The sequence below is a fragment of the Arthrobacter sp. NPDC055585 genome (assembly GCF_053619115.1).
The window spans coordinates 339,378-395,366 of record NZ_JBSHIT010000003.1 but is presented as its reverse complement, the minus strand read 5'-3'; the positions used below and the strand labels follow the sequence as shown (position 1 = coordinate 395,366).

Below are 55,989 nucleotides of genomic sequence, written 5' to 3'. Positions count from 1 at the left end.
GTCCAGCAGGGGGCTCACGGCCACCCGCAGTTTGCGCCCTGACTGGATGATATCCACGCTTTCCTGCACGGTGGCCGTGGTGGTGACCCCGGGCGCCGGTTCCGTCCGCTGATTGACGGCTATAACTGTTCCGAAGCTGAACGGAGTGGCCCCCTCTTTTTCGAGGGCGTCCTTGAGCCGGACGATCTCCGCCCTGGCCGTTTCCAGCATCGCCACCAGGCGGGCGTTGTTATGGGTCAGCGCCGCGAGCTGGCGGTCCAGGTTCCGCAGCTTGTCCCGGAGGACATTCAGTTGCCGGGATTCAGTACCGTCCGTGCCGTATCCGCCGTCCATCGCGCCGCCCATGGGGGCCCCGCCGGTGTTTTCCTCATCAACCATGTTCCGACCGCCTTCATAGCTTTCGTCCCTTCGTTTGACGATAACGCAGTGACGCACGCAATACACCGGGCGCGGAGTCTTGTGTTTCTCCGCGTCCCGGATATGGGGCTGGCCGGTGGTCCGGTTTAGTCCTCGCTGCCCGTGCTGCCGTGCTCCTCCTGGAACCGTTCAGCCTTGGCGAGGGCGCCGCGCTGGATGGTTGAGCTGGCGTCCTTGGCCGCGCGCCGCAGCTTCTTGTCGGAGACTTCGCGCTCCCCCACGGCCGCCGGAGTCCAGGCATTGAGGTCTTCCTGGCTGAAGTCCGTCTTGGAGGCCCGGCGCTTGGCAACCAGGCCGGTGGCACCTTCTGCCAGCCGGCGGGCGGAGAGCAGGAACCCGGTGTGGGCCACCATGCGGTGGTCAGGCCGGACGGCGAGGCCTTCAAGGTGCCAGCCGCGGACCATGGATTCCCAGCCCTCGGGTTCGGTGAAGCGGCCGTCGGCACGGATGGCCTCCGCGGTGCGCGAAAGCTGGGTCACGGTTGCAACGTAGGAGATCCACACGCCTCCGGGTGCCAGGACCGTGGCCACGGCGTCGGTGCACTCCCAGGGCGCGAGCATGTCCAGTACTACCCGGTCGACGCTGCCCGGCTCCTGATTGCGGACAACCTCGTCCTGGAAGTCACCCAGGGTGATGTCCCAGGCGGGGTGCGGTCCGCCAAAGAACGTTTCAACGTTGCCGCGGGCGATGTCAGCGAACTCTTCCCGGCGCTCGTAAGAGTGCAGCGAGCCGTTGTCGCCGACGGCGCGAAGCAGGGAGATGCTCAGGGCGCCGGAGCCTACGCCGGCCTCAACCACGCGGGCTCCGGGGTAAATGTCCGCCATCGTTACGATCTGGCCGGCATCCTTGGGGTACACCACGGCTGCTCCACGCGGCATCGAGAGAACAAAGTCGGAGAGCAGCGGCCGGAGCACCTGGTACTGGTGTCCGGTGGTGTTGGTGACGATCGTGCCTTCGGGTACGCCGATGACCGCCTCGTGGGGCAGGTAGCCGCGGTGGGTGTGGAACGCGCCGCCCTCGGTGAGGGTGATGGTGTTCCGGCGTCCCTTTTCATCGGTGAGCTGGACGCGTTCGCCGGGCCGCAGCGGTCCGCGGCGCATGTCCGCGCCGTGCGCAGCTGGTGTTTCGGAGGTACCCGGGTTGTTCATAAGTGGCTGTCCTTTGTATCTGCGGGCTTGTTCGGCAATCTCTGGCTTTACGTGCTTGTGGGGCTCTGAGCAGTGGTGCTAGGGGTTTGGTCAGGAACGGGGGGTCTGCGGCCGCCGGCCGGTGATCGCGGCAACGACGGTCCTCTGCCGCAGCAGGCCTACCACCGTGCCTTCCCGGTTGATGACGGCGTATTCGCTGCCCTCGAGTTTGGAGAGGTAAGCGATGAGTTCCTGGCCGTTGGCTGCATCGGGGATGTAGGCACCCGGTGCGAGGGCGCGGGCGACCGCAGATGCCGGGGTCTGTGCCGCAAAGTCTGCGGGTACGGCTGCAAGGGCACCGGGGTCAACGATGGCTTCCGGCTGGCCGGTGGGAGCAGTCAGGACCAGTGTTGTCCCGGGACCGGCCGCTGCTGCAGCGCGCCGCACTTCGGCGACGGGCGTTCCGGCGGGAAGCTGGATGGCCGGTTCCATCAGCGCTGCGGCGGAAACCGCCGGCAGCCGCAGCCGCATGCGCGCATTGGCAATGGAGGCGCCGGCACCCATCCAGAGGAACCCGGAGACCAGGGCGGTGATCAGCAGCAGGCTGAAATCAGGAGTCCTGCCCTGCAGGAACGGCGGAAGAATGATTGCCGCAGCAAGTGCTGCGGCAATGAGGCGTCCGGCCCAGCCGGCGGCGAGGGTGCCGCGGTCCTGGCTGCCGGTGGTCTTCCAGACGATGGTCTCCACGATTCTGCCGCCGTCCAGCGGAAGTCCCGGCAGGACGTTGAAAATGGCGACCAGGAGGTTCGCCCAGACAAAGATGTCAGCCAGGAGCCGGCCAACGGTGCCCGGTTCCAGGAAGACCAGGAGCCCCAGCCCCGCCAGGGCCAGGAGGAAGTTGGCAGCCGGTCCGGCCAGCGCCACAGCAAGGGATTTGCCCGGGGTGGCGCGGACATCACCGAACTGGGTGTGCCCTCCCCAGAGTGTCAGGACAATCCTGGGTGTAGGCCAGTTCCAGGCCTTGGCTGTCAGTGCGTGTGCGAGTTCGTGCACAAGGACTGAAAGCAGCAGGAGCAGGGCATAACCCAGCGCGACGGCGTAGGCCGCGGCGGTGCCCAGCCCGGGGACCGCCCCGGCAACGCGGGGCCCAAAAAGGAAAACGATAACGGCAGCGATGATGAACCAGGACCAGGCCAGGGTGACCGGAACCCCGCCGATCCGGCCAAGTGGAATACCCTCGCTGCGCTTGGTGCGTGTTGGATCCTGGGTCACCGGGCGGCTCCTTCCCCGGCCGTGACCAGGTCCTGGAGGTCCTGGAGCGTGCGCCCCGCGAGGGTGCTCCACTGGATTCGCTGCGGGTCGGCTGGAAGTTCAATAAGATGCGGGATGGCAACGGCCGCCAGTCCGGCGGCGCGCGCCGAGGTGTAGCCGGGATAGGAGTCCTCCAGCGCCGCGCAGCGGGTCTTGGAAAGGCCCGGGAACCCGGCGGCCAGCTGCTCGAAAGCCAGCTGGTAGGGCTCCGGGTGCGGTTTGCCGCGCTGGACCATTTCTCCGGTCACGAGCAGACGGAACGTTCCCGCCGGGAGCTGGTCCGCCACCAGGCGTGCCAGCGGGCCGGTGGACATTGTGACCATTGCACAGGGAACGCTCGCCCCGGCGAGTTCCTCCAGGAGTTCGCGTGCTCCGGGACGCCAGGGCACCTGCACCCTAATCCGGGCGGCGACCTTTTCCGTCAGGGCAGCGATGACGTCTTCCACCGGCAGCGGAACGCCGGCCTGCTGCAGTCGGCGCGCCGAATAGCTGAGCGCCTGACCCACCAGCTCCAGGGCGTCTTCGTCTGTCCAGGAACCGCCGTATTCCGCGACCAGGTCCTTCTCCGCCTGGATCCAGTACGGCTCGGTGTCCACGATGGTTCCGTCCAGGTCCCAGAACACGGCCTGCAGCGCAGGTTCGGGTCCGTTCGGCGGGGCGGGAATTCCAGACAGGGGCATAACGCCAGTCTACGTGGCGGGGCGGCGGTTCATTGCGCGGCGCCTGCGCTCCCGCGGCGTGCGGGACTGACAGTGCGCGGCAGTGGGCATAAGGTGAAATCGTGAGTAACAGCGATATCAGTCCGGCAGCAGGACTCCAGGATTTCTTTGCGGGCGGCACCGGTGACCGGGTCACCGTTATGCTTGCTGCCTTCGAGGGCTGGAACGACGCCGGAGAAGCGGCGTCAGACGCCCTGAACTTCCTGTCCCTGTACTGGGACAGTGAGAAGATAGCCGGGATCGACGCCGACGAGTACTACGACTTCCAGTTCACCCGTCCGGCCATTGAACGCACGTCCTCGGGCAAACGGCGGATCAAGTGGCCCACTACCCGGATTTCACGGGCTGAGGTTCCCGGTTCGAATCTCGATCTCATCCTGGTGACCGGCGTGGAGCCGTCCTACAAATGGCGGGCCTACACGGCGGAGCTGATCGGGCTGGCCAAGGAACTGGACGTTGACTGCCTGGTGCTGGCCGGAGCCCTCCTCGCCGATGTGCCGCATACCCGGCCCATCCCGGTGACCGCCACCTGCGAAGAGGAAGACCTGCGGTCTCACCTGGATGTTGAGTCTTCAGAGTATGAGGGACCGATTGGCATTGTCGGAGTGCTGTCCGAAGTCGCCGCGCTGGCAGACATTCCAACTCTTTCCCTGTGGGCTGCCGTTCCGCACTACGTGGGCCAGCCGCCCTCGCCCAAGGCCCAGCTTGCGCTGCTGGACCGCATTGAGGAACTGCTGCAGGTTCCGATCGACACCTCGGTGCTTACTGAGGAAGCGCAGGCGTGGGAACGCGGCGTGGATGAACTAGCGACGGAGGACCCGGAGATCGCCGCGTATGTCCGCCAGCTGGAAGAGGCCAAGGACACGGCTGAACTCCCGGAGGCCTCCGGTGAGTCGATCGCCAGAGAATTCGAGCGGTACCTCAAGCGCCGCCGGCGTGACTAGCCGGGGCTGCACCGCGGTGTAAATCCTGGACTGCACGGGATCCCGGGCAGTCCAGGGGAAAACTAGCGCAGGCTGATGCCCAGCAGCGCGTCGAACGCGGCTGCCGCCAGATCTGCTCCGGAACCGGCCGTAGCTTCCGGGGCGGATGTCCCGGCCCCGAGCAGGCGCCCGGCCCACTCATCGGCAGCCGCCAGGGCGGCGGGTGCGTTCAGGTCGTCTGCGAGGGAGAGCCGGAACCGGCTCAGCAGTTCCTCGGCTGCAGCGGTGCCGGTCAGCGGCAGGGCCTGCCGGTAGAGGCGCACCCGTTCCTCGGCGCGTGCCAGGTCTTCGGCGGTCCAGAACCAGTCCGAACGGTAGTGGTGTCCGGCCAATGTGGTCCGGATTGCTGCTGGTTCCACGCCTTCGGCGCGGAGCCTGGACACCAGCACCAGGTTGCCCAGGGACTTGCTCATCTTTTCGCCGTCCAGACCCACCATGCCTGCGTGGGCATAGTGCCGTGCCAGCGGTTCGCCTGAACAGGCGTAGGCATGCCCTGCGCTCATTTCGTGGTGCGGGAAAACCAGGTCCGATCCCCCGGCCTGCACATCGAAGGGTGCGGGCAGGTAGCGGCGGGCAATGACCGAGCATTCAATGTGCCAGCCGGGGCGGCCGGCTCCCAGCGAGCCGCCTGACCACTGCGGTTCGCCCGGGCGGGCCACCCGCCAGAGCAGTGCGTCCAGCGGGCTGCGCTTTCCGGGGCGTTCCGGGTCCCCTCCACGTTCGGCGAAGACCGGCAGCATCTGTTCCGGTGTCAGGTTCGAAACCTGGCCCAGCCACCAGGCGTCCGGGCCGGCTGCTTCCAGGGCGGCGGCGGCGTCGACGGAGAAGTAGACATCGCCGTCGGGCTCGCTGCCGGTTCCGGCCACCCGGTAGGCAATCCCCCGCTCCAGGAGGTCTTCAACCACGGGCACAATCCACTCGATGGATTCGACGGCGCCAATGTAGCTGCGCGGCGCCAGCACGTTCAGGGCCTCCATATCTTCACGGAAGAGCTGGGTCTGCTCCTTGGCCAGGACCGTCCAGTCAACACCGGTTGCTTCCGCGCGCTCGAGCAGCGGATCGTCAATGTCTGTGACGTTCTGGACGTAGTTCACGGTGTGGCCGGAGTCCCGCCACTGGCGGTTCAGCAGGTCGAAGGCCACGTAGGTGGCGGCGTGTCCCATGTGGGTGGCGTCATACGGGGTGATTCCGCAGACATACAGTCCGGCTTCGGGGCCCGGGGTGACGGGCACTGTGCGGCGCAGGGCCGTATCGAAGAGGACCAGTTCCGGGGATTGTCCGGGCAGTTCGGGAAGGGGGCGGGATTTCCAGGCGATCACGTATTCACTCTACTTACTTGGCAGGCCGGGTTCATTTTTGCGCGGCTGCGGGCAGGGTCAGGCCTGCAGCACACCGAAGGCAAGGGCAATGTAAATGGCGACGCCGAGGCCAATGCGGTACCAGACGAACAGCTGGTAGCTGCGGGTGGAGACGTAGCGCAGGAACCAGCCGATGATGACGAAGCCGACGACGAATGCCACCACTGTGGCCAGAGCCGTTTCGGCGCCGCCGTAGGGGCCGGTCTCTCCCCAGGACTTTGCCAGCTGGTAGAGGCCGCTGCCGAACACTGCCGGAATGGCGAGCAGGAACGCGTAGCGGGCCGCTGCTTCGCGGGTGTAGCCCATCAGCAGGCCGGCAGTGATGGTTCCGCCGGAACGGGAAACACCGGGGATCAGGGCCAGTGCCTGGGCGAAGCCGTACAGGATGCCGTGTTTGTAGGTGAGCTGGTCCAGCTTGCGCTGCTGCTTGCCGACGGCGTCTGCCACGGCCAGGATGACACCGAAGACGATCAGCATGGTCGCCACGATCCACAGACTGCGGAAGGTGGATTCGATCTGGTCCTGGAAGAGGAGTCCAAGGATCACGATGGGCAGGGTACCCACGATGATGAGCCAGCCCATCCGTGCATCCGGATCCGAGCGGGGTACGCGTCCTGACAGGGACCCGAACCAGGCCTTGACGATCCGGACGATGTCCTTCCAGAAATACACCGCGACGGCGGTCTCTGTGCCGAGCTGGGTGATGGCTGTAAAGGCAGCCCCCGGGTCCTGCGCTCCGGGGAGCAGTTCACCGGCAATACGCAGATGGGCGCTGGAGGAGATGGGCAGGAACTCGGTCAGGCCTTGAAGGAAACCAAGAAAAATCGCTTCGAACCAATTCACCCTACGACTCTAGGGCAAAGCGTCCTTCCGCTTCGTCAGGCGTGCCGCAGCGTGGGGGTCCGGGCTAGCGGTCGCTGCCGGTCTGCCGGTACGGGCCCGGCTGGCCGGCAGCGTCATCGGCGGGGTGGTCCGCGCCTGCGGCATACCCGCTGCCGTCCAGGCCAAAGCCGGGACTGCGCAGCAGTTCCTCGTCTTCGTCCAGGAGTTCCTCGTCTGTCTCTTCGTCTTCATAAATTTCAAGGGGCGTCACTTCGCCGTATGCGTCGTAAAGCACCTCCTCGTAGACCTCAAAGGCATCCGCTATGGCCAGGTACGCATCCTCCACAGCCGGGTCCTTGTCTCCGCGGCGGGCGGCGGCAGCAGCGAGGTGCTCTTCAAAGGCAGCAACCAGGGACTGGAGTGCAACGCGCGGATCTATGGTCATGGACTAGACGTTAGCCCCAAAGCAGGCAAAATGGGATGGAAATGCGAGAACAAATTCTGAGACCCGAGGTCTCGTTCAAGACCGCTCCCGCCAAGGACTACGAGTATCTTGTGCTCTCCGTAGGACCCCATGAGTCCCTTCCGGATGCCCGCAGGCTGATCACTGATCATGCGGAATACGGAAAATGGGAACTCCAGCGCACCCGCATTTACCGCGGCGGAACACACCGGTACTGGCTACGCCGCAAGATCATGCGCGTGCAGCGCACGGTCTGACAAGTGCCCCGCCGGGCGGACGTTACTGCCCGGTGACCGGACCCAGTACGGCCTTGGCCATGGAGTCATGCGCTGAGTCTTCGCTGGAGGGATGGAACATCCCGGCCAGGGCGTCGCGGTAGAGCCGTTCGAGTTCCTGGCCGCGGAAGTAACCGGAGCCGCCGGCTACCTGCATCGCCGTTTCCACGATCCCCCGGGCGGTGTCCGTGGTGCGCAGCTTGAGCCCGGAGAGCCGCGGGAACCAGGACGCGCCGTGGTCGGCTCCGTCCTCGAGGTCGCGGGCAACGGCGTCGAGCTGCAGGAGCATGCCGTCGAGGCGGATCGCTGCGTCTGCTATCCGCCAGCGGGTGTGCGGGTCCTGGGCGGCCGGCTGGCCCTGGACGGTCTTTTTTTGTGCGGCTGCGGCAGCCAGCTCCAGGGCACGTTCTGCAAGTCCCGTGTAGACGGCGGAGAGCAGGGTCTCGAAAAGGCTGAAGATGCCAAAGACAAAAGCGTCGGCGTGCGGACCCACCGGCGTGTGCCGCACGATCCGTCCGGCGGGTACGACGGCGCTGTCCAGGATAGTGGTGCGGGACTGGGAAGCGCGCATGCCCATGGTGTTCCAGTCGTCCAGTGCAGTGATGCCGGCTGTGGTTCGCTCTGCGAAACCGAAAACGAGCTGCGGATCCCCTGGCCCCGAGGTGTCCTTGCCGAAGAGGCCCAGCCTCGTCCACGCCGGAGACAGGCTGGTGAAGATCTTGCGTCCGGTAAAGGAGTACCCGCCGCCGTCCTGAGGAACGGCCTCGGTCTTTGAATCAAAGAGGACGGCCGGATTGCCCGGCTCGGAGATGCCGAACGCAAAGAGCTCCCCCTGGCCGGCTTCCTGGAGTACAAAGGAGAGCGAGTCATCCCCTCCGCGGGAGAGCAGGTGCGCAACGCCGCACCAGACCAGATGCATGTTCACGGCCAGGGCGGTGGCGGGCGCGGCGGATGCCAGCCTGCGCTGGCAGTTTACGACTGCCGGGATGTCCAGCCCCGCGCCGCCCTGTTCCTTAGGGGTGAACAGGGCCAGATAGCCTGCGCGGCTCAGGTCTTCCAGATCTTCGGTGAAGAACGCGTTGTCCCGGTCGTACCCCGCGGCGCGGCCGCGGATCCGTTCCAGCACTTCGGGGGTAAGGATTTCTTCGGAGGACGTCAAAACAGCTTCCTTTCCTAACGTGTGCAGATGCCGGTTGGTTAGCTGCCGCGCAGCAGGCGGCCCAGGACCCGGGTTCCGAACTTCAGCGAGTCCACCGGAACGCGTTCGTCCACGCCGTGGAACATGCCGGTGAAATCCAGGTCTTCCGGCAGACGGAGCGGGGCGAAGCCGTAACCGGTGATGCCCAGGCGGCTGAGCGACTTGTTGTCCGTCCCCCCGGAGAGTGTGTACGGCAGCACCGGTGCGCCGGGGTCCTCGGCCTGGAGAGCAGCCACCATCGAATCCACCAGGTTCCCGCTGAAGGGAACTTCAAGCGAGACGTCCCTGTGTTCATAGCTGACGTCTATTCCTTCCCCGGCCAGCGACTTCACGATTTCAAGGAGCTGCTCTTCCTGTCCGGGAAGGGTCCGCGCGTCGATGAACGCTTCGGCCGTCCCGGGGATGACGTTGTGCTTGTATCCGGCTTCCAGGAGAGTGGGATTGGCCGTGTTCTGCAGGGTGGCGCCAACAAACCGGGCCACCGTGCCGAGTTCGGCCAGCAGTTTCTCCGGATTGTCCGGGTCGAATTCGACGCCCGTGAGCTCCGTGACGCCGTCCAGGAAGGCACGGGTTGTGTCGGTGAGTTCGATCGGCCATTCATAGGAGCCGATCCGGGATACGGCGCCGGCGAGGCGCGTGACGGCATTGTCCGTGTTGATCTGCGAACCGTGGCCCGCCCTGCCGTGGGCCTTCAGCCGCAGCCAGGAGATCCCCTTTTCCGCGGTTTGCAGCAGGTACGTCCGGCGTCCGCCTATCGTCGCCGAGAAACCGCCCACTTCCGAAATGGCTTCGCTGGCTCCGTCGAAGAGCTCGGGCCGGTTTTCAACTGCCCACCCGGCGCCGTAGGTACCGCCGGCCTCCTCATCGGCGAAGAAAGCAAAGATGATGTCCCGGCGGGGCCTGGTGCCGGTACGGGCCATCTCCCGCATCACGGCGAGGATCATGGCATCCATGTCCTTCATGTCCACCGCACCGCGGCCCCAGATGAGCCCGTCGCGCTCCTCGCCGCTGAACGGGTCCACGGTCCAGTCCTGTTTCTGGGCCGGAACCACGTCCAGATGGCCGTGGACCACCAGTGCCGGCAGGGACGGATCTGTGCCGGACATCCGGGTGACCACGGATGCGCGGCCGGGTGCAGACTCGAAAACATCTGCTTCCAGGCCCACCTCTTCGATGAGGGCGGCAACGTACTCCGCTGCCTTGCGCTCCCCCGGCCCGGACCCGTCCCCGTAGTTCGAGGTATCGATGCGGATCAGGTCCCGGCAGATGCGGGCGACTTCGTCTTCGGCGCGGATGCTCATGCGGCTCTCTCCTTGCTGGGCAGCTTTACGGCCCAGCCTAGCCAGTCGGCGCCCTTTCGGGGGCGCAATGTTCCGGCGCATGTCCCGTCACACTCGGCCCCGAATTCCACGATTCGTTGTTCTCGCAGAAACCGTGTTAGAGTTTTTCCCGTTGCGAACGAAGAAACGGAACAAAAACCGCTCTTCGGAAGTCCACCTGCGCGGGTGGCGGAATGGCAGACGCGCTAGCTTGAGGTGCTAGTCCTCTTATTGAGGGTGGGGGTTCAAGTCCCCCTCCGCGCACAAAAGATGTTCTGAACATCGGCAAACACCCCGGTCTACTGACCGGGGTGTTTTGTTTTGCCCGGAACATCCGGTTGTGTACCTCATCACACTCTGCGTGCCGGGGTAAGCCGCTGTGGTGCGGACGCCGCCTTGGTACTCTCGCAATATGGACGGCAGCGGGTTCCTGAACGTCATTCTGGTGCTCTTCTTTGTCCTGCTGGGCGGGTTGTTCGCCGGCGCTGAAATGGCCCTGGTGTCCCTCCGCGAAGGACAGATCCTGCGACTTGAGACCTCCGGACGGCGGGGAGCGAAGATCGCTGCCCTGGCACGCAATCCGAATCTGTTTCTCTCCGCCATTCAGATCGGCGTGACCCTCTCCGGCTTTTTCTCCGCGGCGTACGGTGCCTCAGCGCTTGCGCCGGCTGTCTCCCCCGTGCTGGAAAGCTGGGGACTGAATGCCGCGGCCGCCCAGACCACGGCATTCATCGCCATGACACTGGTGGTTGCCTATCTGTCACTGGTGTTCTCCGAGCTGGTGCCCAAACGCCTGGCGATGCAGAACGCCGAGGGGTTTGTCCGCGCGCTGGCTCCTCCTCTCTCAGTGTTTGCAACTGTGATGCGGCCGGTGATCAAGCTGCTCTCCGTCTCCACCAACGGCGTCGTACGGGCGCTGGGCGGTGACCCGAACCTGAAGAACGTACCCATCTCCCAGCAGGAACTGCTGGAATTGGTGAAGGCGAGCCCGGTGCTGGCTGATGAGAGCCGGAGCATCCTGGCTGACGTCTTCGGTGCAGGCCAGCGGCTGCTGCAGGAGGTGATGAGACCCCGCCCGCAGGTGGAGTTCCTGCACGCCGGGCTCACGGTTGCCCAGGCCCGGGAGGCCGTCCACATCCTTCCGTATTCCCGGTACCCCGTGATTGCGGACTCCCCTGATGACGTCCTGGGTTTTGTGCATGTGCGGGACCTGCTGGGCCAGGATCCGGAGAGCGCAGCACGGACCCGGCTGGGTGAGGTCCTCCGGCCCATCCTGTTCCTGCCGGGAACGGCCACGGTGCTTCCCACCCTCTCGCGGATGCGCCGGGAGAACAGCCACATCGCCGTCGTGGCGGATGAATACGGCGGTACCGACGGCATTGTCACGCTGGAGGATCTGGTGGAGGAACTGGTCGGCGAGATTTACGACGAGTACGACACCGGCATGGATCCGGAGGACCATCATCTGGCCCTTGAGGGCGAACTGGTGGTGGACGGCGGGCTAATCCTGCAGGAATTCGACCGGCTCACCGGTATAACACTCCCGGAAGGCCAGTATGAGACGGTGGCAGGCTACATCCTGGAGCGGCTGGGCCGGATGGCTGTACCCGGAGACAGTGTCAGCGCCCCCGGAGGCAAGCTCCGGGTCCTGGAAGTTGAGCATCACCGGATCCGTTCCGTGAGTGTGGTGCCGGATCCGGCGTCCGATTGATCCCCCGGCGCCCGCTCTGAACACCGGATATTCCCTGGCCGCATGAAGGGAAAAGAGGCGTACGCATTGCAGGCCGGTCCCGGACGCGCGCAGAATACCGGGCATGAGCGCACCCGGAACAGGTGAGGGAACGGCTACCAGCGGCGTGCCGCAGTCCGGTGACGGCCCGCAGCTGAAACGGGTGATGGGCACCAAGCTGCTGCTGCTGTTTATCATCGGTGACATCCTTGGCACCGGCGTCTACGCCCTGACCGGACGGATAGCCGGGGAGATCGGCGGGGCTGCGTGGGCACCGATCCTGATTGCCTTCGCCGTGGCAACAATTACGGCACTGTCCTATCTGGAACTGGTGACCAAGTATCCCCAGGCTGCCGGCGCCGCGCTCTACACACACAAGGCGTTCGGCATTCACTTCGTAACGTTCCTGGTAACGTTCGCGGTGCTTTGCTCCGGCATCACCTCCGCTTCAACCGCTGCCAAGTTCCTCGCCGAGAACTTCCTCGTCGGCTTCAACCTGGGCTGGGGGCAGTTCGGGGTCACGGCCATCGCCGTCGGATTTATGGTCCTGCTGGCCCTGATCAACCTGCGCGGCGTTGGGGAGAGCATCAAGTTCAACGTGGTGCTGACTGTGGTGGAACTGACCGGCCTGCTGATCGTCATTGGAATCGGTTTCTGGGCCATGGGACAGGGGAACGTTGATTTCTCCCGCACCGTGATATTCGAAACCGAGGGCGGAAAATCGATCTTCCTGGCGCTGACGGCAGCCACCTCACTGGCTTTCTTCTCGATGGTGGGTTTCGAAGACAGCGTCAATATGGCGGAGGAAACACGCGACCCGGCCCGCATTTTCCCCAAAGTCATGCTCACCGGGCTCGGTATTACCGTGTTCATTTACCTGCTGGTCTCGGTGGCTGCCGTGGCCGTGGTGCCGGTGGGGCAGCTGTCGGAGAGCCAGACCCCGCTGCTGGAAGTAGTGCAGGCCGGCGCTCCGGACTTCCCCATCGACGTCTTCTATCCGTTCCTTTCGATCTTCGCGGTCGCTAACACCGCCCTGATCAACATGCTGATGGCCAGCCGCCTGCTTTACGGCATGTCCAAGCAGGAGGTCCTGCCGCGCCCGCTGGCACTGGTGCTGCACGGCCGGCGGACGCCCTGGGCTGCGATCGTGTTCACCACGCTCATCGCGATCGGCGTGATCATCCTGGTGACCAACGTGATGGGTCCCGACACCGTTTCAGCGCTCGGCGGAACCACGGCCCTGCTGCTGCTCTGCGTCTTCACCGTGGTGAACATAGCCTGCCTGGTGCTTCGCAAGTCGCCTCCGGACCCGGTGGAAGGCGCGACGCCGCCGGGCGGAGGGGAGCGGAAGACGTTCCGCTCCCCCGGCATCATGCCCTGGATCGGAGCGCTCAGCTGCGCGTTCCTGGTGGGTCCCTGGGCCCAGGACCCCATCGAATACTCAATCGCCGGCATCCTGCTGGCCATCGGTGTTGTGCTCTGGTTCTTCACCTGGCTCTGGAACCGCGGCGTCAAGGCCAAGCGCACCCGCTTCACAGATCCGGAGGAGCTCCATGGCTAGCGTCATCGTCGGCTACGTCCCGGCGCCAGAGGGCGCTGCGGCCCTGGCACATGCCCGCAGGGAAGCGGCGCTGTTCCAGGACCGGCTCGTGATCGTCAACGTCCGCACCACGGGACGGGGGCTGGGACACGGGCACAGCCACGGAGAAGACGCCACGGATGAGCTCGAGGCGATTACCGCGGAACTGGAAGCAGCAGGATCCGACTTTATGATCATCCACCCCGAAGGCGACTACGATCCGGCCGAGGAAATCCTGGCTGCTGCGGCCGGGAACGGGGGCCGGCTGATCGTTGTGGGACTGCGCCACCGCACGCCCGTTGGAAAACTCATCCTGGGCAGCACCGCCCAGCGGGTGCTGCTCGAAGCGCCCTGCCCCGTGCTTTGCGTGAAGGCCGGGCAGTAGTTTTCCCGGTACTAGGAACCCGTCTGAAGCTCAGCAGCAATTGCCTCAATGCCGGCCCAGGTTTCCGCGAAGGACGTGGACAGCGGGGACAGGCCAAGGCGGATGCCGTTCGGATTGCGGTAGTCAGGGATGATTCCCTGCTCCCACAGCCTGGCGGTGACGTCCTTGAATGCCGGGTGGTCAATGGTAATGTGGCTGCCGCGCTGTGACGGGTCGCGCGGAGATGCCAGTTCGGCGCCCAGCGGGGCGAGGACCTCATCGAACGCCTCGAGGGCGAAGGACGTCAGCTGCACGGACTTCTCCCGCACCGCGTCCATGCCGGCCTCGGCAATGAGGGCGATCATGTCCTGCATGGCGAGCATCCCCAGGATGGGCGGAGTCCCGGAGACCACCCGCTGGATCCCGGCCGCCGGAACAAAGTCCCGGCCCATCCCAAACGGATCGCCTGCTCCGAGCCAGCCCCGGATCGGCTGGTCAAAACCGTCCTGGTGCCGGGCCGCCACGTAGGCCCAGGCCGGAGCTCCCGGGCCGCCGTTCAGATACTTGTAGCTGCAGCCCGCCGCGTAGTCCACGTTCCAGGCATCCAGTTCTGCGGGTACCGAGCCGGCGGAGTGGCAAAGGTCCCACAGCACACGCCCTCCGGCACGGTGAACAATCTCCGTAATCGCCGGCACATCTGCAATGAACCCTGAGCGGTACGCAACGTGGCTGAGCACCACCAGCGAAGTCTTCGGCCCGACGGCGGCGGCCACAGCTTCGGGGCGGACTCCGCCGTCGTAATCTGCCTCGACCCAGCGCAGGGTGAGGCCGCACTCGGCGGCGATGCCCTCCATCACGTAGCGGTCGGTGGGAAAGTTGTCCCGGTCCAGGACGATTTCGGTCCGGTCTCCCCCGGCAGCGACGGCGGCGCGGGCCAGTTTGTACAGCAGGACGGTGGTTGAATCGGCCACCACGCACTGTCCGGGGGCGGCCCCGAGGACCCCGGCGCCCAGCTCGTCGCCGATCTGCCGGGGCAGGGCAAGCCAGCCTTCGTCCCAGCCGCGGATCAGCCGGCCGCCCCACTGGCGCCGCACAAAATCGTTCAGGCGGTCCAGGGTGGCGGCCAGCGGGCGGCCCAGCGAATTGCCGTCCAGGTACGCCGGCACTTCGGCGTCGTCGTGACCCAGGAACCTCTCCCGCATTCCGGCCAGCGGATCAGCGGCGTCGAGTTCCCGGACACGGACAGACAGGCGCGAAGTTGTTCTCATGGCGGGAACTTTAGCAGCCCCTCCTAGGCTCCGGCCGTTTCTGTCCCCGCACCCAGCGGCCGCGCCCAGCCGGTGAAATGCCGGCGCCGGCTGCGCTCGTTCCACCCGGCGAACGTGGTGGTACCGCGCTCCCCCGGGCTGCCGGATTCCGAGATCCGGACGCTCACTGTTGACGGCAGGAAGACCGGTGATTCGAACTCAATGTTCCATTCGAACGGTTCCTGCATTGCCGGGCCCGTCTCGCCCACCACCCGCGAGGCCATGTACATGCCGTGGGCGATGGAACGCTTCATGCCCAGGGCCCGGGCCGAAAGGGCGCTGAGGTGGATGGGGTTGAAATCTCCCGAGACCCGGGCGTAATTCCGGCCGGCGTCCGGACCCAGGCGCCACTGCGCCGTGGGAATGGGCGGCACGAACTCCGGCCGCTCCCCGGCGGAAGCCGGGCGGTCGAACCGGGGCAGGAAGACACCCTTGGCCAGATAGACCGACCGTCCCGTCCATACCAGTTCATCGCCGGAGCTGACCCCGGCAACCAGCTCAACCTGGGTTCCGGACCGGTGGCCGCCCAGGTTCTCTGCCCAGGCCGTGACCGAAAGCGGCTCCGAGTAGTGGATCGGACGCAGGTGCTGGACGTCGTTGCGCAGGTGGACCAGGCCCAGCAGGGGCAGCGGAAAGTCTTGCCGTGCCATGACGCTCATAGCAACGGGAAACGCGAACGTATGCACGTAGCCCGACGGCAGGGTGTCCTGCGCGCTGTGCATCACCAGTCGCTGGAAATTGGTGAGGTTGTCCAGGTCTACCCGTGCCTGGGCCACGGTGTGGCGGGCGGCCGGGAGTTCCTTCGGAGCCGTTGATGAGGAAAGGCGGCTGCGCGCTGCATTTGAGGCAGCGGTGAGGTACAGGCGGCCGAGTGCCGGGATGGCTTCGAGTTCCTGGACGCTCATGCCCCCACCATATTCTGTCCGCAGACCCGCAGCACCTGTCCGTTGACACCTGCTGCGGCATCGGAGGCCAGGAACGCGATCGTCTCTGCGACGTCGATCGGCTTGCCGCCCTGCTGCAGGCTGGAGAGCCGCCGGGCAACCTGGCGGGTCAGTGCCGGCATCCGGGCCGTCATGTCGGTCTCGATGAACCCGGGTGCGACGGCGTTGATGGATCCGCCGCGCGGTGCCAGCAGCGGTGCGGTGGCACGGACCATGCCGATGATGCCTGCCTTCGATGCGGCGTAGTTGGTCTGCCCGCGGTTTCCGGCGATGCCGCTGGTGGAAGCCAGTGAGACGATCCGTCCGTCCGGGCTGAAAGTCTCCGACTCCAGGAAACGGGCGTTCATCCGCAGCTGAGAGGCAACGTTCACGGCGATTACCGAGTCCCAGCGGGAAGCATCCATGTTGGCCAGGAGCTTGTCCCGGGTGATGCCGGCGTTGTGAATGACGATGTCCAGTTTGCCGTAGCGCTCGGCGGCGTGGGCCAGGATCCGGTCCGCGGCGTCGTCGCGGGTGATGTCCACCTGCAGGGCGGTGCCGTGGATTTCATTCGCGACGGCGGCCAGCTGCTCACCGGCAGCCGGCACGTCCACCACAATGACGTTGGCGCCTTCCCGGTGCAGCACGCGGGCAATCGAGGCACCGATGCCGCGTGCGGCTCCGGTGACGACGGCGGTCTTGCCGGCCAGCGTTGCGTTCCAGTCATGGGGCAGCACACCGGCAGCGGAGCCGACGGTGATGAACTGGCCGCTGACGTAGGCGCTGCGTCCCGAGAGCAGGAAATGCAGTGCCGCAGCGACGGAGGGTGCCGAGGCATCCGTTCCGTTGGCCAGCACAATCCCGTTGGCGGTCGCCCCGCCGCGCAGCTCGTGGGCGAGGGACCGCAGGGTCCCGTCCACGCCCTGCCGTGCGGCAGCAGCGGCGGGATCCTGGGCCTCGGACGCGGGCCGTGACACGGTGACCACCCGTCCGCCCGGGGCAAGGTCACGCAGGCTGGCACCGGCGTCCAGGCTCACAGCGCCCAGGTCTTCGGGGCTTGCGGCTTCATCGAGCACCATCAGGATGGCGCCCAGCTTTTCCTTGGGGGTTGCATGGCGGCGGACATCCTGCTGCCAGGAGAGCAGCAGGGACGCCAGGGTATCCGCACTTTCCCCCTTGCCCAGGACCAGCACCGGGCCCGGGACCAGCGGCTTGGACGGATCGAAGCGGCGCAGTACGGCCGGACGGGGCAGGCCGAGCTTCTTGGCGATCTCTTTGGTGATGCCGGAGTTGACGAGCGTCAGGTAGGTATCCGTCATGGTTAGCGGGCCTCCAGAATCGCGACGAGGCCCTGGCCGCCTGCGGCGCAGATCGAGATCAGTCCCCGGCCCGAACCCTTCTCCGCGAGCATCTTGGCCAGTGAGGCAACAATGCGGCCGCCGGTTGCAGCGAACGGGTGTCCGGCTGCCAGCGAGGAGCCGTTGACGTTCAGCTTGCTGCGGTCGATGCTGCCCAGCGGTGCGTCCAGACCCAGGCGGGTACGGCAGAACTCATCGTCTTCCCACGCGGCGAGGGTGCTCAGCACGGTGCCGGCGAATGCTTCGTGGATTTCGAAGAAGTCGAAGTCGGCGAAGGTCAGGTTGTTGCGGGCCAGCAGGCGCGGTACGGCGAAGGCCGGAGCCATCAGCAGTCCGTCGCGGCCGTGGACAAAGTCAACCGCACCGGCTTCGGCATCGACGATGTTCGCGAGCATGGGCAGATCGTGTTCCCGGGCGTAGTCCTCGGAGCCGAGCAGCACCGCTGAAGCGCCGTCGGTCAGCGGAGTGGAGTTGCCGGCCGTCATAGTGGCTTCATCGCCCAGGGAGCGGCCGAACACCGGCTTGAGCTTTGCGAGCTTCTCCAAGGAGGTGTCTGCGCGCAGGTTCGAGTCGCGGGACAGCCCGCGGTAGGGGGTGATCAGGTCATCGAAGAATCCCCGGTCATAGGCGGCGGCCAGATTGCGGTGGCTGTTGTAGGCCAGTTCGTCCTGGCTTTCGCGGGTGATCTTCCACTGCGCGGTGGTTAGCGCCTGGTGCTCTCCCATGGACAGGCCGGTGCGGGGCTCGCCGGTGGTGGGCGCGTTTGGAGCGAGGTCGCGGGGGCGGATCTTCGCGATGGCGGCGAGCTTCTGCTTCGTGGTCCGTGCGCGGGAAAGATCCAGCAGTGCCCGGCGCAGGCCTTCACTGACGGCAATGGGCGCGTCGGAGGCGGAGTCGACTCCGCCGGCGATACCCGATTCAAGCTGTCCCAGCTTGATCTTGTTGGCCAGCGAGACCACCGTTTCAAGGCCGGTGGCGCAGGCCTGCTGGACGTCATAGGCCGGAGTCTCGGGTGAGAGGGCGGAGCCCAGCACTGCTTCGCGGGTGAGGTTGAAGTCGCGGGAGTGCTTCAGGACGGCTCCGGCGGCAACGGCGCCGATCCGCTCATCCTGCAGTCCAAACCGGGCTACGAGCCCGTCCAGTGCGGCGGTCAGCATGTCCTGGTTGGAGCTGTGCGCGTAGGCACCGCCGGAGCGTGCGAAGGGAATGCGGTTGCCGCCAATGACGACGGCGTTGCGGACGGCGGGTCCGGAGCCGGTGGCCGGTGCCGGCGCGGACGTGGGTTGTGCAGCCATTCGAGCATCTCCTTGGAGTATCAATATGTGACAAGAATTACTGTAACCCACCGTACCTGATACGCTGGGTATCGTGAACACCGCAGTGAAACAAGACACACCCTCCCCGGACGGCCGTTCCGTCCGCTGGGAAGCGCACCGCATCGAGCGGCGCAGCGCGCTCATCAAAGCGGCACGCCGTGCCGTCCATACCCTTGGCGCGCAGGCTTCCATGGAAGAAATCGCTGCGGCCTCCGGCACCTCCAAGTCCGTGTACTACCGGTACTTCGGGGACAAGTCCGGGCTGCAGCAGGCCATGGGTGAAGTGGTCATCAACCAGATGCAGGAGAAGATCCTCGCCGCGGGCCGCAGCGCGGACTCACCGCGCTCCGGACTCCGGGCCATGGTCTCGGCCTATCTGCAGATGGCACAGACCTCCCCCAACGTGTATGCCTTCGTCACCGGATCCGGCGGAGAGGCGCCGGGCATCAGTGAGCCCGGTGTCGCCGTCGCACTGTCCCACTTCTTTGCCAACATCAGCGAAATGATGGACCGGGCCGTGCGGGCCTACCTGGAGGGCCACGAAACCGGCTCCCTGAGCCAGGCGGCCGCCGGTTTCTGGCCCATCGCGGCACTGGGCATGGTGCGGGCAGCCGGTGAACGCTGGCTCGCGACGCCCGCCCCGGACCGCCCCTCGGAAGCCGAAATGACGGACCAGCTCACTGCCTGGCTGTTCGACGGAATCGGCTGGGACACCCCCGGCCGCCCGACCCCCGAAGCCCCTGAACCCACCCCTGCGCACGGCAGCCGCGGAGAATCCCCCGCCGCGCCGAACGCCGACCAGTAAGGACACGCAATGACGCAATCAGTCTCTACCCCGCAGCGCCAGCTCCCCGCCAGCACCGTCATCCGCGAAGACGACTCGGCAACAGTTAATGTTGATGCCCTCGGCCGCACCCTGCTGGGCAAGTGGCAGGACATCCGTCTCCAGGCGCGGAAGCTGGCCGGCACGGAAGAACTCCACACCCCCGCCGGCCTGTCCCACACCGAGCACCGCCTCCGGGTAATGGATCAGCTCAAGGTTCTGGTGGACGCCGATGCCGTTCACCGGGCGTTCCCCTCCTACGTGGGCGGCCAGGACAACCACGGCGGCAACATCGCCGGGTTCGAGGAACTGGTTGTCGCCGATCCCTCACTGCAGATCAAGGCCGGCGTGCAGTGGGGCCTGTTCGGCTCCGCCGTCCTGCACCTGGGTAACCGGGAACACCACGAGAAGTGGCTCCCGGGCATTATGAGCCTCGAAATTCCGGGCTGTTTCGCGATGACGGAAACCGGGCACGGCTCGGATGTCTCCAGCATTGCCACCACCGCCGAGTACGACGAGGCGGCGCAGGAGTTCATCATTAACACCCCGTTCCGCGCCGCGTGGAAGGACTACATCGGCAACGCCGCCGTGAACGGCAAGGCCGCCGTTGTTTTTGCGCACCTCATCACCAAGGGCGTGGACCACGGAGTGCATGCCTTCTACGTTCCGCTGCGAGATGAAAACGGGTTCCTGCCCGGCGTCGGCGGCGAGGACGACGGCGTCAAGGGCGGCCTGAACGGCATCGACAACGGCCGGCTGCACTTCTCCAACGTCCGGATTCCCCGCACCAACCTCCTGAACCGCTACGGCGACGTGGCCGAGGACGGCACCTACACCTCCTCCATCGAGAGCCCGGGCCGCCGCTTCTTCACCATGATCGGCACCCTGGTCCAGGGCCGGGTTTCCCTGGACGGTGCCGCAGTTGCTGCGTCCAAGCTGGGCCTGAACATCGCCATCAAGTACGCCACCGAACGCCGGCAGTTCAACGGTGCTTCGGACACGGTGGAGGAGGTGCTGATGGACTACCAGCAGCACCAGCGCCGGCTGCTGCCCCTGCTGGCCACCACGTACGCCGCATCCTTCGCCCACGATGAGCTGCTGGCCAAGTTCGACGACGTGTTCTCCGGTGCCGATGACACCGATGAGAACCGCCAGGACCTTGAAACACTGGCCGCCGCGCTGAAGTCGCTCTCCACCTGGCACGCCCTGGACACCCTCCAGGAATGCCGCGAGGCCACCGGCGGCGCCGGTTTCCTGGCCGAGAACCGCCTCACCGCACTGCGGGCCGACCTGGACATCTACGTCACCTTCGAAGGTGACAACACGGTGCTCCTCCAGCTCGTGGCGAAGCGGCTGCTGGCCGACTACGCCAAGGAGTTCCAGGGAGCCGACTTCGGTGTGCTGGCCCGCTACGTGGTGGGACAGGCCACCGAACGCACCTTCCACCGCTCCGGCCTGCGCCAGATTGTGCAGACCGTGGCGGACACCGGCTCCGAAAAGAAGTCCGCGCTGGCCCTCCGCGATCCCCGGACCCAGCATGACCTGCTGGCCGACCGCGTGGCCACCATGGTGGCCGAGGTTGCCAGCGAGCTGCAGAAGGCACGCAAGCTGCCCAAGGCCGAAGCCGCCGCAGTGTTCAACCGGAACCAGCACGACCTGATCGAAGCTGCCCGTGCACACGCGGAGCTGCTGCAGTGGGAAGCCTTCACACGCGGCCTGGAACGGATCGAGGACGAAGGAACCCGCCAGGTGGTCACCTGGCTGCGTGACCTCTTTGGCCTGGGCCTGATCGAAAAGAACCTTGCGTGGTACCTGATGCACGGCCGGCTTTCGGCGCAGCGCGCCCGGACCCTGGGCGAGTACATCAACCGCCTGCTTGCCAAGATCCGCCCGCACGCCATGGACCTCGTGAACGCGTTTGGCTACGGACCGGAGCACCTGCGCGCCGCCGTCGCCACGGGCGCCGAAAAGAAGCGCCAGGACGAATCCATGGAATACCAGCGGATGCTCCGTGCCTCCGGGGCTGCCCCGGTGGATGAAAAGATCCTGATCCAGCGGCGCAAGCAGGCAGCCAAGGGCAAGGGCTAGGCACCTCAGTCGAGCTGAAGGGCCCGGCACCGGTTGAATCCGGTGCCGGGCCCTTCGACGTACCCGGGACAGCTAGGGAAGAACTGAGCGGTAAACCTGCAGGGTTTCCTGGGCGATGGCCTCCCAGGAGAAATGCTCGGCGGCGCGTCGCCTTCCGGCCTCCCCCATTTCCTGTGCCCGGTCCGGGTCGGTGACGAGCACGGTCAGGGCGGCGGCAAAGTCGCGGACGAAGGTTTCCGGATCCAGGGGTGTCCCTGTGCCGTCCTGAAGCTGTTCGATCGGCACCAGCAGGCCGGTTACGCCGTCGTCCACCACTTCCGGAATTCCGCCGGTGGCACTGGCCACCACTGCAGTGCCGCAGGCCATGGCCTCCAGGTTCACGATGCCCAGCGGCTCGTAGATGGAGGGGCAGGCGAAGACGGTGGCGGAACTGAGCACCTTGATCAGTTCCGGGCGCGGCAGCATGCGTTCAATGACGACGACGCCGGTGCGGGTGCTGGTCAGGTCCGCGATCAGGTCTGCGGTCTCCGCGGCGAGCTCCGGGGTATCCGCTGCACCCAGGCAGAGGACCACCTGGACTTCGGGCGGCAGCAGCGCGGCGGAGCGCAGCAGGTACGGCACACCTTTCTGGCGGGTATTGCGCCCCACGAACACCACTGACGGTGCATCCGGATCGATGCCCAGCGCGCGCACCCCGTCCGGATCGCGGTCCGGGTGCCAGGCATCAGTGTCGATCCCGTTATGCACCACACGGACCTTGCCCGGAGTGACCTCCGGATAGGAGCGCAGAATGTCCTTCCGCATCCCCTCGGAGACGGCAATGATGGCCGACGCGGCGTCGTACGCGGTTTTTTCAACCCAGGAGGACAGCGCATAGCCGCCGCCGAGCTGCTCTGCCTTCCACGGCCGCAGCGGCTCCAAGCTGTGCGCGCTGAGCACGTGCGGCACACCGTAAAGCAGCGAACCGAGATGCCCGGCCATGTTCGCATACCAGGTATGCGAATGGATCAGGTCCGTGCCTTCAAGTCCCTGCAGCATGTCCAGGTCCGTGCCGAGGGTCTGCACTGCGGGATTGGCGGCCGCCAGCTCGGCAGGAACCGGGTAGGCCTGTACCCGGGCGCCGTGGTAGTCAGCCTCCCGCGGCGCGCCGAAACAATGAACCCGCAGGTCAGCCCGGCTGGCCAGGACACGGCTCAGTTCCGCGACATGCACACCGGCTCCCCCGTAGATGTCCGGGGGAAATTCCTTGGAAACGATATCTACTCGCACTTGTTCAACGTAGTGCACATCAGCCGCAGTGATCTAGTGTGTTGGTCAGCACGCTTCCCTTATCAGGCACGGCTTAACCGTTTTCCCGGTTCCCGGGAACAGTCAGGAGCACCCACATGGCACCGAAGAAAGTCCTGTCCGTCGTCCTCGCCGGGGGCGAGGGTAAGCGGCTGATGCCGCTGACCGCAGACCGGGCCAAACCCGCGGTGCCCTTTGCCGGCAAGTACCGGCTGATCGACTTTGCCCTTTCCAACCTGGTGAACTCCGGGTATCTGCAGATCGTGGTGCTGACCCAGTACAAGTCACACAGCCTCGACCGGCACATTTCCGAAACCTGGCGCCTGTCCACCCAGCTGCAGAACTACGTTGCCTCGGTGCCCGCGCAGCAGCGTGTGGGCAAGAGCTGGTTCCTGGGCAGCGCCAACGCCCTGTACCAGTCAATGAACCTGATCGACGACGCCCGGCCGGACATCGTCGTCGTCATCGGTGCGGACCACGTCTACCGGATGGACTTTTCCCAGATGGTGGAGGCGCACATTGCCTCCGGAGCGCCGTGCAGTGTTGCCGCCGTCCGCCAGCCGCTGGCCATGGCTGATCAGTTCGGCGTGATTGAAACGGATCCGGGCGACCCGGGCCGGATTGCCGCGTTTGTTGAAAAGCCCTCTAGCACTCCCGGCCTGCCGGATGATCCGGGGAGTTTCCTGGCGTCGATGGGCAACTACGTCTTTACCACCGACGCCCTGGTGGAGGCACTGCGCATCGACGCTGAACGCCTGATTACCAAGCACGACATGGGCGGAGACATCATCCCCTGGTTCGTGGAACGCGGCGAAGCGAACGTCTATGACTTTACCGAGAACATTATTCCCGGGGCCACCGAACGTGACCAGCGGTACTGGCGGGACGTTGGCACGCTGGATTCCTACTATGACGCGCACATGGACCTGATCTCCCCCGTGCCGTCCTTCAACCTCTACAACCTGCAGTGGCCCATCTACACCCGGCAGAGCATTTCACCGCCGGCCAAGTTCGTGCGGGATTCCTCCGCCGCCCCGGGCACGGCTGTTGATTCGATCGTGGCCAACGGTGCCGTGATTTCCGGCGGCACGGTCAGCGGCTCCGTGCTGGGACATGACGTCTATGTCGACGCCGGCGCCACGGTGACTGACAGCGTGATCATGGACGGCGTGCGGGTCGGTGCAGGCGCCGTGGTCAAGCGTGCGATCGTGGACAAGTTCGTCGAGATCCCGCCCGGCGCCACGGTAGGCGTGGACCGCGAACTGGACCTGGCGCGCGGCTACACGGTGACGGCGTCGGGCCTGACGGTACTGAGCAAGGGGCAGACGGTCCGGGTGGCGTGACGCGGACCGCCCGATAACGGGCGGCGGGCGGGTTGGCGGTAAGGTCAAGGTGCACCAGTTTGCCCTCCGCCGTGAACACTCCCGGCGGACCCACCGCAGAAACGTGATTGATGAGCAGCACAGACCTCAGCCCCGAAGATCTCAGCACCTGCCTTCGGGTCCTCTCCACCATCCATGCCCTGGATGAGGACCATCCGGACCATGTGGCCGTCCGCCGGGCCACGGCAAAAATGTTCAAGGCAGTCAAGAAGCACCGCAAGGTGGCCAAGCGCGACGCCGTGGCCGAAGCGGACCGAGCCGTTGTGGCCCGCACTGCCACCGGCGCCCCGGACCGGATCGATGATGAGACCAGGGGCGCGCAGCTGCGCAGCTCAGCCCACGGTCCTTCCGCCGGCACCCTGCTCAAGCCGAGGAACTGCTACATCTGCAAGCAGCCGTACACGCTCGTGGATGCCTTCTACCATCAGCTCTGCCCGGAATGCGCCGCGTTCAGCCATGCAAAGCGCGATGCCAGGACGGATCTCACCGGCCGGCGTGCCCTGCTCACCGGCGGCCGCGCCAAGATCGGTATGTACATTGCGCTGCGGCTATTGCGCGACGGCGCGCATACCACCATCACCACCCGCTTCCCCAAGGACGCGGCACGCCGTTTCGCTGCCATGGAAGACTCCGCGGACTGGCTGCACCGGCTCAAGATTGTGGGCATCGACCTGCGCGATCCGGCCCAGGTGATCTCCCTGGCCGACGCCGTCGCCACTGACGGTCCGCTGGACATCCTCATCAACAACGCCGCCCAGACCGTGCGCCGCAGCTCGAATGCCTACCAGCCGCTGATGGACGCCGAGCTCGAAGAGCTGCCGTCGAATAAGCTCATGCCTGAACTGGTGACTTTCGGCAACACTTACAACGCCCATCCCACTGCGCTGGCAGGATCGGTCGCTGAGCACCCGGTCCTGGCGGGCGACGCCGTCACGTCCCTGGCGCTGACGGCGGGATCATCGTCTCTGGCCAAGCTGGGCGACGGCACGGCAATCGACGCCGGCGGGCTGGTGCCGGACACTGCACCCATCAACTCCTGGACCCAGGTAGTGGACCAGGTGGAGCCGCTGGAAATGCTTGAAGTGCAGCTGTGCAACGTCACGGCGCCCTTCCTGCTGGTTAACCGGCTCCGCCCGGCTATGGCCGTCTCCCCGGCCCGGCGCAAGTACATCGTGAACGTCTCCGCCATGGAGGGTCAGTTCGCCCGCCGCTACAAGGGCCCGGGGCATCCGCACACCAATATGGCCAAGGCCTCGCTGAACATGCTCACCCGCACCAGCGCTGGCGAAATGCTGGAAACCGACGGCATCCTGATGACGGCGGTGGACACCGGCTGGATCACCGACGAACGCCCGCACCCCACCAAGGTCCGTCTGGCTGAAGAAGGCTTCCACGCTCCCCTGGACCTGGTGGACGGTGCCGCCCGGGTCTACGACCCGATCGTGATGGGTGAAGCCGGCGAGGATCTGCACGGGGTATTCCTCAAGGATTACCGGCCTTCTCCCTGGTAGCGGCCCGGCGGCGTAGCGCTCCGACAGCCTTGCTCAGCTCGGAGACAACGATGATGGTTGCCGCCACGCCGATGCAGAGCATCCACTGGTCGGAACTGAGCGGAACCGTGTCGAAGAGTTCCTCGAAGAAACCGAGCTGGACCACCAGCACCTGCAGCAGCACCACAGCGCCCAGCGAGAACCAGATGGCCCGGTTGGTGAACGTCTGCAGCGAGAACACTGACGATGTCTCGCTGCGGACGTTGAGCAGGTTAAAGACCTGGTAAAACACGAACGTCGTGAAAGCCATGGTGGTGGCGAAGTTGCCGCTCGCCGCTGCTGACTCCGGGAAGAGCGACGGCGCCTGCAGCAGCACCCAGCAGGTACCCGCCGCCATCACCACCCCGGCCACGAACAGGGCAGCCAGCCGCTGTCCGGTGAGCAGCGGCTCCCGGCGTTTCCGCGGCGGCTGCTGCATCACCCGCGGGTCGGTTGGATCAACGCCCAGGGCCAGGGCCGGCGGACCGTCCATGATGATGTTCACCCAGAGGATCTGGATCGCCGTGAACGGGGCCCCGCCGGCAAACCCGAAAGTGGCAGCCGCAAGAAAGATCAGCACAAATCCCCAAGCCGTGGTGAGCTGGAACCGGACGAACTTCAGGATGTTCGCGTAAATGCCGCGGCCCTCCCGGACGGCGGCCACAATGGTGGCGAAGTTGTCATCGGTCAGGATCATCCGCGCGGCGCCCTTGGACACATCCGTTCCGGTAATGCCCATGGCGATTCCGATGTCCGCCCGCTTCAGCGCCGGAGCATCGTTGACGCCGTCGCCCGTCATGGCCACGACGGAGCCGTCAGCCTGCAGCGCCTCGACCACCCGCAGCTTGTGTTCCGGAGAGACGCGGGCCAGCACGCCTACCTTCGGCGCCAGTTCCTGCAGCTCGGCGTCACTGAGCTTGTCCAGCGCGGAACCGGCCGCCGCCTCGCCCGGAATGCCCAGGTCCTTAGCGATGGCGGAGGCAGTGACAAGGTGGTCGCCGGTGATCATGTGCACCCGGATTCCGGCAGTACGGGCAACCTCGATCGCCTCGCGTGCTTCCTTCCGCGGCGGGTCCATGATGCCTACGACGGCGTACAGCACCAGCCCGGAGACAGCCCGGCGCAGCTGCTCCGGTTCCGTGGGCGGCAGAGCATCAAAGGGCCGCCCGGCCACCGCGAGGGTGCGCAGGCCTGCGTCAGCGATGGATTCAACCTCTGCCAGCAGCAGCTTGCGGTGTTCCGGTGTCAGCGGCTCCAGGCCTTTCTCCCCGGCTATCTGGCCGCAGAGGTCCAGGACGATGCCCGGGGCGCCCTTCACATTGCACCAAAGAGAGTCCGGCACGCGCTCGTTCGTATTGAACGTCGCCATGTACTTGTATTCGGAGTCGAAGGGGACTTCGGCAATCCGGGGATGCTCCGCCCGCGCCTCAACCGCGTCTATTCCGGCCTTCTCGGCCAGCACCACCAGCGCGCCTTCGGTCGGATCGCCGCTGAGCACGCCGTCGGCCACCGATGCGTCATTGCACAGGACCATGGCCAGGTAGGCCTCAGTGAGGGCGGGGACTTCCCCGCCGTCCGGACTCAGGATCTTTCCCTCTACCCCGTAGCCGGTGCCGGTGACACGGAACCTGCGGCCGGAGGCGGAGAGAATCCGGCGGGCGGTCATTTCGTTCAGTGTCAGCGTGCCGGTCTTGTCCGTGCAGATCTGGGAGGTTCCCCCGAGGGTCTCCACTGCGGAGAGCTGCTTGATGATGGCTCCGCGTGCTGCCAGCCGCGAGGCGCCCATGGCAAGGGTGAAGGCGACGACGGCGGTCAGGCCTTCCGGGATGGTGGCCACTGCGAGGGACACGGAGGTCAGCAGCAGGGTGTTCAGGTCCTCCCCGCGCAGCAGCCCGAGGACAAAAACCAGTGCCACGACACCCAGGGCGATCCAGGTCAGCAGGGCGGCGAGCTGGTCGATGCTGCGCTGGAGGGTGGTCTTCTCGTCCTGGGTGCTGCCGAGCAGGTGGGCGATCCGGCCCATCTGGGTGTCCATGCCTGTGCCCGTAATCACCATTACCGCGCGGCCGCGGCTGATATCCGTGCCCATGTAGAGCATCCCGTGCCGGTCCGCGACCGGCGCATCGGCGGCCTGCAGCGAGGCGGCATCCTTGTTGACAGGCTGCGACTCCCCCGTCAGCGCTGCCTCTGCGGCCTGCAGCCGGACGGCTTCGAGCAGCCTGCCGTCCGCCGGCACCGAGTCTCCCGCTTCCAGCAGCACAATGTCACCCGGCACCAGCTCTGTGCGTGGAACCGTGGAGACACTGCCGCCGCGGCGGACCCGTGTGGTTCCCACGTCCGTCCGCCGGAGCGCCTCCAGGCTGTTCTCCGCCCGCCGCTCCTGGACATAGTTCAGGCAGGTGTTCAGGATGACCACGGCAAGGATGACGATCGGCGTTTCAAGCTCGCGGGAGACGACGGCGCTCAGGACCGCTGCCGCGAGGAGGACGAGGATCAGCCGGTCCGAGAGCAGGGCCAGGATCTTCCGCCACCCCGGAACGGGCGGCCGGCCGGCCAGCTGATTAGCTCCGTAATGCTCAAGCCGCTGCGCTGCCTGTGCGGCGCTGAGGCCGGACGCCGGATCCGTCTCCAGTGCTTGTGCCACTTCAGGACCTGAACGGGTCCATGGGTCTGTCACCGGCAAAACCGACGGGGAACGTGAGGAGCCGGCCGCCGGTGTTCCGGGCCCGGAGTTGCTGCCATGCTGCATGGGATGCCCCTGTGCTCGGCTCGCGAACTGATCCGGATCAGTCTACCAATGGGGTGCCTGAGCGGTAACGGCGAAGGGCGGAGTTGGCGCCCGGGAGGCTTCTCAGCCAAGGTGGGAGGATGCCAGCGCCCAACGCACTCCGAGCCAACGCTCCCGGCCTCGCCGCGGCGGCCGCCGCCGTCGTCCTCTGCCTGCTGCTGCACCGGGTGTTCCCGGCTGTGCCCGTGCTGACTGCGGCGGTAATCCTGGGACTCGCCGTCGGGAACGTGCCGGGAACGGCCGCCCTGGCAGCCGGCCCCCTGCGTCCGGGCCTGGCACTCTCCGCCAAAAGGTTCCTGCGGCTGGGCATTGTCCTGCTCGGGCTGAAGGTCTCCCTGGTGGACATCGCCGGGCTGGGCTGGCTCACCGTCGTACTGATTATTGTGCTGGTTGGTCTTTCCTTCGGGGCCACCTACCTTATCTGCCGTGCCTTCCGGCTTCCCGGGGAGGAACCGGTCCTGGTGGCCGCCGGGTTTTCAATCTGCGGGGTATCAGCGGTTGGTGCAGTTGCTGCGGCCCGGGGTATCCGCTCGGAGCAGACCGCCGTGCCGGCGGCCATGGTGACACTCTGCGGAACCCTTGCCATCGCTGTGCTTCCCCTGCTGAGCGTGCTGCTGGGCCTCTCGCCTGAACGCTTCGGGTTCCTGTCCGGCGCTTCAGTCCACGACGTTGGACAGGTAGTGGCCACTGCCCAGACCGGCGGCGCAGCCGCCTTGGCGCTTGCCGTTGTGGTGAAGCTGGTGCGGGTGCTCATGCTTGCCCCCGTCAGTGCGCTGGCAGGGCTGCAGCACCGACGCCGGGCCGGAAGCAGCACTCCCGGCAAGTTCCCTCCCCTGGTCCCTCTGTTCGTAGCCGGTTTTGTGGCCGCTGTTGCCCTGCGCACCACCGGGCTCCTGCCCGGCAGCCTGCTGGAGGCTGCAGCGCTGCTGCAGGAGCTGCTCTTCGCCGCGGCGCTGTTCGGCCTGGGAGCCTCGGTGAACCTGCGCAGCCTTGCCCGGACCGGCGGACGCGCAGCCGCTGCCTCCCTGGTGTCCTGGGCCGTCATCGTGGCCGCAGGGCTGGCGCTGGCCGTACTTCTGGTTCCAGCTTCCTGACCCGGAGCATCTGAGCCGTCTGCGGCGGGAAGCCGTTGCTGCGCGGAGCGGGCGCGCCTAGTCTCAAATCACCCGGCACCCACCACCTGCGGACCACAAGGGGGCGTTATGGCTCACCCTGCCCTTTCACGCGGTGCGCAGAGAGTCCGCGGGGCCGCAGGGACGGGGGAGCAAGCCGCCGGACTGCTCCCCCGGGCAGCGGGACTGGTGTGGTGCGCGCTGGTGCTCTGGCTCCTGGTGTCGAACCTGTTTGTTCCTTCCTACGGAGTTTCGCGCTATGAGACCTGGGCCGCGGTGCTGGCAGGAGCAGCGGTCCTTGGACTCACGCTGGCGGTGCCCTGGCTGCTGGGCCTGCTGGACATAGTGCTGAAGTTCCGCTGGGCCCGTGCCGCGGGGTCTGTACTGGGCTGGGCAGCGGTGTTTGCCGTGCTGGCGAGGCTGGCCGACGCTGTCCGGCTGCCCCCGGACTGGGACGCCGCTGCCGTCTACTACTCCGCCGGCGAGCTGGCCGAGTCAGACGTTCCCGACGATTCGACCCGGAGTTACTTCCAGATCAACCCCAACAACCTGCTGCTGATGCTGCTGCTCAGCAGATACCTCGCCGCGGCCGAAGACCTGGGCTCCGGGGATCTCCGGCAGTCCACGGCCTATCTGAACGCCGCGGTGCTCTTTCTCGGCATGCTGCTCACCTACGCCGCTGCCGCCCTGCTCGGCGGGCGCCGCGCCGCCCGGCTCACCCTCGTCCCGTCCTTCGTGCTCATAGTGTTCTCGCCCTGGCTGCCGGTCTTCTATTCGGATACGGCGGGCCTGCTGTTTACGGTTTTGATTCTCTGTTTGGTCCTCCTGGCTGCGAGGTGCCGGCTGCCGGGGCGTGTGCTGCTCTGGGCAGCCGCAGGTGCCGTGTCCGCGGTTGGTTACGGGATCAAACCCACCGTGCTGATCGTGCTGACCGCAGCATCCCTGGTGGCACTGTTTTCCCTGCGCCGGGAGACATGGCGCAGGGACCTGACGGCGGCGCTCCTGTCCGTTGCCGCAGCCGGAGGTGCTTTCGCGGGCACGCACGCTGCGGTGGACTCCTGGACCCGGTCCTTCGGAGTGCTGGCTGATGATGGTTCCGCAAACGATTACGCCCTGCCGCCGACGCATTTCCTCAAGGTAGGGGCGCAGCAGTACCCGGGACCCCACGGTGACTACTACGGGGCCTACAACGAACAAGACAGGAGCAGCACCCTGGCGGTCAGCGGCGGGACGGAACGCTTTGACGCAGCGCTCCAGGCTTACCTCGACCGGGTCAAGGACATGGGGCCGGCGGGGTACGCCGGTTTCCTGAACGCCAAACTCCGCTGGATCACCGGCGACGGATCATTCTTCAGCTGGGGGGAAGGGAACATGGGGCCGGACAGTTTTATAGCCGGTGATCCCCTCAGCCGGACCATCCAGGACTTCTTCGGGCCGGGACGCCCCGGCTTCAGCCTCCTGCTCAGCGTGTGGCAGGGAACCTGGTTCCTTTTGCTGGCGCTCTGCGGCGCGGGTCTGTTCCTGCGTGGCCCGCCGCTGGACGGGCGGGGCACTGCCACGGTACGACTGGCTCTGGCCGGCCTGTTCGTTTTCCTGATGTTCTCCGAGGGGCGCGCCCGGTTCCTGTACCTCTATGTGCCGTTCTTCCTGGTGCTTGGGAGCCTGACACTGCAGCGGCTGGGCCGCAAACCCCGGCTGGGCGCAGCCGGAAAGCAACGCCGCCGGAACCTGCCGCCTCCCTCATCACCGGTCGAAGTGGTTGAATGAAAAGGTGCCTAACCAAAACCTGAGCCGCGAAGAAGCAGCCGTCCGTTCCGCCCTGCTGCGTGTTGATTCCTACGACGTCGAACTGGACCTTGGAGCCGCCGCCGACCCGGCCGCGGCGGGATTCCGGTCCCGGAGCACGATTGTTTTTGACTGTGACGAGGCAGGTGCCACCACGTTCCTTGACTTCATTCACGGCGGTGTCGACGCCGTAGTGGTCAACGGCAGGGCCTACGACCCGGGGGAGACCGTGACCGGCTCCCGGGTGATGCTGCACAATCTCATCGCCGGGCGAAACATCGTAAGCGTTGAGGGAACTGCACTCTACAGCCGCAGTGGAGAGGGACTGCACCGTTTCACGGATCCCGCGGACGGAGCAACCTACCTCTACACGCAGTACGAGCCCGCAGACGCCCGGCGTGTCTTCGCCAATTTCGAACAGCCGGACCTGAAGGCCGCCTTCACGTTCCACATCACTGCGCCCTCGGACTGGGAAGTCGCCTCAAACGGCATCGAAGCTGCGCGGACGCCACTGGGAGACGGCACACTCAGCCGGTGCGATTTCTCCCCCACCAAGCGCATCTCCACCTACATCACCTGTGTACTGGCCGGACCGTACTTCAAGGCCGAAGATACCTGGAGCACTGCCCTGCCGAACGGCGACGAGCTGGTTGTGCCGCTGGGCGCCTACTGCCGGGCCTCACTTGCTGAGCACTTCGACGCAGACAACATTTTCGACACCACCAAGCGGGGGCTTGAGTACTTCCACCAGCTCTTCGCCTACCCGTACCCCTTCGGCAAGTACGACCAGGCGTTTGTGCCCGAGTACAACCTGGGTGCGATGGAGAACCCCGGGCTGGTGACGTTCACCGAGGCCTATGTGTTCCGGACCAAGGCCACGGAAGCCCAGTACGAGGCCAGGGCAAACACCATCATGCACGAGATGGCCCATATGTGGTTCGGCGACCTTGTAACCATGCGCTGGTGGGACGACCTCTGGCTCAAGGAATCCTTCGCGGATTACATGGGGGCCCTGGCCGTGGACGAAGCCACAGACTGGACGAACTCCTGGGTCAGCTTCGCGAACCGCCGCAAGGCCTGGGCCTACGTCCAGGACCAGCTGCCCACCACACACCCCATCGTGGCGGATATTCCGAACCTGGAAGCCGCCAAGCAGAACTTTGACGGGATTACCTACGCCAAGGGCGCCTCGGTGCTGAAACAGCTGGTGGCGTACGTCGGGTTCGAGGCCTTCATCGACGCCTCCCGCACCTACTTCGCCCGCCATGCCTGGGGCAATACCACTTTGGCGGACCTGCTCGAGGTACTCGGCTCGGCCTCCGGCCGCGACATGAGCGAGTGGTCGCGGCTGTGGCTGCAGACGGCGGGCGTTCCCGTGCTTTCCGTGGAAGCCGAAACCGCTCCGGACGGCACCTACGCAAATGTCACGGTCCTTCAGGATGCACCGGATCCGGTCAGCGGTGAGCAGATGCCCAGGCCGCACCGCGTCCGCCTCGGGTCCTATGACTTCACTGAAGACGGCTGGCTGGAACGCACGGGCTTCGTGGAGATCGACGTCGCCGGCCGCCGCACCCCGGTGCCGGAGCTCACCGGAAAGCCGGTCCCTGCCTTGCTCCTGCCCAACGACGGCGACCTCACGTACGCCAAGATCCGGTTTGATCCGGCGTCACTGGCCACGCTGCTTGAATCCCTGCCCCGGCTGCGGGACCCGCTTGCCCGTGCCATCAGCCTCTCCGCCCTCTGGAACAGCGTGCGGGACGGTGTCCTGTCTGCCCGCGACTACCTTCGTCTGGTAATTCGGACGGCCCCGTCCGAACCCGGGGCGGGTGTGAAGCAGGTGCTGCTGGACAACGCGCGCACCGCCGTCGAACGCTACGCTCCGGCCGAAATCCGTTCCGCTCTGCGTGAGCAGCTCTTTACTGCCGTCGCAGACCAGCTGGCCGACGCACCAGCAGGAAGCGACAGCCAGCTGATCCTTGCCAGGACCGCGGCCGCCGTTGGCCGGTACACCACCAGCCACAATGAGCTGCTGCGCGGCCTGCTCTCCGGTGACGTCACGTACCCGGGGCTGACCGTGGACACCGATCTGCGGTGGAGGCTGTGGCAGGCGCTGGCCGGAACCGGCTCTGCCGGAACGGAAGAACTCAAGGCTGAACTGGCGGCTGACAACACTGCCGCCGGGCGGGTTGGCTACACCGTGGCTGCCGCCGCCGTTCCCGATCCCGGTGTCAAGGCCGCTGCCTGGCAAGCCGCGGTGCACACCTCAGAGCTCTCCAACGAGCTCCTGTCCGCCACCATTGAGGGCTTTAGGATCGGCGGGCACGAACTCCTGGACGCCTTCATCCCGGACTACTTCGCAGCCCTTGAGACGGTGTGGTCCAGCCGGAGCATCGAACTCGCCTCACGGGTAGTTGCGGGCCTCTATCCGTCCGCACAGGATCTGCCGCAGCACACCGTGCCGGCAGACCATCCGGTACTCGCGCTGAGCCAGGAATGGCTGGAAGCCAACCCGGACGCGCCGGCGGCGCTGCGCCGGATCATCATTGAGTCCCAGGACCAGCTGCTGCGGGCGCTGCGGGCCCAGGCGGCCGCGCGCTAGCGCCGCTTGGCGACGCTGAGCAGAAAAGCGGAGTCCTCGACGGCGTTGACCGCGTGGCGGGCCTGCGGAACGATCAGCAGGTCCCCCGCGGAGCCCTCCCAGCTCTCGCCCTCGGAGAGCAGGGTGATGCGCCCCTTCAGGACGGTAATGGTGGCCTCGCCGGGGTTTTCGTGTTCGTCCAGGCTGAAGCCGGCCGTCAGGGCAATGAGTGTCTGGCGCATCACATGCTCATGCCCGCCGTACACCGTGGCTGCACTCCTGCCGGAGGAAGCCTGCCTGGCCGTTTCCAGATGGTTCCTTACCAGCGCCGTCAGCGACTTCTTTTCCATGCCGGGAAGTCTAGATGCCGGGCGCCCGGTTAGGTAGCAGGGGCTACGGGACCCGGTTGATCCATTCCGGAGTGTCGAACTTGGCCGCGACCTTATCCCTGGCACGTTCCATCTCTGCCTCGGAAATGCCGGTGGTCTTCGCGCCGTAGCGTTGGGCAAAGGTCTGGATCATGGTGTCCAGGATTTCCTCCCGGCTCAGCCCGGTCTGCCGGCGCAGCGGATCAACCCGCTTCTTGGCGCTTCGGGTGCCCTTATCGGAGAGTTTTTCTTTGCCAATGCGCAGCACCTGGACCATCTTGTCCGCGTCAATGTCATAGGACATGGTCACGTGGTGGAGCATGGCGCCGGAACTCAGGCGCTTCTGTGCCGCACCGCCGATCTTGCCCTGGTCCGTGGCGATGTCATTGAGCGGCTGGTACCACGCCTTGATGCCCAGCCGTTCCAGTGACTCCATGACCCAGGCATCCAGGAACGGATATGAATCGGCGAAACTCAGGCCGTCCACCAGGGACTGCGGAACGTACAGCGAGTAGGTGATTGCGTTGCCGTGCTCCATGAACATTGCGCCGCCGCCGCTGATCCGCCGGACTACGGTGACGCCGTGGCGCTCGGCGCCCTCAGGGTCAACCTCGTTGCGCAGGGACTGGAAGCTGCCGATCACTACGGACGGGGATTCCCACTCCCAGAACCGCAGGGTCGGGTTGCGCCTGCCTGCTGCCACTTCCTCCGCCAGGACCTCATCCATCGCCACGTGCATGTGCGTGGAAAGGGGGGTGGGCGGGATGATCTCCCATTCGTGGTCGCCCCAGCTGGTGGCCTTGGCCAGCGCCCGCCGGACAGTGATGGCAACCGCCCCCGGCGAGAATCCGAACATGACGGCATCAGGGCGCAGCCGGGAGCGGACGGCGTCGGCAATCTCCTCAGCGGTGCTTTCTGCAGAAAGCCCGGTCAGAGCCGCGTTGATTTCCTCGAGGGCGTCGTCGGGCTCAAGGAAAAAATCACCGCTGAGAGACACTGAATCCAGGAGACCGTCCTTCACCTCGAGGTCCACCACGACCAGTTTGCCTCCGGGGACCTTGTACTCCCCGTGCCGGCTGCCGTCGTGTGCTTCGCTCATGCTGATCCTCCTGGAAGAACTTTTGTTGCCCGCAGCGCCTCCGCGCCGGGTATGGACGTAAACGAAAGGTCCGCCCGGATCATTCCGGACGGACCTTCCAATTCTAGGCTGCTGCCAAGTAGCGCTAAGGCTACTTCTTGCCGCCGAAGCCCTTGAAGCGGGCGTTGAAGCGCTCCACACGGCCGGCGGAGTCCATGATGCGCTGCTTGCCCGTGTAGAACGGGTGCGATGCGGAGGAGATTTCCACCTCGATCAGCGGGTAGGTGTTGCCGTCTTCCCACTCGATCGTCTTGGAGGACGTCGCCGTGGAGTTGGTCAGGAACGCGGTGTCGGACGCAAGGTCACGGAAGACTACCGGCGCGTAAGTGGGGTGGATGTCAGACTTCACAGTAATACCTTCTCTAGGTGACTGGATTTTGCCAGGCACATTGGGTTTCAAAGCTCTTGAGGCCGATTGGCCAACAATCAATCTTAGCCCAAGGTGGGCCGTTCTGCGCAAAACCGGCACAGCAGCCGCGTTTCGTCCAGTGATGCCAGCTTACCGCAGTGCCCCGCTGGCGCCCCAGCCGCTGATCTGCGCACGGATCGAGGTGCTGATACCGCGGTTTGTTCCGGCGTATTCGATCAGCAGCGGGCGGTAGAGGTCATCGAGCGTGAGAATAATCGAACCAGCGAAATCGCCGGGTTTCTCCGGCTCGATGACGGCAGTGAGCCGGGTTGCCGGAGAACCCTTGTAGTCCACGCCGTACTCGGCCCGGGCGGGACCGGCGGTCTGCACGAGTGCCCGGAGCCGGTCAGGGTTTGCCGTGAGCTCTGCAGCATCAGCCAGTACTGCGGCGTAGGTTTCCTCCGCACCTCCGGCGGAGTCCGCACTGACCTCCGAATCCGGGGTCCGCAAAGTCCTGCTGCCGTCGGAAATGGAAATCTCCAGTTCGCCGTCGGCACTTATGAGTTCCATGGCAAACTCCGGCGCCGTGCGGAACGCCATGGTGTATGTCCCGGGCGGCAGCCAGCTTGCCGTGGTGGTCACCGTCTGCTCCGCGCCGGTACCGGCCTCCATGGCCGCTGCGACGCAGTCCGCTGCACCGGAAAACTCTCCGCTGTCCTGGCGGAGCAGGAACTGGCAGGCATCCTGGACTGCTTCGGCCATCCCGGCCTGGGCTCCGCTGACGGTAACCTGCATGGGTTCAGGGACTGCAGTGGGCTCGGGCTCCGCTGTGCGTACCCTCGCCTGCTGCGGTACCGGGGGCGGGATGGTGGGGGTGGTAGCAGCGGCTTCGGTCCGGGCCGTCATCTGGTCTGCTGTTGGGCCACACGCGGCCCCGGCCGGAAGCATCGCTGCCGCAAGGCACAGCGCGGCAAATCGCCGATAACCGTGCTTGCGTGCTGGCATGGACTGCCCCCGGGATGAAGAGAGACGGTGGTGCTTCGTGCACGGCCAAGTGTGACACCAATACGTCCCGGATATAAGCGTGGGGAGGAGCTAAAAAACCCTGCACTCCCAAAAGGCCACCGCGGAAGCCGCAGCTACATTAAGCGAGTCGACGCCGCGCTGCATGGGAATGCGGACCGTCAGGTCTACTTCGGCGAGGGTGCTGCGTGAGAGTCCGTCACCTTCCGTGCCCAGGATGAGCGCCAGCCGGTCACAGTGCCGCTCCCCCAGCTCCTGCAGGGTAAGCGAATCGTCTTCCAGTGCCAGGGCGGCCGTGGTGAAGCCGGCGGCCCGCAGCTCGGTGAGCGCCCCGGGCCATGACTCCAGCCGCAGCCACGGCACCTGGAACACGGTGCCCATGCTGACCCGGATGGCGCGGCGGTAGAGAGGATCCGCGCACTGCGGACTGACGAGGACGGCGTCGACTCCCAGGGCTGCTGCGGAGCGGAAGATCGCGCCGATGTTCGTGTGGTCGACGATGTTTTCAAGGATGGCGATGCGCCGGGAGCCGGACAGTACCTCGGCCAGGTCCAGCGGAGCCGGGCGGTGCATCGCAGCCAGCGCCCCGCGGTGCAGGTGGAATCCGGTGATGGACTCGAGAATATCCGGTGTGCCTACGAAGGCCGGCACCTCGGGGAAACGGTCCAGAATGTCCTGCAGGTCAGGCAGCCATTTCTCAGCAAGAAAGAAGGACCGCGGTGTGTGCCCGGCGTCGATGGCGCGGCGCAGGACCTTCGAGGACTCAGCGATGTACATCCCTTCCGCGGGTTCGCGGAGGCGGCGCAGTGCGGTGTCGGTCAGCCGGGTGTAGTCGGAAACCCGGGGGTCGTCGGCAGATTCAAGGTGGATAAGGCTCACTTAGAAAACCATAATCCAGAGAGCCGTCAGCCCTAGCAGAACGATCACCGTGCGCAGGGCCACCGGGTGGAGCCTGCGGCCCACCGCTGCCCCCACAAAGCCGCCGATCAGCGAACCGACCGCGATCAGCGCCACAACAGGCCAGATGATCCGGTCGAAGGCGAAGAGCAGGTAGGACGACGCCGCTACTACGTTCACGCCCAGGACAAGGACGTTCTTGACCGCATTCGCGTTTTGCAGGGTGCCGTGGAGGAAGATGCCCAGGATGCCGACCAGCAGGATACCCTGCGCGGCGACGAAGTATCCGCCGTAGACGCCGGCAAGAAAGATCAGCACTGTCAGCTGCCAGGACGGGCGCGCGGGGCCTTCGACGTCCCCGGCCTGCTCATTCTTCGCTGCGCGTGCGCGCACCCAGGCCTGGAGTTTGGGCTGGAACACCACGAAGAGCAGGGCCACTACGATCAGGAACGGCGCCACCGTGCCGAAGACGTCTTCGGGCAGGTGCAGCAGCAGCCAGGCGCCGGTGATGCCGCCGAGGATTGAGGCCGGCAGCAGCCGCAGCAGAGTACCGCCGAGCCCGGCCAGTTCCCGCCGGTAGCCCCAGGAGCCGGCAATGTTGCCGGCGACCAGTCCCATGGCATTGCTGATGGTGGCCGCCACGGGTGCGTATCCCAGTGCCACGAGCACCGGGAAGGTCACCAGGGTGCCCGAGCCAACAATTGCGTTGATGGTTCCGGCCCACAGGCCGGCAAACAGGACCAGGGCGTCGTGAAGCCACCCTGCCGAAGACAGGAACATTCAGCTGGAGGTTCTGTTAGCGGCGGGCCGTGGCGGTGTAGCGGCCGCCGGCATCCCGCTGGACGGCCAGCGGCAGGTCAAAGGCGGTGCTCAGGTGCTCTTCGGTGAACACGGTGTCGATGGCACCGGCGGCAACAACGGCGCCGTCGCGCATCAGCAGTGCGTGGGTGAATCCCGGCGGAACTTCTTCAAGGTGGTGGGTCACCAGGACGATTGCGGGAGCTTCTTCGTCAGCCGCAAGGTTTGCCAGACGCTGGACGAGGTCTTCGCGGCCGGCCAGGTCCAGGCCGGCGGCAGGCTCATCCAGCAGCAGCAGTTCAGGGTCCGTCATCAGGGCGCGGGCAATCTGGACGCGCTTGCGTTCGCCTTCGCTCAGGGAAGAGAACCTGCGGTTGATGTAGGTGGACATCCCCCAGTCATGCAGCAGGCGGAAGGCGCGGCGCTCGTCGAGCTTGTCGTACTTCTCCCGCCAGCGTCCGGTCATGCCGTAGGCAGCAGTGAGGACTACGTTGAGGACGGTCTCGTGTTCCGGGATCTGGTTGGCCAGGGCAGCCGAGGCCAGCCCAATGCGCGGCCGCAGTTCAAAGACGTCGACGGCGCCCAGGACTTCTTCCAGGATTCCGGCCATGCCGCGGGTCGGGTGCATCCGGCCGCCGGCAATCTGCAGCAGCGTGGTCTTGCCAGCGCCGTTGGGTCCCATGATGACCCAGCGTTCGCCTTCCCTCACCTGCCAGTTCACGCCGTCCAACAGGGTTTTCCCGCCCCGGACGACACTTACTCCGGCAAATTCAAGAACATCACTCATAGCAGTAGACACTAGGCTAAAGAAAGGCGCGTTGGCGAAACGCGACGCCGCCGCACGTCCCACGGCCGTGTCCAGACCGGCCGCCCGCACCGCACGAAGATCGGAATCCACGCATGTCCCCTGAAACCTCTCCGGAATACAGCGTTGTCAGCTACGGACGCGAACTCGCTGACGCGTACCTCGGAAAGGTCCAGCAGGCCGTTGCCGGCACCGGGGCGCGGATCGTTGAGCTGGAGAACGCCGAAGGGGACGGCTATGTGGTTTCGAAACTGTTCGTAACGTACGACGGCGGCCTGGCGGCACTGCGGACTGCCGTCTCCGCCGCTGCCGCAGCGTCTCTGGACGGCGGGGCAGCTCCGGCCCAGAGCGCCGTCGTACCGGCGTCCCTGGTGGAACCGGGGCGGAAGCTGCTGGTCATGGATGTGGATTCGACCTTGATCAAGCAGGAGGTCATCGAACTGCTGGCTGCGCACGCCGGCCGCGAGGCAGAAGTCGCGGCCGTAACCGAGGCAGCAATGCGCGGCGAACTGGACTTTGCCCAGAGCCTGCATGCCCGGGTGGAAACACTTGCCGGCCTGCCGGAATCCGTGATCGCGGAGGTTGGCACACGGATCGAGCTCTCCGATGGTGCGGAAGCCCTGGTCAAGGCCTTTCTGACCGCCGGCCACGCGGTGGCCGTGGTGTCCGGCGGCTTCAACCAGGTGCTCGCTCCCCTGGCGTCCGCCCTGGAGCTCACCTACGCCCGCGCCAATGAGCTGGGCATCGAAAACGGAGTGCTCACCGGTGCGGTGACCGGCGAGGTGGTTGACCGTGCGGTCAAGGCCCGCTCACTGCGGGAATGGGCGACGGAACTGGATATCCGGCTGGATCAGACCATTGCGGTTGGCGACGGCGCCAATGACCTGGACATGCTGGCGGCGGCCGCGCTGGGCGTGGCGTTCAATGCCAAGCCGGCAGTGCAGGCCGCCGCTGATGCTGTGCTGAACCTGCCCAGCCTGGACGTGGTGCAGCACTTCGTGAAGCTCTAGTTGCCGGAGGTTCCAGCGCCTAGGCGCTGAGGTAGTCCGCTCCGCCCACGTACTCGGTGTGCCCGGTCGGCGCATCGGCAAGGGCCATGCGGGCTACCTCGGCGGCAAACTCCTCAACGGAGTAGAGCCGGCCGGCTTCTTCACGGCGTGCCTCAATTGCACCCGGGTTGGCACGGTCCAGCAGGGTGGCCGTGACCGTGCCTTCGATCATGTCGCCGGAAACAACAACGAGCGAGATGCCCTTTTCCTCCAGCTCCGGGATCCGTGCGCGCAGCGCGTCTTCCCCGGCGCGCTTGCTCCGGGCGACGGGCTCATACTCCGGCATGGTGGGAACAGTGTTGATGAAGTGGGCCTGATGGCTGGTCACGAAGACCACCCGCGAGCCCGGCTTCATCTGCGCAGCCGCAGCGGTGAGCATGTTGACCTGGGCGTCGCGGTTCAGCTTGAGCGCGTAGTCCTCCTCCACGCCCGTTTCCATACCGCCCGAGGCATTCAGCACCAGCACATCCAGGCTCCCGAAGGAATCCAGGGCGGCGTCCACCAGCGCGGCGGGTCCTTCGGGAGACGTCAGGTCCGCGCCGACGGCAACGGCCCGGCCGCCCGCGGCTTCGATTCCGGCAACTACCTTGTTGGCCCGGGGTGCCTTCTGGCGGTAGTTGACGACCACGCCTGCGCCTTCTGCGGCGAGCAGTTTTGCGACTTCAGCGCCGATGCCGCGGGATGATCCGGTAACGATTGCCGCTTTGTGCTCGAGCTGGCCCATAAGTACTCCTTTGTGGAAATTAGCTAAAGATGTGCTCTCTGCTTCCCATCCTGCCAGCAGGTGCCGGCGGGCGCGTTGGTGGAAACCTCCAAGGAATACCCCGCCGGCATGCGTGCGCGCTAGTGTCCCATTCCCAGTCCGCCGTCCACGGGGATGACTGCGCCGGAAATGTATCCGGCTTCCGGGCCGGCGATCCAGCGGACAACGCCGGCCACTTCCTCGGGAGCGGCGAAGCGGCCGGCAGGGATCGAAGACAGGTAGTTCTTCTGCGTGTCCTCCGGCAGGGCCCGGGTCATGTCCGTGTCGATGAACCCGGGCGCTACGACGTTGGCGGTGATGTTCCGCGAACCCAGTTCACGGGTCAGGGAGCGTGCAATGCCCACCAGGCCGGCCTTGGACGCGGCGTAGTTGACCTGTCCCGGGGATCCGTAGAGCCCCACGACCGAGGAAATCAGTACAACCCGGCCGCGGCGCAGCTTCAGCATGCCCTTGGAAGCACGCTTGACCACGCGGAAGGCTCCGGTGAGGTTGGTGTCCACTACGTCGGTGAAGTCTTCTTCGCTCATGCGCAGCAGCAGGGTGTCGCGGGTGATTCCTGCGTTGGCCACCAGTACCTCGACGGGTCCGTGGGCGGTTTCCACCTCCGTGAACGCGGCATCTACGGAGGCCATGTCCGTGACGTCAGCCTTGACGCCGAGCATGCCCTCCGGGACGTCGCCGCTGCGGTAGGTAATGGCTACCTTGTCCCCGGCCTCCACAAATGCCTTGGCGATGGCCAGGCCTATGCCGCGGTTTCCGCCGGTGACGAGGACACTGCGGCCGGCCGGGGTCTGGGAATCGTTCTGCACAAAAAATCCTTACGGTTTGGGGCGGGGCATCAGAATCCGATCCTATCGGCGCGGGAGGCAACTACAAGTTCACTGGCAGCAGTGAGACAATGGGGGAATCTGTTTGGAGAGTGATGACCCAGTGATGATTCTGCGATGACCCAGGGATGAGAAAGCTATCCCGCCGCGGCGCCCGCATCCCGCGGATTACGGACGCCCGCTCGGCGCATACCGATGAGATGCACGCGCGCATGGTCAAGTACACAATTTCCATGAGCATTCGCATGGTGTGCCTTTTTATGCTCTTTTTTGTTCACGGCTGGATGCTGTGGGTGGTGGTGGCAGGCGCAGTCGTGCTGCCCTGGTTCGCCGTCGTCATCGCCAACGGAGGCAGCGACAGCAGCAACCTGGGCGGGGACTCTCCGTACGAAGCTTCCGCTCCCCAGCAGCTTGAGGCGCGTGTGTCCCCCGCGCCGGACAACCCGGAGACCACTGTGCTCAGTGGGGAAATCATCGACGACGACGGCCCCACCGGCCGCGGAACGCAGGCACCGGGCGCATGAACCTGCTTGACCAGTTATCCGGCGGAGCCGGTTCCGAAGACCGTGCCCGCTGTTCCCGCAAAGGCTGCCGTGCCGACGCCGAGTGGCAGCTGCTGTGGAACAACCCCAAGATCCATACCCCTGAGCGCCGCAAAATCTGGCTGGCCTGCGGTGACCACCGCGGCTGGCTGGAAGAGTACCTGCAGGTCCGTTCCCTGTGGAAAGAAACGCTGCCCCTCCCCGGCACCGGAACCGAAAGCGACACCCCCTAGATGTACAAGTTCCTCCTCTCCAGCCGCTGGCTGGGCTGGTTCGCGCTGGTGTGTGCACTGGCAGCCGTCTGCGCGTTCCTGGGTACGTGGCAGCTCGAACGCCGCGATGCCATCCGCGAAGACATCGGCTGGGTGGAACAGAACTATTCCGCGGACCCGGTTCCCTTCGAGGAAGCGGCAGGATACTTCGAGGAATTCGATCCCTCGGCGGAATGGCTTCCGGTCGAGCTGACCGGCACCTACGACACCGCAAACCAGCGGATTGTCCGCAACCGTCCGCTGAGCGGGCGTCCCGGCTACGAGGTGCTGGTTCCCCTGAAGCTCGCGGACGGCACCGCCGTAGTGGTGAACCGCGGCTGGCTGCCGATCGGCGACAACGAGGCAGGCTGGCCGGACGACGTCCCTGCTGCTCCGGAGGGTGAAGTGACCGTCACCGCCCGGCTGAAGCCCGCGGAACCCACCCTGCTGCGCGGCGCTCCGGAAGGACAGCTGGCGTCGATTGACATCGCCGAGTACCAGGACCAGGTCGGGTACCCGCTTGAACAGGCTGCCTACGGCCTGATGGATACTGAAGATCCGGCACCGGCGAACCGGCCCGAAGCCGCACCGAAACCGGCACTGGACGAAGGCCCGCACCTCTCCTACGCCCTGCAGTGGTACGCCTTCGGCCTGCTCTTCTTCGTCGGGTTCGGCTACGCGGCCCGGCAGGAAGCCTGGAACATCATCGAGGCCGGTGAAGAAGAGGACGAAGACTGGGACGACGACGACGAGGTCCACTCGGCTGCGCCCGCTCCGCGCCGGACGCGGCCGGTGCGCAAGCGCCGCGGCCCCACCGGTGAGGAAGAGGAAGACGCCATCCTGGACGCCCAGGGCTTCTAGGTCCTCCTCCGGCTAACACCGAGTCACGTAAAAGGCCGCCGTCCCCGAAGGGGCGGCGGCCTTTTACGTGTATCGGCGCTGGGTTATGCCAGGGTGACGAGCTCCAGGTAACCCTCGTTCCAGTGGTCCTCGTCGCCGTCGGGCAGCAGGACGACGCGCTCCGGGTTCAGGGCCGCGACAGCACCTTCATCGTGGCTGACCATAACGACGGCGCCGGAGTAGTTGCTCAGCGCTCCCAGGATCTCCTCGCGGGAGGCAGGGTCAAGGTTGTTGGTGGGCTCGTCGAGGAGCAGGACGTTGGCCGAGGACGCCACGATGGTGGCCAGCGCCAGGCGCGTCTTCTCACCGCCGGAGAGCACACCGGCGGGCTTCTCAACATCGTCGCCGCTGAACATAAAGGAACCGAGCACGCTGCGGACCTCGGCGTCGTCCATGTCCGGCGCGGCGGAGCGCATGTTCTCCAGCACGGTGCGGTCCGTGTCCAGGGTTTCGTGCTCCTGGGCGTAGTAGCCGATCTTCAGGCCGTGTCCGGGAATGATGCGTCCGGTGTCCGGAGTGTCCACACCGGCCAGCATCCGCAGCAGGGTGGTTTTGCCGGCGCCGTTCAGGCCCAGGATGACCACCTTGGAGCCGCGGTCAATGGCGAGGTCCACGTCAGTGAAGATCTCCAGGGAGCCGTAGCTCTTGCTCAGGCCCTCGGCCATCATGGGGGTCTTGCCGCAGGGAGCGGGATCGGGGAAGCGCAGCGCTGCGACCCGGTCCGTGGCGCGCACGGAGTCCAGACCGCTCATCAGGCGGTCCACGCGCTTGAGCATGCTCTGTGCAGCGGAGGCGCCGGAGGCCCGGGCCTTCATCTTGTTGGCCTGTGCCAGCAGGGCTCCGGCCTTCTTCTCGGTGTTGGCGCGTTCGCGCTTGCGGGCGCGCTCATCCGTCTCACGCTGGATCTTGTAGCGCTTCCAGTCCATGTTGTAGATGTCGATCGTGGCGCGGTTGGCGTCCAGGCTGAAGACCTTATTGACGGTTGCTTCGAGCAGGCCGGTGTCGTGGCTGATCACAATCAGGCCGCCGGTGTGGTTCTTCAGGAACTCGCGCAGCCAGGTGATCGAGTCGGCGTCGAGGTGGTTGGTGGGCTCATCGAGCAGCATGGTCTCGGCGTCGGAGTACAGGATCCGGGCCAGCTCCACACGGCGGCGCTGGCCGCCGGAGAGGGTCTTCAGCGGCTGGTTGAGCAGCCGGTCCGGCAGGGCCAGGTTGGCGCAGATGGTGGCGGCCTCGGACTCGGCCGCGTATCCGCCGGCGGAGAGGAACTCCGCTTCGAGCCGGTCGTAGCGCTTCATGGCCTTCTCGGAGACCTTTGAATCGTCGCTGGCCATCTCGTCCTGGCACTTCTTCAGTTCCGTGAGGACCTTGTCCAGGCCGCGGGCGGAAAGGATGCGGTCGCGGGCGAGCTGCTCCATGTCCGGGGTGCGGGGGTCCTGCGGCAGGTAACCGATGTCGCCGGTGCGCTTGATATGCCCGGCTGCCGGAAGGGTTTCCCCGGCGAGGACCTTGGTCAGCGTGGTCTTGCCGGCGCCGTTGCGGCCCACGAGTCCAATCTTGTCTCCCTTGTCCACACGGAATGAAACCGCTTCCATGAGCAGGCGTGCGCCGGCACGCAGCTCGAGTTCAGATACGGCAATCACTAAGGAGGAACCTTTCGGAGGAAATGGATTGGGTGCGCGTTGTACGCGTCTAGTACGCGGATTCTGCGAAGGCAGCCTTTCAAGTCTACCGGGTTTACCCGAATTGTAGGAACCCAACAAAGGAAAACGTGCCGGGGCGGGTCTAGTCTCGGCATTACCGGGGAAGTTCTCCCGGAGCACCCGCTTGCACCTTGTAGGACCCCAACGAAACGAGCACAAATGGCCCACGCCCCCGACCCCGCTGCGCCCGCGTCATTACCCGCACAGGTAACCTCCGGTCCGGACGCCTCCCCCGGTGTGTCCTCCCCCCGAGATGGCAGAAACGGCTCGAATGAGGGCTCTAACGGGCAGTTTCTGCTATCTCGGCGGGGGTGGAGCGCTGCGGACCTCTCCTACATCGCCGTCTTCGCGGCGCTGGTCGCGGCATTCTCGCTGCTGCCCGGAATCCCGCTGACGGCTGGTGTTCCCATCACGCTGCAGACCCTCGCCGTCATTCTGACCGGTATGGTCCTTGGCCCGGGACGCGGCGCCGCAGCCACAGGGCTGTATCTGGTGGCAGGCCTGGCCGGGCTGCCCGTCTTCAGCGGCTTCAGTTCCGGCCTCGGTGTGCTCGCCGGGCCCTCGGCAGGTTACCTGCTCTCCTTCCCGCTGGCCGCCTTCGTGGCCGGGCTGCTGGTGCGCTTCCTGCTGCGCCGGATCCGCCGGGCACGCTTCGCCACGCTCTTTGCCGCCGGACTCGGTACCAGCTTCCTGGTAGTCCATCCGCTGGGCATCGCCGGCATGATGCTCAACGCGAACCTGTCCTTTCCTGCCGCACTGGGCGCCGATGTGATGTTCTGGCCGGGCGACGTCCTGAAGAACCTGGCCGCTGCAGCAGTGGCGGTCAGCGTCTTCGCCGCGTTCCCGCGGCTGTCCTCGGCAGCGAAGCCGGGAGCGCAGCCGGGACGGACGCCGGCACGCCGAAAATGACTGTTGAGTTCCGCGCAGCCGGGGTTCGGGCACCCGACGCCGCACCCGAAGACCCGCCCATCCTGCATCCGGTATCGCTGCAGCTCAGCGAGCCCCGTATCGCCGTGATCGGCGGCAACGGGTCGGGCAAATCCACCCTCCTGCGGCTGATCAACGGCCTGCTGCTGCCCTCCAGCGGCAGCGTGAGCGTCGACGGGGCAGACACTGCGCGCCAGGGGTCCTCGGTACGGCGGCGGGTGGGCTTTGTGTTCACCGATCCGCTCTCCCAGCTGGTCATGCCCACGGGGCGGGACGACGTCGAACTCTCCCTGCGCCGTAGCATCCGCAACCCTGCCGCGCGGCGGGCCGCGGCGGAGCAGACGCTGGAGCGTTTTGGCCTGCTGCACCTGGCCGACCGCAGCATCTACGACCTCTCCGGCGGTGAACGCCAGCTGATGGCCCTGGCGGCAGTCCTGGCAACGGATCCCGGTGTGCTGGTGGCTGATGAACCCAGCACCCTGCTGGACCTGCGCAACACCGCCCGGCTCCGGAGGATCCTGGCAGGTCTGCCCCAGCAGATCATCTTCACCACGCACGACCTGGACTTCGCCGGCGACGCGCAGCGTGTGCTGGTGGTGGACAACGGACGGATCGTCGCCGACGGGCCGCCGGCGCAGAGCATTGCGGCATACCGGCAGCTTGCGGCATCGGCGGACGGCGTGAGCCGGTGAAAAACAGCATGCACCTCGGAGCGTACCGTCCCGGCACCAGCCGGGTGCACCGCGCTCCCCTGTGGCTGAAGGCCACGGTGATCGTGCTGGCCTCGCTGGCGACTCTGGTTGCCGGCCACCCGGCGGCCACCGGCGCGGCGGCACTGCTGACCGTGCTTGGCTATGCCGGAGCCGGGCTGCTGCGCGAGCTGCCCCGGCCGCTGACGCTGATGTGGCCGGTGCTGCTGATTCTGGGGGCCTACCAGTTCTGGTCAGCCGGAATCTGGACAGCTCTGACTGTGACCGGCAACATCACTGTCTGCGCGCTGGCCGCCCGGCTGCTGGTGCTCACTGTTCCGGTGCCGGAACTGCTCGACGGCGTTGTGGCGCTGGTGCGGCCGCTGCGAGTTCTGGGCGCAGATCCCGAGCGGTTCGGCCTGGCGCTGGCTCTGATGCTTCGCAGCGTTCCCTACCTGCTGGGGTCCGCCGCGGATGTGCGGAACTCTGCGAAGGCACGCGGACTGGAACGTAATCCCCGGGCACTTGCCGTACCCGTGGTGATCAGGGCAGTGGCCTACGCCCAGCAGACCGGAGATGCCCTCGCCGCGCGGGGCATCGGTGAGCCGGACGGGATGCGTTGAGCCGGAGGGAAAGCGTTAAGCAGGGGCTGCCTCAGCGGTACGCGAGAAGGGCGGACACCCCGGTGTGGGGTGCCCGCCCTTCTAGCGTGCTGAATAAGTGCCTAGATGTTGAAGCCCAGGGCCCGCATCTGGTCACGGCCGTCGTCAGTGATCTTTTCCGGACCCCACGGCGGCATCCACACCCAGTTCAGCCGGAACTCGTCGACGATCCCTTCCAGGGCCTTGCCGGTCTGCTCCTCGATGACATCGGTCAGCGGGCAGGCAGCGGTGGTCAGGGTCATGTCGATGAGCAGGGCTCCGTCCTCGGCGTACTTCAGCCCGTACAGCAGGCCCAGGTCGACGACGTTCACCCCCAGCTCGGGGTCAATGACGTCCTTGAGGGCCTCTTCGACGTCCTCCAGGGACGTCTGGGCCAGGTTGGCGTCGCTCATGTTCTGCTCCTCGTATTCCGGCGTGCCTGGTGTGCTCAGGCGCTGACTGCGCCGGCCTTGGTGAACCGGTCGTAGCCTTCTTCTTCAAGGCGGTCGGCAAGCTCGGGGCCGCCCTGCTCGGCGATCCGGCCGTCAACGAACACGTGCACGTAATCCGGCTTGATGTAGCGCAGGATCCGCGTGTAGTGCGTGATCAGCAGGGTACCCATGTTGCCGTTTGCGTGCTCGCGGTTGACACCTTCGGAGACAACCTTCAGCGCGTCAACGTCCAGGCCGGAGTCGGTCTCGTCAAGGATGGCGAACTTGGGGTGGAAGAGCTCGAGCTGGAGGATTTCCACGCGCTTCTTCTCACCGCCGGAGAAGCCCTCGTTGACGTTGCGCTGGGCGAAATCGGCGTCGATGCGCAGCTGGGACATGGCGTTCTTGACGTCCTTGGTCCAGTGGCGCAGGGACGGTGCTTCGCCGTCGATCGCGGTCTTGGCGGTGCGCAGGAAGTTGGTCATGGTGACACCCGGAACCTCGACCGGGTACTGCATGGCCAGGAAGAGACCTGCGCGGGCGCGCTCGTCAACGCTCATTTCAAGGACGTCTTCGCCGTCCAGGGTGATGGAACCGCTGTCAACGGTGTAGCGCGGGTGGCCTGCGATGGTGGAAGCCAGGGTGGACTTGCCGGAGCCGTTCGGGCCCATGATGGCGTGGGTCTCGCCCGTGTTGATGGTGAGGCTGACGCCCTTCAGGATCTGCTTCTTGACACCCTGTTCGGTCTCAATGCTGACGTGAAGGTCCTTGATTTCAAGAGTGGACATGCGTAGTTTCGCTTTCTCTTTGCACGCGTGCGGTGCGGTCTGCAGGTTGGGAGGAAAGAAAGGGCCTAAGCCTCGACGACGGCGAGCTCGCGCTCAACGGCGGCGGTCAGGCGCTCTTCCAGTTCCGGAACCTTGATCTGCTGGATGATTTCGTTCAGGAAGCCGCGCACCACAAGGCGGCGAGCAATGTCCTCGGGGATACCCCGGGCCATCAGGTAGAACAGATGCTCGTCGTCGAACCGGCCGGTGGCGCTGGCGTGGCCGGCACCCTCGATCAGACCGGTTTCGATCTCGAGGTTGGGAACGGAGTCCGCACGGCCGCCGTCGGTGAGCAGCAGGTTCCGGTTCACCTCGTAGGTGTCGGTTCCTTCGGCTTCCTTGCGGATCAGCACGTCGCCAACCCAGACGGTGTGCGCGTCCTTGCCCTGCAGGGCACCCTTGTACATCACGCGGGACTTGCAGTTGGCCACGGCGTGGTCAACGAAGAGCCGCTGCTCCAGGTGCTGGCCGGCGTCGGCGTAGTACAGGCCGAACATCTCGACGTCGCCGCCGGTGGCGGTGAACTTCGAGGACGGCGTGATGCGCACCAGATCGCCGCCGAGGCTGACGGCGACGTGCTTGAAGCGGGCGTCGCGGCCAATCCGGGCGTACTGGGCGGAAGCGTGGACGGCGTCGTCGTCCCAGTCCTGCACAGTAATAACGGTCAGTTCCGCGCCGTCGCCGACGAGGATCTCCACGTTCTGGGACAGCGTGGCAGAGCCCTTGTGGTCCAGCACCACGACGGCCTTGGAGAAGGCGCCGGCCTCAATGACAATGTGCTGGGCGGCGGGCTCGGTGCCGGCACCGGTGATGGACAGCGTGATGGTGCCCTCAGCCTGCGTTTCCTTCGGAATGCTGACCAGGGTGGCCTCGGTGAAGGCTTCCCAGGCTGCGGCTGCCACCAGGTCCTCCGGAATGCCGGCAGTGCCGATGCGGGAGTCGTCGCGGCTGATTCCGGCCACGGTGACACCCTCAGGAGCGACGACGGCGACCTCGGGGGCGGTGCCCGTCAGTTCGGAGGTGTGCAGGCCGCGCAGGCGCTTCAGCGGGGTAAACCGCCAGTCCTCTTCACGGCCGGTCAGCTTGCCGAAATCGGCACGGTTGAAGGAAGTCAGGCGCCCGGCGCGGGAACTGTCGGGGATGCCTGCCCCGCCGCCGTGGCTGTGGGACTTGCTGCTGTCGCCGCCCAGGACGGGGGAAGAATCGTTCAGCGGGGAGAGGTTTTCGCCCTCCTCGGTGAAACCGTCAATGCGGACCCGGCGGTCCCCTGAGGGAGCCCCGATGCGCGCCTTGACGCCTTCCACTGCATTGCTGACCTTCTCGGCTACGGTTTCAGCGACGTTCTCGGCTGCGTTTACTACGGTGTCGTTGAGCTTCGACATTAACCGACGGCTCCTTCCATCTGGAGTTCGATGAGGCGGTTGAGTTCAAGGGCGTATTCCATCGGCAGTTCACGCGCGATCGGCTCGATAAAGCCGCGCACGATCATGGCCATTGCCTCGTCCTCGGGAAGGCCGCGGGACATCAGGTAGAACAGCTGCTCCTCGCTGACCCGCGAGACAGTTGCTTCGTGGCCCATGGTCACGTCGTCTTCGCGGATATCCACGTAGGGGTAGGTGTCCGAGCGGGAAATGGTGTCCACCAGCAGGGCGTCACAGCGGACGGTGTTGGCGGAGTTCTTTGCACCTTCACGGACCTGGACCAGGCCGCGGTAGGCAGCACGGCCGCCGCCGCGGGCAACGGACTTGGAGATGATCGAGCTCTTGGTGTTCGGAGCAATGTGGACCATCTTCGAGCCGGTGTCCTGGTGCTGGCCTTCGCCGGCGAAGGCGATGGAAAGGGTCTCGCCCTTGGCATGCTCGCCAACCAGGTAGACAGCCGGGTACTTCATGGTCACCTTGGAACCGATGTTGCCGTCGATCCACTCCATGGTGGCGCCTTCGTGTGCAATGGCGCGCTTGGTCACCAGGTTGTACACGTTGTTCGACCAGTTCTGGATGGTGGTGTAGCGGACGCGGGCGCCCTTCTTCACGATGATCTCGACGACGGCGGAGTGCAGCGAGTCCGAGGTGTAGATCGGAGCGGTGCAGCCTTCGATGTAGTGGACGTAGGAGTCCTCGTCAGCGATGATCAGCGTGCGCTCGAACTGGCCCATGTTTTCCGTGTTGATGCGGAAGTAGGCCTGCAGCGGAATCTCGACGTGGACACCCTTGGGGACGTACACGAACGATCCGCCGGACCAGACGGCAGTGTTCAGCGAACCGAACTTGTTATCGCCAACCGGGATGACGGTGCCGAAGTACTCCTGGAAGATTTCCGGGTGTTCCTTCAGTGCCGTGTCGGTGTCCAGGAAGATAACGCCCTGGCGTTCCAGGTCCTCACGGAGCTGGTGGTACACAACTTCCGACTCGTACTGTGCAGCGACACCGGAAACCAGGCGGCCGCGCTCAGCTTCGGGGATGCCGAGCTTCTCGTACGTGTTGCGGATGTCCTCGGGGAGGTCTTCCCAGGTGTTCGCCTGCTTCTCCGTGGAGCGCACGAAGTACTTGATGTTGTCGAAGTCGATACCGGAGAGGTCTGCGCCCCAGGTCGGCATGGGCTTGCGGTCGAAGTACTTCAGCCCTTTGAGGCGGAGGTCCAGCATCCATTCCGGCTCGTTCTTCTTCGCCGAAATGTCACGGACAACCTCCTCTGAGAGGCCGCGGCGGGCGTTGGACCCGGCGACATCTGAGTCGGCCCAGCCGTACTCGTAGGTACCAATGCCCTCGAGCTCGGGGTTCTTTTCCAGAATGTCTGAAATCACGGAATCGGGCACCGCAGGTGCCTCTGCCTTCCGGGTTACTTGATCCGTCATCACGGCCTTTCTTGCTGATGAGTGGATGTGGACTGGGTGGTTGCGGAGCCCACCGGCTGGTGAGGCGCAGACTTCGAACGGCCCACGGGGATGTGGGTCGTACAAACGTGCCCGCCGCGGGAAAGCGTGGACAGCCTGCGCACGTCCACCCCCAGCAGCCGGGAGAAAACTTCGGTCTCCTTGTCACAGAAGACGGGGTAGGCGCTTGCCAGCGCCTGGATGGGGCAGTGCCCCTGGCACAGCTGGATGCTCAGCAGGGTGCTGGGTGTCCGGCTGGTGCCGATCATGGTTGTGGACGCCACGAAACCGTCCCTGGTCAGTTCGGCGGAGAGTGCCTGGGCGCGGTCCTCCAGAGAGGGGCCGGCGGCGTCGAGCACCGGCCGGTACCGTTCTTCCATCTTCTGGAACCGTGCCGCAGCGAAAGCCTCAATAGCTTCCGGTCCCGCAGCGGCGCCGAGTGCCCGGAGTGCCTCCGTGGCGATGGTCAGATAGTCATTGCCCAGGTAGGACTGGCCCTGCTGGCTCACCACATAGCGGCGGGCCGGGCGTCCTGCTCCCGCTCCCGGGCTGGAGACCCGCTTGACCTCGATCAGGCCCTGGCGCTCCAGCGCATCAAGGTGCCGGCGGACGGCAGCCGGTGTGAAGCCGAGGCGTTCGCCCAGCTCCGCGGCACTGACCGGACCGTGTTCCAGCACTGCACCGAGTACGCGGTCCCGGGTGCGCTCTTCCGACTCCCTGGCAGCAGGCTGCGGGGCGGGTTTCACCGCCCCGTTGTCCGCCGGAGGGGTCTCCGTCTCTGAACTCTTCACAGAATACACAACACAATCATGACCTAATCCATTCCTCAAGGCTACTAAGGCGATGCTTCCCAAGGGTGCGGCGGCGGGTGCGCGAGGGCAGGAAGGGACTACTACCTAACGTAGAATATGGGGGTGCCTAACGACGAACCCTGCCTGACTATCACCGGCCTGGTCCGGGACCTCGGTCCCGTGCCGGGACTGGACGGCAAAATGATCCGGGTGCTGGCCGGGGTTGACCTCACCGCCAGGCGGGGCCAGGTAACCGCACTGCTCGGTGCCAACGGTGCCGGAAAGACGACCACCCTTGAGTGTGCTCAGGGCCTGCAGCCGATCGACGGCGGTGAAGTCCGGCTGCTGGGCCAGGCGCCCTGGGGTGCCGGAGCAGAGCTGCGCGCCCGTGCCGGTGTGATGCTCCAGGAGGGCGGGCTCCCCCCGGCAGCGCGTCCGGTTGCGCTCCTGCGGCACATCGCCAGCATGTACCAGGACCCGCGCGACGTCGACGAGCTGGTTCAGCGGCTGGGCATCAACTCATTTGCCAAGACCGGCATCCGGCGGCTTTCCGGCGGCCAGCGGCAGCGTGTTGCCCTCGCGGCGGCCCTGGTAGGCAATCCCGAAGTCCTTTTCCTGGATGAACCAAGCGCCGGCCTGGATCCGCAGTCCCGGCAGATCGTTTTTGAGCTGATCCAGGAACTGCGGGACGAGGGGCTGGGAATCATCCTGACCACCCACCTGCTCGACGACGCGCAGCGCCTGGCTGACTACGTCTACATCATTGACGACGGACGTACCGTCGCCCGGGGAACGGTGGCCGAACTGACGGCCCGCTCCGCCGCGCACGCATCAGGCAGGGAGCTCTCCTTCGAAGCACGCCCGGGGCTCAAGCCGGAACTGCCCGGGCTGGAACACCTGGCCTTCACCGAAGACTCCCCCGGACGGTACGTGCTCCGCGGCGAATTCAGCCCGGCGGATCTGGCTCTCCTGGCAGGCTGGTGGAGCCAGGAAGGCATCCTTCCGGACAGCATTCATATGGCATCACGCACGCTGGAGGACGTTTTCCTCGAACTCTCCGGAAAGGAGATCCGATGAGCGCCCCGGCTTCCCTGTCCGTGCGGGTCCTGAATCAGGGCAAGTACGAGGCCGAAACCATGCTGCGCAACGGCGAGCAGCTGATCCTCGCCGTCGTGCTTCCACTTCTGGGACTCATCGCACTGAGCGTGACCCCCGTACTGGATGCCTACGGCACGTCCCGGATCGACACCGCTACACCCGGCATCCTCGCCCTGTGCGCCTTGTCCACCGCCTTTACCGGGCAGGGCATCGCCACCGGCTTTGACCGGCGCTACGGCGTGCTGCGTTTCCTCTCCACCACTCCCCTGGGCCGCGCCGGCCTGATTGCCGGCAAGGTCATTGCCGTACTCTCAGTCCTGGCCATCCAGGTAGTGCTGGTCAGCGCCGTCGCGCTGCTCATCGGCTGGCGGCCCTCCCTGCCCGGCCTGCCGCTGGCACTGGTGCTGCTGGTCCTGGGCGCCGTGGCCTTCACATCGCTGGGCCTGCTCGTTGCTGGTACGGTCCGGCCGGAGGCGACCCTGGCGATTACCAACCTGCTCTGGATCCTCCTGGCCGGGGTGGGCGGTATTATTCTTCCCGCTGCCAGCCTTCCTGCCGATATGGAGCCCTTCGTCCGGCTGCTGCCTTCGGCCGCGCTCGGTGACGTGATGAGATCAGCACTGATAGATACGCAGTTCAACCTTTCCGCCACGCTCATCCTGCTGGCGTGGACAATCCTGGGCAGCCTCGCCGCTGTCCGCTGGTTCAAATGGAGTTAGTTCCCGTGTCCAACACCCCCGCACCTGCACCTGCGACCCGGAAGGACGCGCCCTCCGGCTCACCTGCCGCCGGCAAACTGGTCCGCTCCCTGGCCGTAGCCACACTCGTGGCCAACATCCTCATTGTGGTCACCGGCGGTGCCGTGCGGCTGACGGCCTCCGGCCTCGGCTGCCCGGAGTGGCCGCTGTGCACCGCCGATTCGCTGGTTACAACCCCGGAGATGGGCGTCCACGGCATCATCGAGTTCGGTAACCGCCTCCTCACGTTTGTGCTCGCGGCCATCGCCTTCGGCATGCTCGCCTCAGTGTGGAAGTCCCGCCGCACGCGCCCGGACCTCCTCTGGCTTTCCGTCGCCGCGCTTGCCGGTATCCCGGCCCAGGCCTTCATCGGCGGCATCACCGTCTGGACCGGCCTGAATCCGTGGGTTGTCGGCCTGCACTTCATCGTCTCCATGGTGATCATCAGCGTGGCCGTGGTTCTGGTGAACCGCGCCTGGCTCAGCCCCGCCGGGGTCCGGGCCGCCCATACGCCGCTGGCGGACCGCGCCCTGCGTCCGGTTATCTGGGCGATTGGCATCCTTTCCGCCATCACTGTGGTGCTCGGTGTGATTGTCACCGGTTCCGGCCCGCACGCCGGAGATCACGGTGCGGCCCGCAACGGACTGAACCCGGACCTGATGACGCGCCTTCACGTGGTTCCGGTCTATCTGCTGGTTTTCGCCACAGCCGTGGCCCTGTATCTCGTCTTCCGCCGGACCGCGGACAAGCGGCTGCGTTCCTCGCTGGTGCTGTTCACGGGCATTGTGCTGGCGCAGGCAGTTATCGGATACGTGCAGCACTTCCTGCACCTGCCGATCGTGCTGGTAGCACTGCACATGCTCGGCGCTTCGCTGCTGACCGCTGCTGCCGCCCATGTTGTGTACACCGCGCTGTCCGGCAAGGTCCCGGGCAAGGCGCCGGCTGACGCTCAGGACGCCACAGCGGTTCCTGCAGCGAAGTAGGCGCAGCGGCTTACCGGCCCGGAGACAGCAGATCCCGCGGAACCGTCCGGTTCCGCGGGATCTGCTGTCTCTGCAGCCTGTGCCTGGGCAGCGCGCGGTACAACTGCGACGGCGTTTGGGCGCCGCGGAGAACCGCCCTTCCCACATTCAGTTACGGATGCCACCTGGTGTGACCACATCAGTCACAGAGGTAACGGAGGCTGGGAAACTGTGCACCGGCAGGAGCGGCGCGGTCCCAGCGGTGTTGGGCTATGCCTGCGCCACCGGCACAGCCGGAAGAACCACGGAAACAGTGTCAGCGTTGACTGCGCGGTCTGAGAAGTTCACGTCTCCCCCGGTGCCCGGGGACGTGAGGGTATTGATGATGAAACCCAGAGCCACCCAGACGAGGGTAATGATAAGGGCGGTCTTCTTGTACAGGTCGTACCCCGCCAGGGGACGGCCGTGAATGTCCCGCTGGTTGCCCGTGAGCATGAGGATAAGGTCAACCAGATACCAGATGCCGAAGCCGCCGAAAGTGATCAGTTTCAGGATGCCCGTACCGATCTTGCCCAGGTAAAAGCGGTCAACGCCGACGACGCCGAGAAACAGGGCGAACAGCCAGGCCGCCAGAAAGGACTTCTGCGGCGGGCCGGAGAAA

At 65.8% G+C, this 55,989-nt stretch carries 52 protein-coding genes, 1 tRNA gene and 1 pseudogene (2 of these 54 running past the window's edge); 23 read left to right on the top strand and 31 right to left on the bottom strand.

The features are described from left to right. From arc to ACWGQ2_RS08050, 4 genes are all read right to left on the bottom strand, one after another. A protein-coding gene (gene arc / locus ACWGQ2_RS08065; RefSeq protein ID WP_452016088.1) for a proteasome ATPase crosses the window boundary here: on the bottom strand, nt 1-345 show its start. The gene continues 1,380 nt to the left of window position 1, outside the view; 345 of the gene's 1,725 nt are visible here — the first part of the coding sequence; it begins with the start codon at nt 343-345; its stop codon lies off the left edge, out of view. 158 nt (nt 346-503) lie between these two features. Beyond that, nucleotides 504-1,565, bottom strand: coding sequence for a tRNA (adenine-N1)-methyltransferase (locus ACWGQ2_RS08060; RefSeq protein ID WP_452016048.1), 1,062 nt, complete (start codon nt 1,563-1,565; stop codon nt 504-506). A 90-nt stretch (nt 1,566-1,655) separates the two neighbouring features. Further along, nucleotides 1,656-2,816, bottom strand: a complete 1,161-nt coding sequence (locus tag ACWGQ2_RS08055; protein ID WP_452016046.1) for a site-2 protease family protein — start codon at nt 2,814-2,816, stop codon at nt 1,656-1,658. Then, nucleotides 2,813-3,535 carry an HAD family hydrolase gene (locus tag ACWGQ2_RS08050; protein WP_452016044.1) on the bottom strand — a complete coding sequence of 241 codons (723 nt, stop codon included), beginning with the start codon at nt 3,533-3,535 and terminating at the stop codon, nt 2,813-2,815. Before ACWGQ2_RS08050 ends, ACWGQ2_RS08055 begins: the two co-directional genes overlap by 4 nt. A gap of 101 nt (nt 3,536-3,636) precedes the next feature. On the opposite strand from ACWGQ2_RS08050, the gene ACWGQ2_RS08045 reads away from it, so the two are divergent. Then, nucleotides 3,637-4,518: a PAC2 family protein gene (locus ACWGQ2_RS08045; protein ID WP_452016042.1), complete on the top strand. Its 882-nt coding sequence runs from the start codon at nt 3,637-3,639 to the stop codon at nt 4,516-4,518. Nucleotides 4,519-4,580: 62 nt separating this feature from the next. Here ACWGQ2_RS08045 and mshC read toward each other — a convergent pair whose 3' ends face one another. The 3 genes and pseudogenes from mshC to ACWGQ2_RS08030 all read right to left on the bottom strand — a co-directional run. After that, on the bottom strand, nt 4,581-5,876 hold the full coding sequence (mshC, locus tag ACWGQ2_RS08040; protein ID WP_452016040.1) for a cysteine--1-D-myo-inosityl 2-amino-2-deoxy-alpha-D-glucopyranoside ligase: 1,296 nt from the start codon (nt 5,874-5,876) through the stop codon (nt 4,581-4,583). A gap of 57 nt (nt 5,877-5,933) precedes the next feature. Then, entirely contained in the window at nt 5,934-6,758 is an 825-nt protein-coding gene (locus tag ACWGQ2_RS08035) for an undecaprenyl-diphosphate phosphatase (RefSeq protein ID WP_452016038.1), read from the bottom strand. A gap of 184 nt (nt 6,759-6,942) precedes the next feature. Beyond that, nucleotides 6,943-7,182, bottom strand: a pseudogene (locus tag ACWGQ2_RS08030) (hypothetical protein); the annotation flags it as partial. A gap of 41 nt (nt 7,183-7,223) precedes the next feature. Here ACWGQ2_RS08030 and ACWGQ2_RS08025 point away from each other — a divergent pair. Next, entirely contained in the window at nt 7,224-7,457 is a 234-nt protein-coding gene (locus tag ACWGQ2_RS08025) for a DUF5703 family protein (protein ID WP_452016036.1), read from the top strand. A gap of 22 nt (nt 7,458-7,479) precedes the next feature. On the opposite strand, the gene ACWGQ2_RS08020 is transcribed toward ACWGQ2_RS08025, so the two are convergent. Both ACWGQ2_RS08020 and ACWGQ2_RS08015 read right to left on the bottom strand, forming a co-directional pair. Continuing rightward, nucleotides 7,480-8,634, bottom strand: a complete 1,155-nt coding sequence (locus tag ACWGQ2_RS08020) for an acyl-CoA dehydrogenase family protein (protein ID WP_452016034.1) — start codon at nt 8,632-8,634, stop codon at nt 7,480-7,482. Between the two features lie 38 nt (nt 8,635-8,672). Next, a complete protein-coding gene (locus ACWGQ2_RS08015) occupies nt 8,673-9,974 on the bottom strand; it encodes a M20/M25/M40 family metallo-hydrolase (RefSeq protein WP_452016032.1) in 1,302 nt (433 codons plus the stop codon). A gap of 198 nt (nt 9,975-10,172) precedes the next feature. Between ACWGQ2_RS08015 and ACWGQ2_RS08010 the strand changes: the two genes are divergently transcribed. From ACWGQ2_RS08010 to ACWGQ2_RS07995, 4 genes are all read left to right on the top strand, one after another. Next, a tRNA-Leu gene (locus ACWGQ2_RS08010) sits at nt 10,173-10,256 on the top strand. A gap of 148 nt (nt 10,257-10,404) precedes the next feature. Continuing rightward, a complete protein-coding gene (locus ACWGQ2_RS08005; protein WP_452016030.1) occupies nt 10,405-11,703 on the top strand; it encodes a hemolysin family protein in 1,299 nt (432 codons plus the stop codon). A gap of 103 nt (nt 11,704-11,806) precedes the next feature. After that, nucleotides 11,807-13,282: an APC family permease gene (locus tag ACWGQ2_RS08000; RefSeq protein ID WP_452016028.1), complete on the top strand. Its 1,476-nt coding sequence runs from the start codon at nt 11,807-11,809 to the stop codon at nt 13,280-13,282. Further along, nucleotides 13,275-13,685: a universal stress protein gene (locus tag ACWGQ2_RS07995; RefSeq protein ID WP_452016026.1), complete on the top strand. Its 411-nt coding sequence runs from the start codon at nt 13,275-13,277 to the stop codon at nt 13,683-13,685. Before ACWGQ2_RS08000 ends, ACWGQ2_RS07995 begins: the two co-directional genes overlap by 8 nt. 11 nt (nt 13,686-13,696) lie before the next feature. On the opposite strand, the gene ACWGQ2_RS07990 is transcribed toward ACWGQ2_RS07995, so the two are convergent. From ACWGQ2_RS07990 to ACWGQ2_RS07975, 4 genes are read right to left on the bottom strand one after another with little or no spacing between them, the layout of a single operon-like run. Beyond that, nucleotides 13,697-14,932, bottom strand: coding sequence for a kynureninase (locus ACWGQ2_RS07990; protein ID WP_452016024.1), 1,236 nt, complete (start codon nt 14,930-14,932; stop codon nt 13,697-13,699). 23 nt (nt 14,933-14,955) lie between these two features. Beyond that, nucleotides 14,956-15,876: a MaoC family dehydratase gene (locus ACWGQ2_RS07985; protein ID WP_452016022.1), complete on the bottom strand. Its 921-nt coding sequence runs from the start codon at nt 15,874-15,876 to the stop codon at nt 14,956-14,958. Continuing rightward, nucleotides 15,873-17,213 (bottom strand): 3-oxoacyl-ACP reductase, encoded by a 1,341-nt coding sequence (locus ACWGQ2_RS07980; RefSeq protein ID WP_452016020.1) that lies wholly within the window; start codon nt 17,211-17,213, stop codon nt 15,873-15,875. Before ACWGQ2_RS07980 ends, ACWGQ2_RS07985 begins: the two co-directional genes overlap by 4 nt. A 2-nt stretch (nt 17,214-17,215) precedes the next feature. Further along, nucleotides 17,216-18,547, bottom strand: a complete 1,332-nt coding sequence (locus ACWGQ2_RS07975; RefSeq protein ID WP_452016018.1) for an acetyl-CoA C-acetyltransferase — start codon at nt 18,545-18,547, stop codon at nt 17,216-17,218. A 73-nt stretch (nt 18,548-18,620) separates the two neighbouring features. Here ACWGQ2_RS07975 and ACWGQ2_RS07970 point away from each other — a divergent pair, with 73 nt between their 5' ends. Together ACWGQ2_RS07970 and ACWGQ2_RS07965 are read left to right on the top strand one after the other, a co-directional pair. Beyond that, the gene (locus tag ACWGQ2_RS07970) at nt 18,621-19,373 is read left to right on the top strand and encodes a TetR/AcrR family transcriptional regulator (protein WP_452016016.1); all 753 of its coding nucleotides are present in this window, start codon (nt 18,621-18,623) and stop codon (nt 19,371-19,373) included. A gap of 9 nt (nt 19,374-19,382) precedes the next feature. Next, a complete protein-coding gene (locus tag ACWGQ2_RS07965; protein ID WP_452016014.1) occupies nt 19,383-21,479 on the top strand; it encodes an acyl-CoA dehydrogenase family protein in 2,097 nt (698 codons plus the stop codon). A 72-nt stretch (nt 21,480-21,551) separates the two neighbouring features. Here ACWGQ2_RS07965 and glgA read toward each other — a convergent pair whose 3' ends face one another. Further along, nucleotides 21,552-22,748 carry a glycogen synthase gene (glgA, locus tag ACWGQ2_RS07960; protein WP_452016012.1) on the bottom strand — a complete coding sequence of 399 codons (1,197 nt, stop codon included), beginning with the start codon at nt 22,746-22,748 and terminating at the stop codon, nt 21,552-21,554. A 116-nt stretch (nt 22,749-22,864) separates the two neighbouring features. On the opposite strand from glgA, the gene glgC reads away from it, so the two are divergent. Next, nucleotides 22,865-24,109, top strand: a complete 1,245-nt coding sequence (gene glgC, locus ACWGQ2_RS07955; RefSeq protein ID WP_452016010.1) for a glucose-1-phosphate adenylyltransferase — start codon at nt 22,865-22,867, stop codon at nt 24,107-24,109. A gap of 110 nt (nt 24,110-24,219) precedes the next feature. Continuing rightward, the gene (locus ACWGQ2_RS07950) at nt 24,220-25,659 is read left to right on the top strand and encodes an SDR family NAD(P)-dependent oxidoreductase (protein ID WP_452016008.1); all 1,440 of its coding nucleotides are present in this window, start codon (nt 24,220-24,222) and stop codon (nt 25,657-25,659) included. Here the strand turns inward: ACWGQ2_RS07950 and ACWGQ2_RS07945 are convergent. Then, the gene (locus ACWGQ2_RS07945; RefSeq protein WP_452016006.1) at nt 25,631-28,426 is read right to left on the bottom strand and encodes a cation-translocating P-type ATPase; all 2,796 of its coding nucleotides are present in this window, start codon (nt 28,424-28,426) and stop codon (nt 25,631-25,633) included. The two genes, ACWGQ2_RS07950 and ACWGQ2_RS07945, sit on opposite strands and share 29 nt — an antisense overlap. Nucleotides 28,427-28,545: 119 nt before the next feature. On the opposite strand from ACWGQ2_RS07945, the gene ACWGQ2_RS07940 reads away from it, so the two are divergent. The 3 genes from ACWGQ2_RS07940 to pepN all read left to right on the top strand — a co-directional run bounded on the left by ACWGQ2_RS07940 (nt 28,546) and on the right by pepN (nt 33,961). Next, entirely contained in the window at nt 28,546-29,559 is a 1,014-nt protein-coding gene (locus tag ACWGQ2_RS07940) for a YeiH family protein (protein ID WP_452016004.1), read from the top strand. A gap of 108 nt (nt 29,560-29,667) precedes the next feature. Then, nucleotides 29,668-31,344 (top strand): hypothetical protein, encoded by a 1,677-nt coding sequence (locus ACWGQ2_RS07935; protein WP_452016002.1) that lies wholly within the window; start codon nt 29,668-29,670, stop codon nt 31,342-31,344. A gap of 4 nt (nt 31,345-31,348) precedes the next feature. Beyond that, the gene (gene pepN / locus ACWGQ2_RS07930) at nt 31,349-33,961 is read left to right on the top strand and encodes an aminopeptidase N (RefSeq protein WP_452016000.1); all 2,613 of its coding nucleotides are present in this window, start codon (nt 31,349-31,351) and stop codon (nt 33,959-33,961) included. Here pepN and ACWGQ2_RS07925 read toward each other — a convergent pair. The 7 genes from ACWGQ2_RS07925 to ACWGQ2_RS07895 form a co-directional block, all read right to left on the bottom strand. Beyond that, nucleotides 33,958-34,290, bottom strand: a complete 333-nt coding sequence (locus ACWGQ2_RS07925) for a cupin domain-containing protein (RefSeq protein WP_452015998.1) — start codon at nt 34,288-34,290, stop codon at nt 33,958-33,960. The genes pepN and ACWGQ2_RS07925 overlap by 4 nt on opposite strands. Nucleotides 34,291-34,333: 43 nt before the next feature. Beyond that, complete coding sequence (locus ACWGQ2_RS07920) at nt 34,334-35,407, bottom strand: lipoyl protein ligase domain-containing protein (RefSeq protein WP_452015996.1); 1,074 nt, start codon at nt 35,405-35,407, stop codon at nt 34,334-34,336. 130 nt (nt 35,408-35,537) lie between these two features. Then, on the bottom strand, nt 35,538-35,795 hold the full coding sequence (locus ACWGQ2_RS07915; RefSeq protein WP_055241121.1) for a type B 50S ribosomal protein L31: 258 nt from the start codon (nt 35,793-35,795) through the stop codon (nt 35,538-35,540). Between the two features lie 150 nt (nt 35,796-35,945). Next, nucleotides 35,946-36,701: a hypothetical protein gene (locus ACWGQ2_RS07910; RefSeq protein WP_452015994.1), complete on the bottom strand. Its 756-nt coding sequence runs from the start codon at nt 36,699-36,701 to the stop codon at nt 35,946-35,948. A 189-nt stretch (nt 36,702-36,890) separates the two neighbouring features. Next, the gene (locus ACWGQ2_RS07905; RefSeq protein ID WP_452015992.1) at nt 36,891-37,697 is read right to left on the bottom strand and encodes a TrmH family RNA methyltransferase; all 807 of its coding nucleotides are present in this window, start codon (nt 37,695-37,697) and stop codon (nt 36,891-36,893) included. Further along, complete coding sequence (locus ACWGQ2_RS07900; protein WP_452015990.1) at nt 37,698-38,495, bottom strand: sulfite exporter TauE/SafE family protein; 798 nt, start codon at nt 38,493-38,495, stop codon at nt 37,698-37,700. It lies immediately after the preceding gene. Between the two features lie 16 nt (nt 38,496-38,511). After that, nucleotides 38,512-39,300 (bottom strand): ABC transporter ATP-binding protein, encoded by a 789-nt coding sequence (locus tag ACWGQ2_RS07895; RefSeq protein ID WP_452015988.1) that lies wholly within the window; start codon nt 39,298-39,300, stop codon nt 38,512-38,514. 113 nt (nt 39,301-39,413) lie between these two features. Here ACWGQ2_RS07895 and serB point away from each other — a divergent pair, with 113 nt between their 5' ends. Then, nucleotides 39,414-40,328 carry a phosphoserine phosphatase SerB gene (serB, locus tag ACWGQ2_RS07890; RefSeq protein WP_452015986.1) on the top strand — a complete coding sequence of 305 codons (915 nt, stop codon included), beginning with the start codon at nt 39,414-39,416 and terminating at the stop codon, nt 40,326-40,328. 19 nt (nt 40,329-40,347) lie between these two features. Here serB and ACWGQ2_RS07885 read toward each other — a convergent pair whose 3' ends face one another. Together ACWGQ2_RS07885 and fabG are read right to left on the bottom strand one after the other, a co-directional pair. Then, nucleotides 40,348-41,091, bottom strand: a complete 744-nt coding sequence (locus ACWGQ2_RS07885) for an SDR family oxidoreductase (protein ID WP_452015984.1) — start codon at nt 41,089-41,091, stop codon at nt 40,348-40,350. 119 nt (nt 41,092-41,210) lie between these two features. Then, nucleotides 41,211-41,939 carry a 3-oxoacyl-ACP reductase FabG gene (gene fabG, locus ACWGQ2_RS07880; protein WP_452015982.1) on the bottom strand — a complete coding sequence of 243 codons (729 nt, stop codon included), beginning with the start codon at nt 41,937-41,939 and terminating at the stop codon, nt 41,211-41,213. Between the two features lie 146 nt (nt 41,940-42,085). On the opposite strand from fabG, the gene ACWGQ2_RS07875 reads away from it, so the two are divergent. Genes ACWGQ2_RS07875 through ACWGQ2_RS07865 form a run of 3 tightly spaced genes read left to right on the top strand, consistent with a single transcriptional unit; the run spans nt 42,086 to nt 43,611 of the window. Continuing rightward, nucleotides 42,086-42,481 carry a DUF3099 domain-containing protein gene (locus ACWGQ2_RS07875; protein WP_452015980.1) on the top strand — a complete coding sequence of 132 codons (396 nt, stop codon included), beginning with the start codon at nt 42,086-42,088 and terminating at the stop codon, nt 42,479-42,481. Continuing rightward, the gene (locus ACWGQ2_RS07870; RefSeq protein ID WP_452015978.1) at nt 42,478-42,732 is read left to right on the top strand and encodes a hypothetical protein; all 255 of its coding nucleotides are present in this window, start codon (nt 42,478-42,480) and stop codon (nt 42,730-42,732) included. The genes ACWGQ2_RS07875 and ACWGQ2_RS07870 overlap by 4 nt, the downstream gene beginning before the upstream one ends. Further along, on the top strand, nt 42,733-43,611 hold the full coding sequence (locus tag ACWGQ2_RS07865; RefSeq protein WP_452015976.1) for an SURF1 family cytochrome oxidase biogenesis protein: 879 nt from the start codon (nt 42,733-42,735) through the stop codon (nt 43,609-43,611). A gap of 83 nt (nt 43,612-43,694) precedes the next feature. Here ACWGQ2_RS07865 and ACWGQ2_RS07860 read toward each other — a convergent pair whose 3' ends face one another. After that, nucleotides 43,695-45,293, bottom strand: coding sequence for an ABC-F family ATP-binding cassette domain-containing protein (locus ACWGQ2_RS07860; RefSeq protein WP_452015974.1), 1,599 nt, complete (start codon nt 45,291-45,293; stop codon nt 43,695-43,697). A 219-nt stretch (nt 45,294-45,512) separates the two neighbouring features. Between ACWGQ2_RS07860 and ACWGQ2_RS07855 the strand changes: the two genes are divergently transcribed. Genes ACWGQ2_RS07855 through ACWGQ2_RS07845 form a run of 3 tightly spaced genes read left to right on the top strand, consistent with a single transcriptional unit; the run spans nt 45,513 to nt 47,592 of the window. Then, nucleotides 45,513-46,262, top strand: coding sequence for a biotin transporter BioY (locus ACWGQ2_RS07855; RefSeq protein WP_452015972.1), 750 nt, complete (start codon nt 45,513-45,515; stop codon nt 46,260-46,262). Then, entirely contained in the window at nt 46,259-46,972 is a 714-nt protein-coding gene (locus ACWGQ2_RS07850; protein WP_452015970.1) for an energy-coupling factor ABC transporter ATP-binding protein, read from the top strand. The genes ACWGQ2_RS07855 and ACWGQ2_RS07850 overlap by 4 nt, the downstream gene beginning before the upstream one ends. Before the next feature lie 8 nt (nt 46,973-46,980). Beyond that, the gene (locus tag ACWGQ2_RS07845) at nt 46,981-47,592 is read left to right on the top strand and encodes an energy-coupling factor transporter transmembrane component T family protein (protein ID WP_452015968.1); all 612 of its coding nucleotides are present in this window, start codon (nt 46,981-46,983) and stop codon (nt 47,590-47,592) included. 101 nt (nt 47,593-47,693) lie between these two features. Here the strand turns inward: ACWGQ2_RS07845 and ACWGQ2_RS07840 are convergent, their stop codons facing one another. From ACWGQ2_RS07840 to ACWGQ2_RS07820, 5 genes are all read right to left on the bottom strand, one after another. After that, nucleotides 47,694-48,023 carry a metal-sulfur cluster assembly factor gene (locus tag ACWGQ2_RS07840; RefSeq protein ID WP_152228009.1) on the bottom strand — a complete coding sequence of 110 codons (330 nt, stop codon included), beginning with the start codon at nt 48,021-48,023 and terminating at the stop codon, nt 47,694-47,696. A gap of 35 nt (nt 48,024-48,058) precedes the next feature. Beyond that, nucleotides 48,059-48,829 carry a Fe-S cluster assembly ATPase SufC gene (gene sufC, locus ACWGQ2_RS07835; RefSeq protein ID WP_452015966.1) on the bottom strand — a complete coding sequence of 257 codons (771 nt, stop codon included), beginning with the start codon at nt 48,827-48,829 and terminating at the stop codon, nt 48,059-48,061. A gap of 65 nt (nt 48,830-48,894) precedes the next feature. After that, complete coding sequence (sufD, locus tag ACWGQ2_RS07830) at nt 48,895-50,250, bottom strand: Fe-S cluster assembly protein SufD (RefSeq protein ID WP_452015964.1); 1,356 nt, start codon at nt 50,248-50,250, stop codon at nt 48,895-48,897. After that, complete coding sequence (sufB, locus tag ACWGQ2_RS07825) at nt 50,250-51,722, bottom strand: Fe-S cluster assembly protein SufB (RefSeq protein WP_422399441.1); 1,473 nt, start codon at nt 51,720-51,722, stop codon at nt 50,250-50,252. Before sufB ends, sufD begins: the two co-directional genes overlap by 1 nt. After that, nucleotides 51,722-52,540, bottom strand: coding sequence for a helix-turn-helix transcriptional regulator (locus tag ACWGQ2_RS07820; protein WP_452015961.1), 819 nt, complete (start codon nt 52,538-52,540; stop codon nt 51,722-51,724). Before ACWGQ2_RS07820 ends, sufB begins: the two co-directional genes overlap by 1 nt. Before the next feature lie 114 nt (nt 52,541-52,654). Between ACWGQ2_RS07820 and ACWGQ2_RS07815 the strand changes: the two genes are divergently transcribed. Genes ACWGQ2_RS07815 through ACWGQ2_RS07805 form a run of 3 tightly spaced genes read left to right on the top strand, consistent with a single transcriptional unit; the run spans nt 52,655 to nt 55,349 of the window. Further along, complete coding sequence (locus ACWGQ2_RS07815; RefSeq protein ID WP_452015959.1) at nt 52,655-53,608, top strand: ABC transporter ATP-binding protein; 954 nt, start codon at nt 52,655-52,657, stop codon at nt 53,606-53,608. Then, nucleotides 53,605-54,348 carry an ABC transporter permease gene (locus ACWGQ2_RS07810; RefSeq protein WP_452015957.1) on the top strand — a complete coding sequence of 248 codons (744 nt, stop codon included), beginning with the start codon at nt 53,605-53,607 and terminating at the stop codon, nt 54,346-54,348. Before ACWGQ2_RS07815 ends, ACWGQ2_RS07810 begins: the two co-directional genes overlap by 4 nt. A 5-nt stretch (nt 54,349-54,353) precedes the next feature. Beyond that, nucleotides 54,354-55,349: a COX15/CtaA family protein gene (locus ACWGQ2_RS07805; protein ID WP_452015955.1), complete on the top strand. Its 996-nt coding sequence runs from the start codon at nt 54,354-54,356 to the stop codon at nt 55,347-55,349. 249 nt (nt 55,350-55,598) lie between these two features. Here ACWGQ2_RS07805 and ACWGQ2_RS07800 read toward each other — a convergent pair whose 3' ends face one another. Next, nucleotides 55,599-55,989: the 3' portion of a TM2 domain-containing protein gene (locus tag ACWGQ2_RS07800; protein WP_452015953.1), read on the bottom strand. 161 nt of this gene lie beyond the right edge of the window; only the last 391 of its 552 coding nucleotides appear in the window; its start codon lies off the right edge, out of view — the gene reads right to left on this strand; the stop codon is at nt 55,599-55,601.

Bases quoted from the DNA above. Each gene is read 5' to 3' on its own strand.
- ACWGQ2_RS07920 (WP_452015996.1), bottom strand. From the start codon at position 35,407: ATGAGCGAAGCACACGACGGCAGCCGGCACGGGGAGTACAAGGTCCCC.
- ACWGQ2_RS07975 (WP_452016018.1), bottom strand. From the start codon at position 18,547: ATGGCTGCACAACCCACGTCCGCGCCGGCACCGGCCACCGGCTCCGGA.
- ACWGQ2_RS08025 (WP_452016036.1), top strand. From the start codon at position 7,224: ATGCGAGAACAAATTCTGAGACCCGAGGTCTCGTTCAAGACCGCTCCC.
- ACWGQ2_RS08015 (WP_452016032.1), bottom strand. From the start codon at position 9,974: ATGAGCATCCGCGCCGAAGACGAAGTCGCCCGCATCTGCCGGGACCTG.
- ACWGQ2_RS07850 (WP_452015970.1), top strand. From the start codon at position 46,259: ATGACTGTTGAGTTCCGCGCAGCCGGGGTTCGGGCACCCGACGCCGCA.
- ACWGQ2_RS07855 (WP_452015972.1), top strand. From the start codon at position 45,513: ATGGCCCACGCCCCCGACCCCGCTGCGCCCGCGTCATTACCCGCACAG.
- ACWGQ2_RS07810 (WP_452015957.1), top strand. From the start codon at position 53,605: ATGAGCGCCCCGGCTTCCCTGTCCGTGCGGGTCCTGAATCAGGGCAAG.
- serB (WP_452015986.1), top strand. From the start codon at position 39,414: ATGTCCCCTGAAACCTCTCCGGAATACAGCGTTGTCAGCTACGGACGC.
- ACWGQ2_RS07995 (WP_452016026.1), top strand. From the start codon at position 13,275: ATGGCTAGCGTCATCGTCGGCTACGTCCCGGCGCCAGAGGGCGCTGCG.
- ACWGQ2_RS07965 (WP_452016014.1), top strand. From the start codon at position 19,383: ATGACGCAATCAGTCTCTACCCCGCAGCGCCAGCTCCCCGCCAGCACC.
- ACWGQ2_RS07840 (WP_152228009.1), bottom strand. From the start codon at position 48,023: ATGAGCGACGCCAACCTGGCCCAGACGTCCCTGGAGGACGTCGAAGAG.
- sufD (WP_452015964.1), bottom strand. From the start codon at position 50,250: ATGTCGAAGCTCAACGACACCGTAGTAAACGCAGCCGAGAACGTCGCT.
- ACWGQ2_RS07950 (WP_452016008.1), top strand. From the start codon at position 24,220: ATGAGCAGCACAGACCTCAGCCCCGAAGATCTCAGCACCTGCCTTCGG.
- ACWGQ2_RS07875 (WP_452015980.1), top strand. From the start codon at position 42,086: ATGAGAAAGCTATCCCGCCGCGGCGCCCGCATCCCGCGGATTACGGAC.
- ACWGQ2_RS08000 (WP_452016028.1), top strand. From the start codon at position 11,807: ATGAGCGCACCCGGAACAGGTGAGGGAACGGCTACCAGCGGCGTGCCG.
- glgC (WP_452016010.1), top strand. From the start codon at position 22,865: ATGGCACCGAAGAAAGTCCTGTCCGTCGTCCTCGCCGGGGGCGAGGGT.
- ACWGQ2_RS07990 (WP_452016024.1), bottom strand. From the start codon at position 14,932: ATGAGAACAACTTCGCGCCTGTCTGTCCGTGTCCGGGAACTCGACGCC.
- ACWGQ2_RS07940 (WP_452016004.1), top strand. From the start codon at position 28,546: ATGCCAGCGCCCAACGCACTCCGAGCCAACGCTCCCGGCCTCGCCGCG.
- ACWGQ2_RS07885 (WP_452015984.1), bottom strand. From the start codon at position 41,091: ATGGGCCAGCTCGAGCACAAAGCGGCAATCGTTACCGGATCATCCCGC.
- ACWGQ2_RS08005 (WP_452016030.1), top strand. From the start codon at position 10,405: ATGGACGGCAGCGGGTTCCTGAACGTCATTCTGGTGCTCTTCTTTGTC.
- ACWGQ2_RS08050 (WP_452016044.1), bottom strand. From the start codon at position 3,535: ATGCCCCTGTCTGGAATTCCCGCCCCGCCGAACGGACCCGAACCTGCG.
- ACWGQ2_RS07910 (WP_452015994.1), bottom strand. From the start codon at position 36,701: ATGACGGCCCGGACCGAAGCCGCTGCTACCACCCCCACCATCCCGCCC.
- ACWGQ2_RS08060 (WP_452016048.1), bottom strand. From the start codon at position 1,565: ATGAACAACCCGGGTACCTCCGAAACACCAGCTGCGCACGGCGCGGAC.
- ACWGQ2_RS07870 (WP_452015978.1), top strand. From the start codon at position 42,478: ATGAACCTGCTTGACCAGTTATCCGGCGGAGCCGGTTCCGAAGACCGT.
- ACWGQ2_RS07865 (WP_452015976.1), top strand. From the start codon at position 42,733: ATGTACAAGTTCCTCCTCTCCAGCCGCTGGCTGGGCTGGTTCGCGCTG.
- ACWGQ2_RS07945 (WP_452016006.1), bottom strand. From the start codon at position 28,426: ATGCAGCATGGCAGCAACTCCGGGCCCGGAACACCGGCGGCCGGCTCC.
- ACWGQ2_RS07935 (WP_452016002.1), top strand. From the start codon at position 29,668: ATGGCTCACCCTGCCCTTTCACGCGGTGCGCAGAGAGTCCGCGGGGCC.
- ACWGQ2_RS07845 (WP_452015968.1), top strand. From the start codon at position 46,981: ATGCACCTCGGAGCGTACCGTCCCGGCACCAGCCGGGTGCACCGCGCT.
- ACWGQ2_RS07980 (WP_452016020.1), bottom strand. From the start codon at position 17,213: ATGACGGATACCTACCTGACGCTCGTCAACTCCGGCATCACCAAAGAG.
- sufC (WP_452015966.1), bottom strand. From the start codon at position 48,829: ATGTCCACTCTTGAAATCAAGGACCTTCACGTCAGCATTGAGACCGAA.
- ACWGQ2_RS07985 (WP_452016022.1), bottom strand. From the start codon at position 15,876: ATGAGCGTCCAGGAACTCGAAGCCATCCCGGCACTCGGCCGCCTGTAC.
- sufB (WP_422399441.1), bottom strand. From the start codon at position 51,722: ATGACGGATCAAGTAACCCGGAAGGCAGAGGCACCTGCGGTGCCCGAT.
- ACWGQ2_RS07900 (WP_452015990.1), bottom strand. From the start codon at position 38,495: ATGTTCCTGTCTTCGGCAGGGTGGCTTCACGACGCCCTGGTCCTGTTT.
- ACWGQ2_RS07895 (WP_452015988.1), bottom strand. From the start codon at position 39,300: ATGAGTGATGTTCTTGAATTTGCCGGAGTAAGTGTCGTCCGGGGCGGG.
- ACWGQ2_RS07925 (WP_452015998.1), bottom strand. From the start codon at position 34,290: ATGGAAAAGAAGTCGCTGACGGCGCTGGTAAGGAACCATCTGGAAACG.